Source organism: Pseudomonas psychrophila, from assembly GCF_001043005.1.
Taxonomy (GTDB): Bacteria; Pseudomonadota; Gammaproteobacteria; order Pseudomonadales; family Pseudomonadaceae; genus Aquipseudomonas; species Aquipseudomonas psychrophila.
This window is the reverse complement of record NZ_JYKZ01000005.1, coordinates 288,356-345,361: the sequence shown is the minus strand read 5'-3', so window position 1 is coordinate 345,361 and position 57,006 is coordinate 288,356. Positions and strand designations below refer to the sequence as shown.

The following is a 57,006-nucleotide window of genomic DNA, read 5'->3' as shown; positions in this document are numbered from 1 at the left end:
GCAATGGTCAGCTCTGCACCACGACGCAAACGTTCAACCAGATCAGGGTTGGAAATGAACAGACGACCAAACGCCACTGCATCGATCTTGCCTTGGGCGCGCCGCTCGATTGCCATTTCCAGGTCGTAGTTGTTGTTGCCGATAAAGAAGCCATTGAACTGTGCGCTCAGGGCGTCCATGTCCACGCCTTCTGGCACTTCACGGGAGGTTGCAGTAGCCCCTTCAACGAAATGCAGGTACGCGAGATTGAAGGCGTTCAACTGCTGGATCAGGTAACCATGCAGTGCCATAACATTGCTGTCTGGCGGTGTGTTGCCGGCGTCGGGTGTCACTGGCGACAAGCGGATACCGACGCGGTCATTGCCCCATATTTTGACGATGGCGTCTGTCACTTCCAGGGTCAAGCGCGCACGGTTCTCGATCGAGCCGCCGTAGTGGTCGGTACGGTGATTGGTCGAGTCACGCAGGAATTGATCCAGCAGGTAGCTATTGGCAGAGTGAACTTCCACACCATCAAAACCGGCGCGCTTGGCATTTTCAGCTGCACGCTTGTATTGCTCGATGATCCCCGGGATTTCAGCGGTTTCGAGTGCTCGGGGCATCGACACTGGAACAAAACCCTTCGCCGTATAGGTTTGACCTTCAGCCTGGATCGCAGAAGGCGCCACCGGCGCAACACCGCCTGGCTGCAACTCGACACTGGAGAAGCGACCCACATGCCAGAGCTGGCTGACGATTTTGCCGCCCGCAGCGTGCACGGCATCGGTCACTTTCTTCCAGCCTGCAACCTGCTCTTCGTTCCAGATCCCGGGTGTAGCGGCATAACCGCGGCCTTGAGGCGAGATATTGGTGGCCTCGGCAACGATCAAGCCGGCAGTGGCACGCTGTGCGTAATACTCGGCGTGCATTTCGTTAGGGATGCCGTCTTCGCCATAGCGACTGCGAGTCACAGGGGCCATCACGATGCGATTAGCCAGCTCAATGCCCCCCATGGTGACAGGGGTGAACAAGTCGGTGCGGTTACTGTTATCTGTCATGGTTAACCTATATTAATAGACCAGTCGTCTATAAAGCTGATAAAAAAATGACTACGACAAAAGTCGCTTTGCCATGGTCAGGGAATCTTCAAATGCCTGGCTGCGCTTGCTGATCTTCATCATCAATGAGGCGCCAAGCCAGAGCTGATAGAGCGATTGCGCGAGCGTCGCGTCGCAGAGGCTGCTGGTAATCGATCCATCAGCGCGCCCCTGCTCGATGCAGCTTTCAAGCAGGCCGATGACCGCTTGAGTGCCTGTATCAAGCACCCGGCGCATGCCCTCGGACAAGTCACACACCTCTGCCCCCAACTTAACGACCAGGCACTTGTCCGTTGCTGAATCGGAGCATTGGGTTTGCGCCCAATAGCGCAGATACACCATCAATCGTTCTGCCGCAGGCAAGGGGCCCTCCAACAAGGTGCCAACCACCTTCAAATAGTCCGAAAAATACTGGTCGAGCACTGCCTGACCAAATTCATCCTTGGATTTGAAGTAGTGATAGAACGAACCCTTGGGTACCTGCGCAGCAGCCACCACTTCAGCCAGCCCCACGCGGGTATAGCCTCTGTGAGTCATCAAGGTCCTGGCGACATCCAGGATGTGTTGGCGCGTGTCGCAATGACGTTTTTTCATAGTGTGGCTACACTAACCAAAACTAGACCGGTCGTCTAGTGATTACTTGAAAGATCATCCATACCACTGACAAGCGGTTTATCAGATGCCTGATGGTAATTTGAAGTGCTTGAAATTGAGCCAGTTTTGATCTTGTGGTCGCCTGGCGAGAGCGCCATCGGCCCCCAGGACTGGCGTCGAACAACGGGCGAGAGACATTTTGTGTATCATCTGGCCTTCAATATCTTCTCCAGACGCGACTGTCTGGCGACACGTCTTAAGGTAGTCAAGCTCCCCATGACCCACTCCGCCTCATCGCCTGCCCCCCGCAGTAAAGGGCGCCCTCGCACGTTCGACCGTGACCAGGCGCTGCTTCGGGCCCTGGCGGTGTTCTGGAAGCGTGGGTATGAGCCTGCTTCGGTGACAGAGTTGTGCTCAGCGATGGGTATCAATCCACCCAGCCTGTATGCGGCGTTTGGCAATAAAGCCACGTTGTTTCTCGAAGCCGTCGCCTACTACGAAGCGACCTTCTGGGATGCTACCTGGGAAAAAATGGGCAGTGAGCCGGACCTGGCTCGTGGTATCAGCGATTTTTTCCGGACATCCGCCGCCATCCTGACCGAACCCCAGGCGCCTTGTGGCTGCATGGTGGTGCTCGCGGCGGTCAACGTGTCAGAGGATGCCGCAGAGGTTTCGGCAGCACTCAAAGCGCTGCGCCAGGAAGGTCGGGACTACCTGCAGCAACGTCTGGATCGCGCGGTTGAGGACGGTCAGCTCAAACCGCAGACCAATACCCGCATACTCGCGTGTGCGTTGAATACGTTGCTCGAAGGCATGTCGTTGCAGGCCCATGATGCGGTCAGTCGCGAAGACCTGGAGGGCATCGGCGCAACCGCCGTGGCGATACTCGCCCCTTCCCTTGCCCAATCGTAAGCCTTAAGGCCGGGGTTTCTTGTCACTGACTGCTTAAGCCAGACATGTGCGGGCTCAGGCCAGCAACCGACGGCTCATCTCATACGCCACATCGAACGGTTCGTGGGTTCTGTTGACCTTGACCAGCAAAGAGGCGCCCAACCACATCTGGTAAAGCGCTTCTGCCAGAGTGGAGGCGTGAGTGGGCGCGGTGATGGAACCATCGGATTTGCCTTGTTCAACGCACCGGGTGATCCGCTCGATGATCAGCGCTGTCCCTTTTTCAAGAACGGCACGCATGTTCTCGGAGAGATCGCATACTTCTGCCCCCAGTTTGACCACCAGACACTTCTGATCAGTGTGATCAAACGCTTGTGTCTCGGCCCAATACCGCAAGTAACTCAGTAATCGCTCTGCCCCGCTTCCCTCTTTGGCCATCTGCACATCAACTCGCGAAAGGTACTCCTGAAAGTATTCTTCCAGCAGTGCCTGACCAAATTCATCCTTGGAGCGGAAGTAGTGATAAAACGAGCCTTTGGGCACGCCGGCGGCGCCAAGCAACTCGGTCAAGCCAACCGCCGTGTAACCCTTGTGGGTCATAAGGGATCGGGCGACATCGATGATGTGCTGGCGCATGTCTTGGACTGGTTTCTTCATAATGCGGCGCATGCTATCAAAAAAGCATTGCGGGTCGCATGCTTTTAAAACAGTGCAAAGACTCACCTCGAGCCTGCAACGGGCAACGTGCCCAGATTCAGCGTATCCGTCCTGAAACCAGTGATTTGGCCTCCGCGTCACCCGCGACAACTAACAACAAAAATGAATGTATTTAACCCGTAGACATAACTATTATTTGATCATGATTAAAGAATTGAAAACACTCATCGCCGTGGCGAGGGAAGGCACCTTTGCGGCTGCTGGCAGCAAGATAGGGCTCACACAGGCCGCTGTCAGTGCGCAAATGCAACGTCTTGAGGCCGAACTCGGTGTCGAGCTGTTTGACCGAAAAGGTCGCTCGGCCCAACTTAACCGCATGGGGCACCAGGTGCTGTTGCAAGGGCAGGAGCTGGTGCGCCAGTTCAAAAATCTTGGCACTACAACTGTGGGGCTGCCTGCAAGCATTCTGGTGACGATTGGAGCCATTGCCTCTGTGCAACGCTCGTTTTTACCCGAAGCGCTGGCTCAGTTTCACCAACAATTCCTGGAGTGCAGGACTCGAGTGATTCCGGGCCTTTCAATGGAGCTGGTCAATCAGGTGGATGCTGGCGAGATCGACATGGCCGCGATCATCCGCCCGCCTTTCTCACTTCAAAGTGACTTGCGATGGACAACCCTGGCCCGCGAACCCTATCGGCTCATCGTACCGGCTGACATGCCCGGAGATGACTGGTCTGAACTGGTCTCGACCCAGCCATTCATACGCTACGACCGATCGTCTTTTGGCGGTCGGCAGGTTGACCGGTTCTTGCGTCAAACCCATGTGTCTTTACGAGAAGTATGCGAACTCGATGAACTGGATGCGATCATCAAGCTGGTAGCCAATGGGGTGGGCGTAGCGCTGGTCCCAGAAACGGCAACCCATCAAGGATGGCCGGCAGAAGTTCGGGCCATAGACCTTAAGCAACGGACATTTCATCGTGATATCGGGCTCGTGCATCGCGCGCGCCGCAGCCTCACCGAGCCTGTAAAGTCACTTGTCCAGCTGATTACCGAGCAGGTCCTGAAAAAGACCTGATGCCTGCACGGTAATCAGTCGCTGAACATGATCACTCTATTTAATTACTCGTCTACGTTCATGAACTCTTTGGCCCACACCTGGTAACGCTCTGGTCGCGTGTAAGTGTGGGTCAACTCTGTAGCACTCAAGTCAGAGGTGCTGCAGGTGACATTGCGCTGCTCGCGCAAGCAGTCGTAAGTGGCCTTGATCGAGGCAAAATATGCCGCATGCCCGGCAACAACAATTCGCACGCCCAGCGAAGCCAAACGCTGGCTGTCGGACAACTCGGGGTTTCCGTAAGTCACCAGCATCAACGGAAGCTCCACGCCTTCAGCAATCTGCTCAAGGTGCGCAAAATCCTTTACGCCGACCAGGCAAATGCCATCTGCCCCGGCCTCGGTGTAAGCCTTGATACGGGTTCTCACATGCTCGACGGATAACGTCCCGGCATTGGTTCGGGCAATGATGACCAGTTCAGGGTCTACACGAGACTCAATGGCCGCCTTGATCTTGCCACTGCCCTCTTCAATTGAGATCAGGTCGGTCGATTTGCGGCCGAACTGCGCAGGCAAGAGCGTATCTTCGATGGTCAGTGCCGCCACGCCCGAACGCTCCAGCTCCGCTACAGTGCGCATCACATTCAGTGCGTTACCGTAGCCATGGTCGGCATCGGCAATGATCGGTAATTGAGCCACACGCCCGATCCGGGTCGCCTGCTCGGTAAACTCACTCAATGTGATCAGGGCAAAATCAGGTGCTGCCAATACTTGCAGCGAAGCCACCGAGCCGCCCAGGATACCGGCTTCAAAGCCCAGGTCTGCGGCAATTCTGGCAGACATGGGATCGAACACGGAGGCGGTGTGATAGCAGGATTCAGAAGCGAGTAACTTGCGAAATTCGACCCGCAGTTGCTGATGGGAAAGTCTGGACACGTTGGCACCTCGGACGAATGTTATCTACACGGGTAAGACTGGGTGGAAGTAATACACGCAATCGATTGCGGATTGAGCAGCTTGGCTCACCCGTACGGCCTGTCATCATGAGTTACCTGCAGGTATTCAGCAGACGCCCCGGGCGCCGATGCGTTCTCAGCAGGCAGGCTCCTGCCCTCGTACAGGGAACTGATTTTACGCGGTCGACCCATTATTTAAAGCTGATTATTTTTTGCCGGTTCACACCCCTTGTCCGTCAACTTTAAAAGTTCGAGTTTGCGTTCAAGCGGGTCAGGTCTCAGCCCTGCTCTCAAGCGACAGAAAAAGAGCCTTCGACGCACTCAACGTGGAAGGCTCTTTTACATCGCAGATTAAGCGCTTTGCCCAACCCTCACGCCAGCCTGGCGTTCGAGTGGAGCCCTCTCCCACTTGGCGATAACCAGGGGAGCAATGGCATTACCGAGCACGTTTAGCGTCGTTGTTCCGCTGTCGATAATCCTGAAAATGCCGGCGATCAATGCGACCCCTTCCAACGGTAGCCCGGCCGATGCCAAGGTGGCCGATAGAATAATGATCGCAAACCCAGGCACTCCAGCCGCACCCTTTGACGTCAACACCATCGTCACGACCAGCAGTATTTGCTGAGTCAGCGATAGATCAATGCCATAGAGCTGGGCGATAAAGATCGTCGCCACACCGAGAAAAATAGACGCTCCATCCAGGTTAAAGGCGTAACCCACCGGCACCACGAAACTGACTATGCGCCGTGGAACGCCATAGGCTTCCAGCTTGCTGATCAACTGTGGCATCACGGCAGCCGAGGCGGCACTGGAAAAAGCCAGGATCAGCTCATTCCTGAAGTACTTGATCAGCGTGAACACGTTTTCACCGATCAGATAACAAATGCCTCCCAGGAACACCAGGGCAAAGGTAATCAGTGCGAGGTACACCACCCCAATCAACTTGAGTAACGGCAACAAAGAGGCAAAGCCAAAGGTCGCGACCGTCGCCCCGATCATCCCGAACACGCCAATCGGCGCATACGCCATGACAAACGAAACGACCTTGAACATTGCGTCAGACAAACCCTGAATAACCGCAATGACCGGTGCACTCTTGGTTGTGGGTAAGGTGTTTAACGCCATCCCGAGCAACACGGCAAAAAACAGCACCGACAGCAACTTCGCTTCCGACATTGCAACGATAACGTTATCGGGCACGATGTTTTGCAGAATGATCAGCGCACCTTTTGAAGGCTCCATGGTGACCGTCGAAGTACCATTGTGCGCAATGCCTGCTATTTCAGTGCCTTTACCAGGCTCGAAAAGATTGGCAAAGATCAGACCCATGACAATGGCCAGGCTGGTGATCGCAAAAAAGTAAACCAGGGACTTAGCGCCCATACGGCCGAAGGATTTGTTATCACCGCCCCCGGCGATGCCAAGGATCATGCAGCAAAAAACAATGGGGACAACCACCATCTTCATCATCTTGATAAAGATGTCACCCAGGGGTTTAAGGACCTCGGTACTTACCCATACCTGATTCTGTGGATGGGTATTGAAGTACCAACCTACGAGCACGCCGAGCAACAGCCCGGCAATAATTTGCCAAACTAATGGGATACGTTTCATGTCTAGCCTTTTATTTGTAGGAAAGGACTGCAAAGGCAGTAGCTAGATTCATGAGCTTCCTGCTCACTTGAGATTTCCTGGCGCAACTGTGTTTGCGCCAGGTTTTTTATTATTTTGCGAAGAGCTGACTCATATCCTTGAACGCTTTGAACTCGAGTGCATTACCACACGGGTCAAACAGGAACATGGTGGCTTGCTCACCGACCTGCCCCTTGAACCGGATGTAGGGTTCAATCACAAACGCGGTCCCGAAAGATTTCAGTCGCTCGGCCAGGGCTTCCCACTGGGCCCACTCAAGAATGATGCCGAAGTGCGGCACCGGTACGTTGTGACCGTCCACCGGGTTGCTGTGGACGCTTTCTTGAGAGGCAGTCTTGGGATGTTCATGGATCACCAACTGGTGACCATAGAAGTCAAAGTCAACCCATTGGGTGCTGGACCGCCCCTCGGAAAGTCCGAACACTTCACCGTAAAAGGTACGTGTAGCGGCCAGGTCATAAACAGGGATTGCGAGGTGGAAAGGAGAAAGGCTCATCAAGACTCCGACTGCAGTTTTTATTGGTTTATGAAGTTGAACAGCACGTGAGCGGTTCAACGGCTTTTTCAAGGTGGATTTATGCTAAAGCCGCATCACCCTAAAAAAAATCAATATAAATTTTTCATAAACACAAATAATTTTGTTGCTTGAGGAGCCCTGAACGATCAATTCAGGTCGTTGTTCCAGGCGTCTGCTGCGCGCTTGCACGCGCGCACAAAGGCCGCCTGACAACAAGCGATGCCATTGCGGCGGGAGATCTTCACCCGATTTTTTTGGGGGGGGGAACAGGCAACAGTCCCTGGGGCCCGGAGGTGAATACCTCCAGGCGCAGGAACCTAAGAAGCAGACTCTTGTTGAGCCAGCGCCTGGGCTGCCGCTTGGGCGATGAGTTGCGCGACTTCTGTTGATCGGGAGGCCAGCGAGGCATGGCTCGCGTCCAGGGTGATGACGTGTCTGGCACCCAGCCTGGCCGCCATGCGTTCCTGATTTTGCGGGCTGATCATTCGGTCCTTGCTCGATATCTGGTACCAGGAGGGCTTATGTTTCCAGGCGGGCGTTGTCACGGTATCCCCAAAGGTGCTGGCAAGCGGTGCTTTCTGAATCACAGCCATCACCCGTGCATCATCCGCTGGCAGATCTTCACAAAAGCTCTCGTGATATTTATCAATTTTGATCCACAGGTATCCGTCGCTGTCTGGAACAAGATTGGCCACCGCTAAGGGCGGGTGTTCGTGGGTGATGCTGCCGGGGCTCTCGCCAACATCAGGGGCAAAGGCCGCGATAAATACGAGGCCAACCACATTGGGCTGGTTACCGGCTTCAGTGATCACCGCACCGCCATATGAATGCCCTACCAATAAAACCGGGCCATCCACCTGCGCGATCATCTTGCGGGTACGCTCGACATCATCGGCCAGCGATGTCAAAGGAAGCTCAACCGCCTTGAGATTGTCGAAGCCTTTGCGCGTCAGCTCAAGAATGACCTTGCTCCAGTGAGCGGCCCCGCCCCAAAAGCCATGTACCAGAACGATTGTGACCTGCTTGTTCATTGTTTTGCTCCTTAGGCAGGACGTCTGCCTTTAGTGGTGGATGTTTCACCCGCTCATTGGCCAAACCGATCAGTCAGACGACTGCACGCCAAGCTCCACGTAGCTCGACTCACCACCACCAGTCGCGCCCGACAGCCAGCCCCATACAAAATCCAGCGTAGTACGCCCTGCCGGATCTACACCTACCGTGCCGCGTGACCAACCAGAACGAAGCTCACCCTCGGTGGTCAGGCACTGGAAAAGAAGCTCAATGCTGTCAGGACCTGTCACACGCCCGACTTGATGGCCCGTACGGATCCGTCCGCCCTCATAAGTGCCCGAAATGGCACTTTCCTCAACCAGGTAATGAAATACCGTGCCTGCACCCGAAAGCCCGTGGGTATTACCCGCCACGGAAAATCGGCGATTGTGCAACCGCGCGCTAATTTGAGAAAAGGGAGTTTGCATAAGGGTCGCGTCCTGTCATCGAGGTGGTACACGGGTACTTTCGATGATCCTAACCCAGGGCCGCAATCAGGGCCTACCCTCCTCTATTTGCCCGTTCTCCCACTGCGCTGAACGCTGTCGAAAAACGATGAAATCAGCCGGCTGGCTCGACGTTCGGCCAGGCAATACAGGTAGGTTTCAGTAAAGAGCGGTTCCCCCTCGATACGAATCATGCGAATGCGCGGGTCGGGGATGAATTCGGCTTCAGAGACCACGCCAAGCCCAATGCCGCGCACCACGGCTTCGCGCAAGGCCTCCCGACTGCCTATTTCCATGGCGATGCGCGGCTCAACTCCGGCCTCGCTCAACGCCCGTTCCATGACCGAACGTGTGGTTGAACCGCGCTCACGCTGCAACATGGGCTGACCTTCAAGTGCCTGGAGTGGCACCGACACATGCTGTGCCAGCGGGTGTTTATGGTGAGCAAACAGCACGATCGCGTGTCGCGCGTAATGCACGGCACAAAGGGCCGGATCATTGTGCAGGCCCGCGAGCACGGCGATGTCAGTGGTGTAGTTTTCAAGGTCGGCCAGGACCTGGGCCGAGTTGCCCACGCGGATCGAAACGTCGATGCGCGGATAGAGTTGATGGTAGCTGTCCACCATCTCGATCACGTGAAATGGCCCTACCGCCCCCAGCTTCAACTGGCCGCTGTCGAGCCGTCCTGAATCGCGCAACAAGTTATGAGCTTCAAGGTCGAGTGCGGCCATGGCCTGGGCGATTGGCAGCAATTGACGCCCGACATCGGACAGTTCGATGCGCCGTCCACGGCGGTGAAAAAGCTCAACATTATTCTCGCGCTCAAGACCTTGTACCTGGGTCGTGAGCGTCGGCTGGCTAAGCCCCAACGCCCTGGCGCCAGCACTGAAGCTGGCATGGCGGGCTACTGCCAGAAAAGCACGCATCCTGGAGGTCGACATCCATAGGCTCCATCAATAGTTAACTGCTTAAACCCATATTGAATTGATCACATGACTGTCACGTGACACTCCTAGCCTGAGGCAACTCCATCCAACCTTTTGGAATGCCATGAAACCCCTCTCTCGATTTTTGCGTGTCGCCAGCCTTTCACTTATCGCTATCGGCGCAATAGGTCAGGCCTGCGCGAACGATAAATTGACCATCGGCCTTATTCCTTCCGAGGACTCACAGGCCATGATCGAAGCCAGCAAACAGGTATTGAACCGTCTTGAGAACACGCTGGGAATGCCAGTCGTGCCCTATGTCGCGACCGACTACAACGGCATCATCGAAGCGCTGCGCTCAGGCAAGCTCGATGTGGCCTACCTCGGGCCTTTTTCCTATGTGCTGGCGACATCCGTTGCCGATGTGGAGGCTTTCGCGGTCGCTGTCACCAAAAAGACCGGTCAAAGCGCCTACCGCAGCGTGATTGTGGCGCGAAAGGACAGCGGCATTCGCGATCTGGCAGACCTCAAGGGGCACACCTTTGCCTTTGTCGATCCAAGCTCGGCCTCGGGGCATCTGTTCCCCAAAGCTGGACTGGAACAGGCGGGCTTTGATCCCGATTCTTTATTCTCCCGGGTAATTTTCTCCGGGTCCCATGACGCCAGCCTCCTCGCGGTAGAAAACAACAAGGTTGACGCTGCGGCAGTGGCCGATCGTATTTTCAGCAGCGCCGTGTCCAAGCAATTGATTAAACAGGACGACTTCCAGGTGGTCTGGAGCTCGCGGCCGATTCCTGAATCGCCCATGGTCTGGCGCAAAAATCTGGACCCCGCACTCAAGCTCAAAGTGGCCGAGGCCCTGGCCTCGATCAAGGATGTTCCTTGGGGCGACCAGGGTGTGCTGGATGGCTTTCAACCCACCACGGATGCGGCATACGACGTGGTTCGCGACACGGCAAAGGTGCTCGATCTTGATTTGCGGAGCATGAAATGATCAGCATCCGTCAATTGACCAAGCAGTTCGGCGACAACCCGGTGCTACGGGGTATCGACCTGCAAGTGGGTGCCGGCGAATTCGTCGTGATACTGGGCCAGTCCGGCGCGGGCAAGTCCACTTTGCTGCGCTGCATTAATCGTCTGGCCCAGGCTGATTCCGGAGCCCTTAGCGTAGCGGGCATTGACGCACTGGGCTGTGCCGACCCGCGATTCCTGCGCCAGCAAGTGGCGATGATTTTTCAACACCATAATGTGGTGCCGCGCCTTAGCGTATTGAAAAACGTGCTGACGGGGTGCCTGGGCTCTGTCTCGACCCTTGCCTCGGTATTGCAACTGTTCCGCCGTGAAGATATCGAGCTGGCCATGCAGTGCCTGGCCCGGGTCGAACTGGACCACAAGGCTCATCAGCGAACGGATTCGCTGTCCGGCGGGCAGATGCAACGGGTAGGCATCGCCCGGGCATTGGCGCAACGACCCAAAGTGATCCTGGCCGACGAACCGGTGGCCAGCCTCGATCCCAAGACGGCACGGCTGGTGCTGCAATACCTGCGTGATGCCAGCCGCGAGCTGGGCATCACCGTGCTGTGTAACCTGCATCAGGTGGATTACGCCCGTGAGTTCGGCGATCGCATTGTCGGTCTGGCCCACGGCAGCCTGGTGTATGACGGCAGCGCCGAAGGCTTGTGCGAAGCCGACTTGCAACGCATCTACCCGGGTCAGGCCGCAACCTGCGCTGCACCCTCACCTGCCATGCGCTACTGCGCTGAACTGAGGGGTTGAACATGAAACCGCAGAACTACCACTGGACCGTGGACCTGCCCCGTGGCACACGCAGCTGGCTGAGCACCGGGGCAATTGCCCTGGCGGTGATCATGACCCTGCACTGGAGCGCTCAGGGGGCACAGCTCAGCATCAGTGAACTGGCCCAGGGACTGCCGCAAATCGGTGACTTTCTGGCCCGCACCGTGCCCCCTGACCTGACTATTCTGCCCCGCTTGCTCGCCCCTGCGGTTGAGACTCTGCAGATTGCGATCTGGGGCACGCTGCTCGGTGTATTCATGGCTGTCCCGCTGTCATTTCTGGCGGCCCGTAACCTGAGCCGAAACCGCTTTGTATTCCATGGAACACGCCAGTTCCTGAACATTACCCGCAGCATCAATGAGTTGATTCTGGCCCTGATATTCGTCTCGGCCGTCGGCCTTGGGCCTTTCCCCGGGGTGTTGGCTCTGGCGCTGCATGGCATGGGCATGCTCGGCAAGTTCTTTGCCGAAAGCATCGAGGAAATCGACCAGGGCCCTATCGAAGCACTGCAGGTTACCGGCGCCCGTCCGCTGCAAGTGATCGTGTTCGGGGTACTGCCTCAGGTCATCACGGCGTGGATCGCAGTGGTGCTCTACCGCTTCGAAGTCAACCTGCGCTCGGCCACTGTGCTTGGCATGGTTGGCGCCGGTGGGTTGGGGTTTGAGTTGGTAAGCAGCCTGAAACTCTTCAAATACCAGGAAACCGCCGCCTGCGTCATCGTCATTACCGTCATGGTGGTGCTCGCCGACACCGTATCGAGCCGACTGCGTAACGCCATCCAGAGCGGTTCAAGCCACTGAAGACTGGCCCGTATCGGCACAACCGATTCAAACCTGCGATTTATCGATTTGAGCTGTTGTCGCGTGCCCCCGAGTATGGGGCCACCTGCGACAACAACAAAAAGGACCGACCATGACATCCCGATTCTACAACCCGGTAGAGACACGCTTTGGCTGGGGCAGCCTGCTGGAACTGGCCGATATCACTGAACATCAGACCGTGGCCCTGGTGACGTTTCCCGAGGCGCGGGGGCTGGGCCTGGTGCAGCGCATTGAGGATCTGCTGGGCGATCGCCTGGTGTATGTGATCGAGGATGTACAACCCAATCCGGACGTGGCGCAACTGCGCGGCACATACGAACGGTTCTGGCGCGAAGCCGGTGACTGTCAGGTGGTGGTAGCCGTGGGTGGTGGCAGTGCGATCGACACGGCCAAGGCCTTGATCGTGGGCACCGAATCAGGGACGTTCGATGAGTTGCTGGCACTGCTGTCTACCGGCCAACCCTTTGCACCGGCCCGTAGCAAAATCCTGGTCGCAGCGCCTACCACCGCAGGCACCGGCAGTGAGGTGACGCCCTGGGCAACCATCTGGGATTCACTCAGCCAGAAAAAATATTCCCTGCACCTGGAATGCACCTGGCCCAAGGTTGCCATCGTCGACCCGCAACTCATGCTCACGGTCCCGGCATCGGTCACGGTGTCGACAGGGCTGGATGCGCTGTCCCATGCGCTGGAGTCGATCTGGAATATCAACGGCAACGCAGTTTCAGACACCTTTGCGGTCGCCGCCATTGAAGACATCCTCGAATGCCTGCCGCTATTGCGCAACGACCTGTCCAACCCGCAACTGCGTACGCGCATGGCCCTTGCGGCGCTCAAGGCAGGCCTTGCGTTTTCCAACACCAAGACCGCGTTGGCCCACTCCATTTCTTATGAAATGACCCTTCGCCACGGGTTGCCTCACGGCATTGCCTGCTCGTTCACCCTGCCACTGGTGTTGGGATTGGCGTGGGGGCACGACGAAGCACGGGACCGCACCCTGCAGCGGATTTTTGGTACTGACATGCAGCATGCCCAGCGCCAGCTACGTGAATTCCTGCACAACCTGGGCGTGAAAACCGAGTTCACCGATTACGGGGTGAACGCTGGCGAGGCGCAAGAAATGGTCAGGATCGCCATGCAAGGCGCACGGGGCAAAAACTTTATCGGCTCACGCGCAGCCTAGTTGCCCTTCGGTTATTTCCTGCTGCTCACCTACAGAGTGCCACCCTTGGACCTTGGCCCAAGGGGACGAACAATAATAAGGAAAAGATCATGAATCGTGCCCAAACCCTGTCTGATCTCGCCGTCCCCAGCCCATCGTTTCGCGTGGCCCAGTGGCGCATGCTGCTGGCCGCCATGTTCTGTTATCTGTTTTTCTACACTGGCCGACAGACCTTCGGCTTCGCCATTCCCGGCATCCAGGCGGAGTTCGGGTTGACCAAGGAGACCCTCGGCTGGATCTCGGCTGCCATGCTGTGGGCTTACGCAATTGGTCAGGCCATAAACGGCAACCTTGCGGATAAGTTCGGTGGCCGACGCATCATGACGCTGGGCGCCGTGTTGTCCTGCGCCGCCAATTGGGTCACCAGTTTCGCCAGTGGCTTTGCCAGCCTGATCTTGCCCTGGGGAATCAACGGTTACTTCCAGGCGCTGGGCTGGGCGCCGGGCAGCCGCCTTATCTCTAACTGGTGGAGCGCAGGCGAGCGCGGCAAGGTCTACGGTTTTTATGTGTTCGCTGCCGGTTGCGCGTCGGTGCTTTCGTATGTCACCTCAATCGTTGTGCTCGAAGTGCTGCAACTGGAATGGCGCTGGATCTTCCGCTTGCCCGTTTTACTGATGCTGGCAGGCGGCATCATCTTTTATCTGGTTGCCCGGGAGCGCCCGCAAGATCTGGGCTTTGAACCCCTGACTGACACTGGCGTAGCCAATGCCGATGATAAAAACCATGAAGTGGCTCAGGGTGAGGTCGAAACCTCGGTGCAACGCTACAAAGCGGTGCTCAAAAACTTGCGCCTGATCATTGCCGCCGTGTCCTTGGGTTTCCAGAACGCTGCTCGCTATGGCCTGATCGTTTGGGTACCCGTGCACTTCCTGGGCGCTGACTGGAAAAGCGGCGACAGCATGGTTGATCCAAAGTGGATTACCGTCGCCTTGCCCGTGGGCATGGCCATTGGAGCGCTGAGCAATGGTTGGGTCTCGGACAAGCTCTTTGGCTCCAAGCGCTACCTGGCGATCATGCTTTACATGGTATTGGGAGCGGCGACCAGCCTGTGGATGTGGGTCCTGCCGCCCCATAGCGCAATCGGCCTGGTGGCGTTGTTCCTCTGTGGTTTCTTCGTATATGGCCCGGCCTCGAGCTTTTGGGCCCTGTGCCCCGATCTGGTAGGTGCCAAACGTGCAGGTACAGCCACCGGCGTAATGAACTTTTCGTCCTATCTGTTTGCCGGTCTGGCAGAGCCCCTGATTGGCAGCATGCTCGACAGCACAGGCAATACTTCGCTGATCTTCGTCGTGGTGACCAGCGCCTGCCTGTGCAGTGCAGCCGTCGCATTGTTTATTAGACGGTGAGCAAGGCATTGCACTGCTTGAATTGAACAGACAGCCCGGCAACAGGAACCGTTTATGTACCAGTACCACAAGTGGTTGCGCTCCTTTCACGCGGTCGCCAAAACCGGCAGTTTCACCCTGGCGGCCCACTACCTGTGCGTTGGACAGCCTACAGTCAGCGAACAAGTCAGCGCCCTTGAAAAAAAGTTTTCCGTGGAGCTATTCCATCGTCGCGGGCGTTTTATCGAAATGAGTTCGGCAGGGCATCAGCTTTATGTCATCACTCAGGGCCTGTTCGGCCAGGAAGATGAAGCGGTGCAACTGTTGCAAAGCTTCAAGCAGCGAAAAACAGGGATGTTGCGTCTGGGAGCAGTCTCGCCGCCCATTGCAATGAACATGACGTATGCCTTGATGCAGCGCCATCCGGATATTGAGCTGGAAACCTCGTTCTCTACTGAGCGGGAAACCCTGGCGAGGCTGTTCAACTTCGACATCGATGTGGCGATCCTCGCGTTGTCCGAGTTCGATGAACGTTTTCATACACAGTTGTATCGGCGCTATCCAATTATTGCCGTGGTCCGGGATGACCATCCTTGGGCCCGCCAGAGCGAAGTTCACTTCAAGGAAATAAGCGCAGAACGCTGGGTTATGCGCGAACAGAGCTCACGTACCCGGCAACTGGTGGAAGAAAGCTGCAAGCGCCAGGGCGTGGCACTCAACTGCGTGATGCAACTCAATAGTCGAGAAGCCATTGTGCATGCCATCGCCCGGGGTATCGGCATCGGCTTTGTCTCGGCGGTCGAGTATGCAGAAACACCGGGGACAGTCCCCATCACCTTTGTGGATCACCCGCTGTATATCGACTACCACCTGTGCTGCCTGGGTATCCGTAGAAATCGCCCGATGATCGCCGAACTCTTCGACACCAGCGCCGTGCAATAACCCCTACACCCCCGAATACACATTCCCTGAACCCATCACACCCTGGAGACTCACCATGCATTATCAACAACCTGCCCGACTGCAAGCAGTGGTTCTGGACTGGGCTGGCACCGTGGTCGATTTCGGCTCTTTCGCCCCCACCCAGATTTTTGTAGAGGCCTTCGCCGAATTTGGCGTGGCGGTGAGCCTTGAAGAAGCCCGCGGGCCGATGGGCATGGGCAAATGGGATCACATTCGCACCCTGTGCAACCAACCCCAGATCGCCGAGCGCTATCGTGCAGTCTTTGACCGCCTACCCAGCGATGAAGACGTTACAGCCCTCTACGAACGCTTCATGCCCCTGCAGATCGAGAAAATCGCGCTGCATTCAGCGCTCATCCCCGGAGCCCTTGATGCCATCGCTGCACTGCGTGATCAGGGCCTGAAAATCGGCTCCTGCTCGGGCTATCCGGCAGTGGTCATGGCCAAGGTCGTGGAGCTGGCCAGGGCCAATGGCTACATCGCTGACCATGTGGTCGCTACCGACGAAGTCCCCAACGGTCGCCCGCACCCGGCCCAGGCCCTGGCCAACGTGATCGCCCTTGGGGTGAGCGACGTAGCCGCATGCGTCAAGGTCGACGACACCTGGCCCGGCATCCTTGAAGGCCGCAGCGCGGGAATGTGGACCGTCGCCCTCACCTGCTCCGGGAACGCCCTGGGCCTGACCTACGAACAGTTCAAGGCCCTGCCTGCCGAAAAACTGGCTGCAGAGCGGGCACGTATCAGCCGCATGTTCGAAGGTTCCCGCCCCCATTATCTGATCGATACGATTTGCGAGCTGCCGGGGGTGGTTGAAGCGATCAATGCACGCCTGGCACGGGGCGAGATGCCCCAAAGTTATTGATCCCCGTTGTCACTGGCCGCCTGCAAGGCGGCCTGCAGACAATTCAGACGGTCACGCCGACATCCTTTTCAGGCAAACGAACATCTCTTGCATAATCAACAAGAAAAGATTCCACACTTTACGTTAACGTAAAGGGCACAACAGTCAGGATGATCACGGCATGAGTCAGCTAACTCCCTCTTTGCAAGACACCGCCGCGCCCGATGGCGTTTGCTTCGGCTGCGGCGCCAGTAATGCACATGGCTTGCATATCAAGAGCTACTGGCATGAGGACGGTGTGCACGTCATCGCCGAACACTTGCCTGACCCCAAGTATTGCGGTTGGCCCGAGCTGGTATATGGCGGCATGATCGCAATGCTGGTTGATTGCCACTCCAACTGGACGGCCATGGCGTATCACTACCGTCAGGAAAACCGCGAAGTGGCCAGCCAGCCGCGTATCAATTGCGTGACGGGCAACCTGGGGATCAAGTTCATCAAACCCACCCCCATGGGCGTGCCACTGACCCTGCGGGCCAAGGTCGAAGGCGATGTAGGACGCAAGACGCGGATCATCTGTGAGGTTTATGCGGGGGATGTACTCACTGCAGTCGGCGACTCCATTTTTGTGCGCGTCGATACAGGGCAACTGGCTACTGCCGCCCACGGGCGAGAGGCGGGTTAAGGGCCGACTGCAGCCAGTGGCCACTGACGTATCTGTGAAGCTTTGCCCGGTAAAACGCAGTCATGCCATCTCGAGCAGCCCACAGCCTCTCCCGTAGACGTTTGTGAGAGGGTGTGGGCCGAGGGGGTTACTTGCCCTTAACTTTGGTGTTCTGGGTGCGGATCTCCTTGATCACCGCATTCACTCGATTGACCAGCACATAGTGCCCGCTTATTTGTACCCATTGCTCATGCTCATCAGGCTGTGGAAGCCCTTTGGCTTTCCAGTCCTTGATCGCGACCTCTTCCCGTGTGTATTGGTCCGGAGCCTTATCGCCGTTGCCATAGCAACTGCTCAGGTCCATGGACTCGGCCAGTATCTGTCCAGGCTTGCAGTCCCCGGGTTTGTCATCGTCAGCCTGCGCTGCGAAAGGTATGACACACAAAAAACCAGCCATTATTGATGCAGAAATCAAGCTGCGCATGTTCACCTCGTTGTGGTTACCAACCATCGGCCGGTATGGGAATACAGACTTCATGGACAAGCGGCGCAGTGATTACGTTCCGGCTCACTGATCGACGGCAGATCTGTTTGACGTCAATCGGTGGTTTGGGCAGCCATTATTTTGATCAAAATAATTGATCACGAGATCACCAATGACGATTGGACTCCCTTACTAGCCTGAGGTGAAGTAACCACAGGGCCGGTAACAACAATAAGCGGCCGTTTGTGGAGAACAGCATGTCATTCAATATCAGCAGCTTCCAGCTTGATGGTCGTCGTGCCTTGATCACTGGATCAGGCAAAGGAATCGGGCTTGAACTGGCACGTGGCCTTGGCGCTGCCGGCGCAACCGTGGTGATCAATGATCGCAATATCGAAAAAGCCCAAGCCATTGCCGGTCAATTGCGCGATGAGGGCCTCAAGGCAGAATACGCAGCGTTTGATGTCACCCAGCGCGAGCAACTGTTTGCAGCGATCAACGGGTTTGAGGCTGACACGGGCGCCATCGACATTCTCGTCAACAACGCGGGTGTTCAGCGCCGTGCCCCGCTGGAGGACTTTGCCGAAAGTGACTGGCATGACCTGATGCGGGTCAATCTGGATGGGGTGTTCCATGTGTCCCAGGCGGTTGCCCGGTACATGATTGCTCGAGGTCAGGGCAAGATCATCAATATCTGCTCGGTGCAAAGCGAACTCGCACGCCCGACCATCGCGCCTTACGCGGCCTCAAAAGGCGCAGTAAAGATGCTCACCAAAGGCATGTGTGCTGAATGGGCACGCCATGGCATTCAGGCCAATGGCCTGGCACCGGGTTACTTCGCCACCGAGATGAACCGCGCTCTGGTCGACAATCAGGAATTTTCCGAGTGGCTATGCAAGCGCACCCCGGCGGGTCGTTGGGGACGGGTTGAAGAACTGTGCGGCGCCGCCGTGTTTCTCGCCTCCAGTGCTTCGGACTTCATCAATGGTCAGACGCTGTTTGTGGACGGAGGTTTGACCAGCGTTGTTTGACCCGCACCCGCAAAAAACAATAACAAGGAACGCCCATGAGCACTCTTAAAGAGCCTGCACTGCCCCTGACCGATATCGGCAGTGCTCAGGTCACGATCAAAGGTTTTGCGTCCAAACGCTGGCTGTACTTGATCCCGCTGATTTTCATCACCTACAGTCTCGCGTATCTGGATCGGGCCAACTATGGCTTTGCCAGTGCGGCGGGGATCGAGCAAGACCTGGGTATTACCAAGGGCATGTCCTCCCTGATAGGTGCACTGTTTTTCCTGGGGTATTTTTTCTTCCAGGTGCCTGGCGCGATCTACGCGCAAAAATACAGTGTGCGCAAACTGGTGTTCTGGAGCCTGATTTTGTGGGGCTTTTGCGCCATGGCCACAGGGCTGGTGACCAACATCCCCATGCTGATGTTCATTCGCGTATCCCTGGGAATTGTTGAGGCAGCAGTGATGCCGGCGATGCTGATTTTCATCAGTAACTGGTTCACCCGAAAAGAACGATCACGGGCCAATACCTTTCTGGTACTGGGCAATCCAGTCACGGTGTTGTGGATGTCGGTGGTTTCCGGGTATTTGATTCAGGCCTGGGGCTGGCGCGAGATGTTCGTGATTGAAGGCGCGCCTGCGGTGTTGTGGGCGTTTGTCTGGTGGCGCATGGCAAGGGACAAGCCCGAACAGGTCGACTGGCTCACCGCTCAGGAAAAAGCACAGCTTGCCGCGACTCTCGCGGACGAACAAAAAGGCATGAAACAAGTCCGTAATTACCGTCAGGCGTTCACCAGTCCGGTGGTCATCCAGTTGTGCTGTGTTCACGCGCTATGGAGTATCGGCGTGTACGGTTTCATCATGTGGCTGCCGAGCATCATCAAACAGGCTGCGGCGGCGGACATCGTCACTGTCGGCTGGCTGAGTGCAGTGCCCTACGTTGCTGCCGTCGCCGCAATGCTGGCAGTGTCCTGGGCATCTGACAAAACCCAGCAACGCAAACACTTTGTCTGGCCACTGCTGGCACTGGGCGCCCTGGCCTTCTTCTGTTCGTACCTGATCGGCTCCACGCACTTTTGGGTGTCGTTTGCACTGCTGACGATTGCCGGTGCTGCGCTGTACGCCCCCTATGGGCCCTTTTTTGCACTGATCCCGGAGGTTATTCCGGCAAACGTATTTGGCGGCGCAATCGGCCTGATCAATGCGTGTGGCGCATTGGGTGCCTTTGTCGGCTCCTGGATCGTTGGCTACCTGATCGGTCTCACCGGAAATCCCGGGGCGGCCTATATCTTTATGACCGCAGGCGTTTTGTCCTCTGCGCTGCTGATGGCTTGGGTAAAAATTCGGCGCTGAAACACGCCCGATTCCTGCGAATCTTTCTCATAGGGATGACAGCGCAAACGGAAATGTTATAAGGTATCAATACCTTGTATGCATTCCTTGCCTGTGATCCCTCAATGACTACTGCAACCTTAGCTCCACCTCCCAACAAGCGCCTGCTGTCCATCGATGCCCTGCGCGGCCTGGTCATCCTTTTGATGCTGCTGGACCATGTTCGCGAGACGTTCTTTCTGCACCGCCAGGTGTCTGATCCCATGAACGTCGACATCACCGACCCTGCCCTGTTTTTTAGCCGGACCCTTGCCCATCTGTGTGCCCCGGTTTTCGTTTTGCTGACAGGCCTTTCGGCGTACTTGTACGGCGAAAAGTATCAGGGCAAGCGTGATGTATCGGCGTTTCTATTCAAACGCGGGCTGTTTCTGGTGGTGCTGGAGTTCACCCTGGTCAACTTCGCCTGGACCTTCCAGTTACCGCCCTCGGTGATTTACATGCAGGTGATCTGGGCCATTGGCGTGAGCATGATTGCCCTTGCGGCACTGGTCTGGTTGCCCCGTCCGATGCTGCTGGTACTGGGTCTGGTGATTATCGCCGGACATAATCTGCTCGATACCTTGCACTTCCCCGTGGATTCGATGATGCACGTGCCCTGGGCGATTTTGCATGACCGGGGCTGGATAGAGTTCTCGGACAGCTTGCGTCTGCGCACTTCTTACCCGGTGCTGCCATGGATCGGTGTTATTGCGCTGGGCTACTGCATGGGTCCCTGGTTTGCTCGCTCAGCCTCGGCTGCCGCACGCCAGCGTTATCTGTTGCTTGCAGGTACGGGGGCCCTGCTGGGCTTTGTGGTTCTGCGTTTTCTCAATGGTTATGGTGAAGCGCCTTGGGTGAGTCATGACCATGCTACACAGAGCCTGATGAGTTTTTTCAACATCACCAAATACCCGCCTTCGCTGCTGTTTCTGGCCTTGACCCTGGGAGTTGGCCTGTTACTGCTACTGGGCTTTGAGCGGGCCCGTCAACGCACGTGGATCACCACCCTGGCAGTGTTTGGCGCTGCACCGATGTTCTTTTATCTGCTGCACCTATACGTGCTCAAAGTGCTGTATGTAATGAGCGTGGCCCTGTTCGGCCAGAATCAGGGCAGCTACTTCGGTTTCGACAGTATCGCTGCGGTATGGCTGACGGCAGTACTGCTGGCCACATCGCTCTATTTGCCGGTGCGCTGGTTTGCTGCTTTGAAGGCGCGTCGCAGAGATATTGCCTGGCTCAAGTATTTCTGAATCTGACGCCAATTCCATCTGACAAACAAGATCGACTATCATCCCGCCGCCGGTCCCCCCTAACGGGGGGTTAAAAGGGAATCCGAAGTGCCTGTAGTGCACCAAACGGAACTGCCCCCGCAACTGTAGATGACGAGCCTGCTCCGTGTTTGCCACTGGGATAACCCCCCGGGAAGGCTGGAGCCAGGCGATGACCCATCAGTCAGGAGACCTGCCGGCAAAGTCCAAAAACTAACCGGCGGGGTGTCCGGGGAAGGCATCCTTGCTCTCGTGCTCTTGCGCCATCAGCGCTCGGTGATGTGTTCCCGGCTGTACACCTGCGTTTTGTGTACGATCAAATGGAGATTGCATCATGCTGTTGCACCGCGCTGTTACTCTTCTTGCCACCCTCGCCTTGCCTGCATTGGCCCTCGCAGCCCCTACCCAATACCCACTGACGATCGAAAACTGCGGCAGCCCGCTGACCTTTCAGCACGCGCCCATTCGCGCCGTAACCATCGGCCAGGCCGGCACCGAAATGTTCCATGCATTGGGCCTGGGCGACAAGCTGGCGGGCACATCGCTGTGGTTCAACGATGTACCCGCCCGGTACAAGGCACAGAACGACAAGGTCGAACGGCTTGCCGACAACGACCCCAGCTTTGAGTCGGTGATTGGCAAACGTCCCGAGCTGGTGGCCGTGCAACTGGAATGGATGGTTGGCCCGCAAGGCGTGGTGGGCACCCGCGAGCAGTTTCATGAACTGAAAATACCCACCTACCTGATGCCGTCCGACTGTGAGGGCAAGGACAACCTGGTAGGCGCAGACGGCACTCGCTTGCAGGCTTTCAGCATTGAAAGTGTCTACAGGAGCATCAGCCAGTTGGCTGAGGTCTTCGATGTGCAGCAACGTGGCGAAGCGCTTAATACCCAGCTCAAGGCCAGCCGGGAGGCATCCACCGATTCGCTCAAGGGCAAAGACCTGAGCCACACCAGCGCGCTGTTCTGGTTCTCCAGTGCCGACCTGGATATCGACCCGTATGTTGCGGGTCGCAAAGGTATCCCCGACTTCATGCTCAATACCCTGGGCATACGTAATGTGGTTGAGTCCGATGAAGAATGGCCAACCGTTGGTTGGGAAACCCTGGCCAAGGCCAACCCGACGTTCCTGATCATCGCACGCATGGATCGCCGTCGTTTCCCGGCCGATGACGTTGAGAAAAAACTCGAGTTCCTGCGCACCGATCCTGTGACACGCAACATGGATGCAGTCAAAAACAACCGCATCATCATGCTCGATGCCCATGCCATGCAGGCCAGCCTGCGCATGTTCGACGGGCTCGAAACACTCGCCACAGCCATCAATACCTACGACCTGCCCAAATGAGTGCAAGGCTGATGCTCACACTGCTGGCCTGTGTGGCGTTGCTGTTGGCAGTGCTTGCCGGAGTGGCCATCGGTGAGACCCCGATCGCGCCCGGCGTGGTGCTGCAGGTGCTGGCCAACAAGCTGTGGGCCGCCGGGTACGTGCTCGATCCGATCGACGAAGGCATTGTCTGGAACTATCGCCTGACCCGTGCGCTGGCGGCTGCGGCGTGCGGTGCGGGGCTGGCGACTTGCGGGGTGGTGTTGCAGTCGTTGCTGCGCAACCCACTGGCCGACCCCTACTTGCTGGGCATTTCTGCCGGAGCCTCGACCGGGGCCGTGCTGGTGGCGGTACTGGGCCTGGGTGCCGGAGCCGTTTCCTTGTCTGCCGGAGCCTTTGCCGGAGCCATTGCCGCCTTTGCACTGGTTATTCTGCTGGCCCGTATCAGCGGGCCAACCGGTGCCAGTGCCCAGATCATTCTGGCGGGGATAGCCGGTTCACAGCTGTTCAACGCCATTACCGCCTTTTTGATCACGAAATCTGCCAGCTCCGAACAGGCCCGAGGGATCATGTTCTGGCTGTTGGGCAACCTCAGTGGCGTGCGCTGGTCCTCGGTCGTGCTGGCGGTACCGGTGGCACTGCTCGGTCTGGTGGTGTGCATCTGGCACAGGCGTGCGCTGGATGCGTTCACCTTTGGTGCAGACTCTGCAGCGTCTCTGGGCATACCGGTGCGCCGGGTGCAATTGCTGCTCATCAGCTGTGCGGCCCTGGTGACGGCGGTGATGGTATCGATTGTCGGCTCCATCGGTTTTGTCGGGCTGGTCATCCCCCATGCCGTTCGCTTGCTGTGTGGCACCGGCCATGGGCGCCTGGTCCCCGTCAGCGCACTGGGTGGTGCATTGTTTCTGATCGCGGCCGATATTCTTTCCCGCACCCTGATCAAGGGCCAGGTGATCCCCGTAGGTGTGGTTACCGCGCTGATCGGGGCTCCGGTTTTTGCGCTGATTCTGATCAGCCGGAGAAATGCCCGATGAGTGATGCTCTCCCTGTATTGAGTTGCAGCAACCTGAGTTACTGCTTGGGTGATGCTCAACTGTTGCAAGGCATCGACCTGAGCGTGCAGCACGGCGAAACCCTGGGCATTGTCGGGCCCAACGGCTCGGGTAAATCCACGCTGCTCAAACTGCTGGCCAATGTGCGAGTCCCCAGCATGGGCGAAGCCTTTATCCACGGGCAATCACTCAGAAAAATGAACCAACGCACCATTGCGCAAAAACTGGCGGTGGTTGAACAGCATGCTGATACCCATGATGCCATTGGCGTATTCGATGCTGTGGCCCTGGGCCGTACCCCCTGGCTGTCAGCATTGAGCCCGTGGACTGCCCACGACACGACCATCGTCGAGCAGGCCTTGAGCGATGTGGATGCGGCACACCTGCGCAGTCGCACTTGGAGAAGCCTCTCGGGAGGTGAGCGCCAGCGTGTTCACATCGCACGAGCCCTGGCCCAGCGCCCGCAGATCCTGTTGCTGGACGAGCCCACCAATCACCTTGATATCCAGCACCAGCTGGCGATTCTAAAAATGGTCAGCGCACTGCCCGTGACGACCCTGATCGCGTTGCACGATCTCAACCAGGCCTTGAACTGTGATCGCCTGGCGATCCTTGAACGTGGCCGCTTGGTAGCCTTGGGCAGACCTTCGGAAGTCCTGACCCCGCAACGCCTTCACGCCACATTCGGCGTCCAGGCCCATTATTTGATCGACCCTTTTGACGGCGCGCAAATTCTACGAATGCGCCCCTTTTGAACCTTTTAATCGAGAGCCACCCATGCGTAACTCTTCCATTGCCCTGCTGCTGACTACTGCCCTGCTTTGCTCATCGGCATTGGCGCAGACCCACGAAGTAAAAATGCTCACCCGCAGCGCCACTGCCGGCATGGTCTATGAGCCGGATTACCTGCAGATTGCGCCCGGTGACACGGTCAAGTTCATCCCGACCCAAAGCGGTCACAACGCCGCCACCTTGCCCGAGCTGTTACCCGAAGGCGCGCAGCCTTTCAAGGGCAAAATAAACCAGGAAATCGAGCAAACATTCACCATTCCTGGGCTCTACGGCATCCAGTGCATTCCGCACCTGGCTATGGGCATGGTGATGTTGATTCAGGTCGGAGAGCCTTCGGATCAGCCACCCCAACTGCCCGCCACGCTGCCAAAGCGTGCACTTGACCGCTTGAACGCGTCTCTTCAACAACAGGTGACCCAATGAACCCCGTTCGATCGCGCTCCGCGATCCTGATCGCCCTCGCAAGTCCGATGGCTTTTGCCGAGTCGGCACAGGAACAAGCCAACGGCTTTATCGAAGACAGCACCTGGAGTGTGCTCAACCGTACGGTCTACGACAGCCGAGAATATCGCCACGGCGCCAGCAACAGCGGCGCCCGCAATGCCTATAAACCGCGCTCTGAACGCAATGGCTATGCCGAAGAGTGGGCTTACGGGTTGATGGGTACGCTGCAGTCGGGGTTCACCCAAGGGTTGATCGGCGTCGGGGTTGATGCCCATGCCTACATGGGGCTCAAGCTGGACAGCGGCGGCGGACGCGCAGGCAAGGCGCGGCTGCTCGGGCTGGATAACGACGGCTACCCCAAGGACAACTACGGCCGCGGCGGCGCGGCGGTAAAACTGCGCATGTCCAACACCGTGCTGTCCTATGGTGAACAGCGGGTCAAGACACCGGTTTTCAGCTCCTCCGACAGCCGCCTGCTACCCGAAACCGCTACTGGAGTGTTTCTGACCAGCAACGAAATCAATGACCTGAAAATGGTCGGCGGGCACTTCACCGAGAGCACTGACCGCAATGCCAGCAGCCACGATCAGGGCTTTGTGGTGAACTATTCGAACGGGCCCAAAGGCAATGCCTTCGACCTCGCAGGTGTTGTCTACACCCCAAGCAAGAACCTCAGCGCCAGTCTCTACAGCTCCCGCTATGAAGACACCTGGAACCAGCATTACCTGGGGGCCGTCTTCAGCCACGCCATTGATGAAAACCGTTCCCTGTCGCTGAACCTGAACCTGTACCGCACCACCGATGAAGGTAAGGCGCTATCAGGCAACATCGACAACACCACCTGGAGTTTGCTCAGCACCTATGCCCAAGGCCCCCACAGTTTCAGCCTGGGATATCAGATAGTGCATGGCGACACACCGTTCGATTATGTGACCCGGGGGGCAATATTCCTGACCAATGCTGTGCAATTGTCTGACTTCAACGCACCTAACGAGCAGTCGTGGCAAGCACGTTACGATCTGGCAATGACCCCCTGGGGTATGCCTGGGCTGGTATTCAGTGCCGCATACGTGCGTGGCAGCCAGATTGACGGCAGTCATGTCGACCCTCGGGGCGGCTATGCGTATTTGGGCTATGGCAAAGGCGGGAAACACTGGGAGCGGGATCTGGAAGCACGTTACGTCATCCAGAGCGGAGCGGCCAAAGGCACCATCATGTCATTGCGACACAATGTTCATCGCGGCAACAAGGCACAGGCAGAACTGGACACCGACCAGATACGTCTTGCGGTTGAGTACCCGCTGACGGGGCGTTTCTGATCGGTTTGACACACATTTAAAACCCATCCCCCTGTAGATACTCTGTTGTAGGTCAAGCCCTACTGTGGGAGCGAGCCTGCTCGCGAGCGACCTTCGCGAGCAGGCTCGCTCCCACAGTTGCCGTTGTCCTGTAGCCTCGTTCCTTCGGCAGCTGCTACACGAATGTTGCAACGTCTGGTTTAGTGCATCGCACCATGGTCGTGATGCATCGGCATGCTGTTCAATGCCCGAGCCTTGGCCTTGACCTCAATCGACTCTTTTACCCCTTTGCTGTCTTCGACAATCAGGGTCAACGGTACCTGGTCACCGACTTTGATCTGCCCGACCAGGTCAATCAGCATCACGTGATAGCCCTCAGGCACGATGGCAACGCTCTTGCCCGCCGGCAATGGCACCGATGCAACAGGCTGCATGCTCATCACGTCGTTTTCCATCTTCGATTCGTGAATTTGCACAGTCTTGGCAGCAGGAGACTGGACTTCAACCAGCTTGCTGTCGCTACTGGCCGTGATGTGCATGAAGGCGCCGGTCGAAGGCTGCCCGGCAACAGTTGCACGGACCCAGGCATCATCAACAACAGTTTGCGCTGAAACGTGCAGGCTCATGCCCAGCAGCGACAGCAACAGATAGTTCACAGGCTTCATAGGCTTGACTCTTTTAGAGGAGGAGTTGATTAACAGACGGACATGACTGTCAGCAAATCTTCAGTGCATTGCTTGGCCGACAGCGACGGCGACAAACCAAGGCGCAAAACACCGCGGGAATCGAAGACGAAACTGGTGGCTGTATGCGACATGGTGTACGAGTCACCCGTAGGGATTTTTTCGTAGAACACCTTGAATTCTTTAGCTGTGGCCGCCGTTTCTTCCAGGGTGCCAGATAACGCAATAAAGCTCGGGTCGAAGGCTTTTACGTAGGCATCGAGCATGGCTGGCTTGTCACGCTCAGGGTCAAGGGTAATAAAAACCACCTGCAACCGGTCACCGTCAGGCCCCATCATTTTCTTCGCCTGTGCGGCGCGAGCCAAGGCTGTCGGACATACCGCCGGACACTGGGTAAAACCGAAGAAAATCATCGGCATCATCCCCCGAAAGCTACCCAGCATCATCTCGGTACCCTCGGCATCCCTGAGCTTGAACTTGCGCCCCAGGATTTCATTGCTCAGGTCTTTTCCGTACTTGTATGACAAACCGCTGCCACTGTCGCAACCTGCGATCAAGCCCAGGCTGAGCAAGCCAAGACCGGTGACTACGCGGCGGCGAGTCAGTAATTCATTCATGTAAGGTTCCTTTAAGCGGCCTTTCAAACGATAAAGGCCTTTACCCTGCGCACTATGAGGCAGGTGTGTACGCTGCCCGATTCCTGGTCTGACCAGGCTCAGTGCGCACGATTGCTGTGGGATAGACGTGTTGCTTGGGCGCAGAATTTACCACTGTCCCTTGTACGTCGCACGGCGCAGGCGCCCCTGAATGGTGCGCATCGCCTCCTGAAGCCAGTAAAACCGGGCGATCCAGCAAGGCCTGCGACAAATCGACTCAGGACCGCTTTCGAAGCGTCGCACCGGCGCTCCTTAAAGAATCCGGTACAACAAGCGTTCGATCCGTACCCGGCTGACGCGACGCAAGAACTTGGCCACCGCGGGCGGGTAATCCGCCAGTGTTTCCAGGTTTTTAAAGTTATCGATGCGCTGGGTATGGGCAAAGATGGCGTCCAGTTCCTTGCGTCGCGGTTCCAGCAATTCACGACGTGGATCATCAATCAGCAAGCCGTTTTCCAGATCCAGGCGGAACGCCCGCGGATTGAGGTTATTGCCGGTCAGCAAGGTATAGCGGTCATCCACCCACATGCCTTTGAGGTGGTAAGTATTGTCGCCTTCGCGCCACAAATGCAGGTTCAACAGACCGTTATCGATCATGCGCTGATGACTCTTGGCGAACCGGCGCAGGCTCAACTCATACAGATACGGTAACGCCGCGATAACCCTGAAAGGCTCATTCGGCGGGATGTAGAAGTCGTTGGCTGTCTTGTCGCCCACCACGATATCAATCCGCACCCCTCGTTCCAGGGCCCGATTGATTTCCCGGGTCACGGGCAGTGGCAGGTTGAAATATGGCGTACAAATGGTCAGTTGCTGCTGACTGCAGGCAATCAGTTCACAAATCACCCGGCTCAGCGGGTTGTTCTTGCCCACGCCCAGTAACGGGCTGACCGACAGGCCAAAGTGGCCGACAGTGCCGGCGCTGGTGTCGTAGCTGGCTTTTTTCAGATGGCTGCGCAGATCACCAATGGCACTGCGCAAGCTGCGGGTTGTCGGCAGTGTTGGCAAGTCAAGGCGATGCACCGCCCTGGTCTCGATCAAGTCTTGCTGAACAAAGCGCTGCATGGTGTCGGCCAACGGCTTGTTATGCAGCACGTGGTAACGGTCAAAGCGGTACTTGTCGAGTTTGTGCAGGTACACGTTATTCAGGCTGGCGCCGCTGTAGATCACACAGTCGTCAACGATGAAGCCCTTGAGGTGCAGCACGCCGAACAGCTCGCGGGTCTGGACCGGCACACCATAAATCGGCACATGGGTGGCGTGAGATGCGGTTTGCGCCTGATACCAGGCCGCATTGCCGGGCTGCTTGCCTGCACCGATCAGCCCGCGCTGGGCACGCAGCCAGTCGACGACAACGGCGATTTCGAGTTCGGGACGCGCCGCTTTGGCGGCATGCAAGGCGTCCATGATTTCCTGCCCGGCCTCATCCTGTTGCAGGTACAAGGCCACCAGTGTGATGCGGTGGCGTGCGCCTGCAATCTGCTCCAACAGACAGCGACGAAAATCCGCTGCGCTCGGCAGGATACTGAAAGCATCGGCAGATAACGGAAAGCTGCGCAGTTTAGGCAGCAAAGAGCGTTTGAAGAGCGACGGCATAGGGCTCGCTAAGGGTCGAATGCGAAGAGCCGCAAAGCTTACACCAAAGTTTGCAATGAAACCTCAATGTGGGAGCGGGCTTGCTCGCGATGAGATCGCCCTGGTTTTACAGGCAGAGCGAGTTATCCGAATCGACGCACCGTCGCTCCATCACGCTTTATGTGTCATGAAAATTTGGCAAGGCTCAACAACCGCGCAATATCCCGCGCCCGGTCAGTGAGCAATGGCGCCGCCCGGGTGCAGGCGTCCTGCAGGGTCATCGGGCCGCTGACAATTGCAAATGCCGCGTTGATGCCGTGCTCGTACAGCGCCTGATACCCCTCGCCCAACGTGCCTGCCAATACCACTACCGGAACACCTTCAGCGCGGGCGATGCTCGCCACGCCAAAGGGGGTTTTGCCGCGCAGGGTCTGGGCATCGAAACGGCCTTCACCGGTAATCACCAGGTCTGCCCCCTTTACAGCCTCGGCCAGCCCCACCAGCTCGGCAACCACTTCAACGCCTGCACGAAACTGCGCGCCGAGGAACGCCTTGGCAGCAAACCCCAGGCCTCCGGCTGCACCCGAGCCTGGTTCCTGACGCACATCCTTGGGCAAAACCTTTGCACAGTGATCGGCAAAATGCCCCAGCGCCTGATCCAGCAACTGCACGTGTTCGGCAGATGCACCCTTTTGCGGGCCAAAGATTGCCGAAGCACCGTGCTCGCCACACAGCGGGTTGTTGACGTCAGCGGCAATTTCAAAGCGTACCTCGGCCAGACGCGGGTCCAGGCCTGCCAGCTCGATACGCGCCACATGGGCCAGCGCCAGGCCGCCGCGCGGCAGACTGTTGCCCTGAGCGTCGAACAAGCCCAGGCCCAGCGCCTGCAATGCACCGGCTCCGGCATCATTGGTAGCACTGCCGCCGATGGCCAGGATGATCCGCCGTGCGCCGGCATCCAGCGCGGCCTTGATCAGTTCGCCAGTGCCGAAGGTGCTGGTGATGCAGGCATTGCGCTGCTCCTGTTTCAGCAGTTGCAAACCGCTGGCTTCGGCCATCTCGATGATTGCCGTGTGGCTGTCAGGGAGCCAGCCCCAATGGGCCTCGACCGGTGCACCTAGCGGGCCTTGCACATGATTGCGGCGCAACTGGCCATTGCCTGCGGCGACAATCGCTTCGACTGTGCCTTCGCCGCCATCGGCCATCGGGCATTTGACCAGTTGTGCGTGAGGCAATGCGTCAGCCAAACCGGCGGCAATCGCATCAGCGACTTTTTCGGCACTCAGGCTGTCTTTGAACGAGTCGGGGGCAATCACGATTTTCATTGGGCGAATCTCCAGTTCTTATACCCTCCATGCTGCCAGCAACCGGTCAGAAACACGCCAGTCAGGCGCACAAGCATTCAAGGGCTTTGTTGTTCATTTGGACAAGTTGCCTTGTTGCAGGCGCTATGGTGGGAGCGGGTTTACTCGCGATGGCATCACCGCGGCGCGACCTAAACACCGCGTTGCCCGTATCGCGAGCAAGCCCGCTCCCACAATCACGTCTGTGCCAGCAACTGCACCCCCAGGTACAGGGCCAGCATGCCATTGAGACTCAGCGGATCCACGCCGCTCAGTTCAGCGATGCGCTCCATGCGATAACGCAGGCTATTGCGATGAATGCCCAAGGCGTCGGCGCATGCCTGACTCTGGCCGTCGTGATCACACCAACTGCGCAGCGTGGTAATCAGTTGGCCGTTGGCGTCCTTGGCCACCACTTTGTGCAACGGGCCAAGCAGCTCCTCCAGCGCATCGTCATTGCGATGACGCCACAGCATCACCGGCAAGCGGTATCGATTGAGCGTCAACAACCGGGTCTGGGGCAGCACATCGCGACCATAGGCCAACAGATCGCCCACCCGGCGATAACAGCGGCGCAACCCCTTGAGGGCATCGGCCTGCCCACCTGCGGCAATCCGTAAGACCTTCCAGCCCTGAGCGTCGAGTTTCTCGAGCAAGCGCACATCATCCAGCGCGGCTGTTGCCGGTCGACACCACAACAATGAACCCGTGGCGGGACTGACGCACCAGCTGTCCGGATAGCGTGAATGCAGCCATACACTCAACGCCTCGGCACTTTGCCCCTTGCCCAGCTCAAACAAATACGGAATCCGCGCAAGCTGCGGCTTGAGCCCCAGCTGCTGGGCCTCATCGATCAGCCGCGGCGAGTCTCCCCCTTCGCTGAGCAACAATGCCACCAAATCATCACAGCGCTGGCGCCGCCATTGTTGCTCCGCCTGCTGATAGCGCTGGCCCACGAGCATTTCAGCGGTCATGCGTACCAGTTCGGCGTAAGTACGCAGCAACTCGGGCTCACCCGTAAGGCCCAGCACACCGATCAGTCGCTGATCGAGCAACAACGGCAAGTTGATGCCCGGCTGCACGCCTTTAAGGCACTTGGCCGCCTGGGCATCGATTTCCACCACCCGTCCATTGGCCAGCACCAATTGCGCCCCTTCGTGCCGGGTATTGATACGCTCAGGCTCGCCGCTGCCCAGGATCAGGCCCTGGCTGTCCATCACGTTTACGTTGTACGGCAAGATGGCCATCGCGCGATCCACGATGTCCTGCGCCAAATCATGGTCCAGTTCAAACATAAGGTGACTATCCTTGGATACATTTGTTCACGGGCACAGGCGACTCGGCAAAATGCTGTGCGACAGCACAAAGACAGCGGCGTTGTGGTGACCGAGACTCAAGCTGCGGTCAACGTTACCCCTGGATCGTGAAAAAACATAATAAAGAGAGACATAAGATGTCACAGAGCGCCCCCGCATCGCCGATCAGCGATGACGACAAAAACGCCATCTACAAGCGCATCACCTTGCGCTTGATCCCCTTCATTTTCATCTGCTATCTGTTCAATTACCTGGACCGGGTAAACGTTGGCTTTGCCAAACTACAGATGCTCGACGCACTCAAATTCAGCGAAACCGTTTACGGCCTGGGCGCCGGGATTTTCTTCATCGGCTACGTGTTGTGCGGCGTACCCAGCAACCTGGCATTGACCAAATTCGGCCCCAGGCGCTGGATCGCCGTGATGATGATCAGCTGGGGTACCCTGTCGACCTGCCTGATGTTTGTCACCACCCCCACCGGGTTTTATACCCTGCGCCTGCTGACCGGTGCCGCTGAAGCGGGCTTCTTCCCAGGCGTGGTGCTGTACCTCTCGCAGTGGTTCCCAAGCTTTCGTCGTGGCCGGATCATGGCACTGTTCATGTGCGCCATCCCTGTATCGGGCCTGATTGGCGGGCCATTCTCGGGCTGGATTCTCAGCCACTTCGCTGCAGGCCAGGGCGGCCTCGCCGGCTGGCAGTGGATGTTCCTGCTGCAAGGCATCCCCACTGTAGTGTTGGGCGCCCTGGCGATCTTCTTGCTCAGCGACAGCTTTGCCAACGCCAAATGGCTGGGGGCGCATGAGCGCGCGGTACTGGAAGCGGACCATCGCCTTGATGCCGCCAGCAAACCCGCCTCATCGGCCACCGACTCACTCTCTGCCGTGTTCAAAAACCCGGCCATCTGGGCCTTCGGCCTGATTTACTTCTGCATCCAGAGTGGCGTGTACGCCATCAACTTCTGGTTGCCGTCGATCATCAAGAGCTTGGGCTTCAGCGATACGCTGGTGATCGGCTGGATCAGCGCGATTCCTTATCTGCTGGCGGCGGTGTTCATGCTGCTGGTAGGTCGTTCGGCAGACTTGCATAAGGAGCGCCGCTGGCATTTGGTAGTACCGATGCTGATGGGCGCCATTGGCCTGGTGATCGCGGTGAATTTCGCCGCGCACCCGGCCATTGCGATTCTGGGCCTGACTATCGCCACCATGGGCGCACTGACCGGCTTGCCGATGTTCTGGCCAGTCCCTACCGCAATGCTCAGCGCGGGCGCAGCCGCTGGCGGCCTGGCACTGATCAACTCAATGGGGCAAATGGCGGGCTTCCTTAGCCCGTATCTGGTGGGTTTTGTCAAAGACGCCACCGGCTCCACTGACGCGGCCCTGTACTTTCTGGCCGCGGTAATCGTGGGCGGGAGCCTGCTGGCACTGCGCATGACCCGGGGCATTAAAACCCCATAATCAAGCACAGCCTGCAGGAGCATGGCTTGCCCGCGATGGTAGCGCTGCGGTTTGACTCTGAAACCGGGTTGCCTGACAGACCCCAGTGCCTGCATCGCGAGCAAGCCCGCTCCCACAGACATTCCTAATCAAGGATTTGCCCTACAGCTCGCAGGGCCTCAAGCTACGCACTTCTAATAATCAAAATGCGTGTTTCAACGAGGCTGTTGTGTCCAAAGGTATTGTTCTGTCTGTTCTGGCATCGAGCCTGTTCGGTGTCATGTATTACTTCACATCCCTGCTCTGGCCCTTGAGCGGAGCCGAAATTTTCGGCTGGCGGATGCTTCTTACCCTGCCCTGCATGACGCTGTTCATGTGCTCCTCCGGTGATTGGCGGCTGGTTCCGGCGATCTTCGCGCGACTACGCCAACAACCCAAATTCTGCGGCGTACTGGTCGTATCCAGCGCACTGGTCGGCGTTCAACTCTGGCTGTTCTTGTGGGCGCCGCTCAACGGCCACAGCCTTGATGTATCGCTGGGCTACTTTCTGTTGCCACTGACCATGCTGCTCACCGGGCGCTTGGTGTATGGCGAGCAGCTGTCCCATCTGCAGAAAATCGCCGCCGCACTGGCAACCCTCGGGGTCGCCAACGAGGTGTACCGGGTGGGCGGGTTCTCCTGGACCACACTGGTAGTGGCCATTGGTTACCCCTTGTACTTCGTGTTGCGCAAGCGCGCAGGCACCGACAACCTCGGCGGCCTGTGGGTCGACATGCTGCTGCTGATGCCCGTGGCGTGGTGGTTTGTACAAAGCGGTGAGCAAGGGTTTGATGTCGCGAGCCATCGCCCGGCGCTATACGCGCTGATCCCGGTACTGGGCGGCATCAGTGCTCTGGCGCTGATCAGCTACATCCTGGCCAGCCGGATGCTGGCTTTCAGCCTCTTCGGTTTGCTCAGCTATGTGGAGCCCGTATTGCTGGTGCTGGTTGCATTGCTGCTGGGCGAAAGCATCACAGCGGGACAATGGATGACTTACCTGCCGATCTGGCTGGCAGTGGTGGTGTTGATCTTCGAAGGGTTCAAGCACTTGGTGCGTCAGCGCCGATCGATGTAAATGCGTTGAATGCGAGGGGGTGGGCTGGCTCTCTGCTCAGGCGACTCGGCCTGCCAAAACCACCGGTGCGATGCTTTCGCGAGCAAGCCCGCTCCCACAGGACTTGATAGCAAGCTACCGTTAATCAGTTTTTTTAACAGCACGAACGCTCGTTTTAAACGACTTTGGCCCAGTATTTGCTTGGGCTTTTTCAAGTTGAACCTTCTCAACAAGAATCACTCCCAAGTAGTTGGTTTAAATGACATTTGCCACCGACCCCCAACAGCCTCAAGCTATGTGCCCACTCAAACGAGTAACGTTGTAGATCCATTGAGGTTGTTGTGTCTAAAGGTATTGTTCTATCGATTTTGGCTTCCTGCTTGTTCGGCGTTTTGTACTACTTCACTTCCGTTCTTTGGCCCCTTGATGGTCAGGAAATCTTCGGCTGGCGAATACTGATCTCGCTCCCCTTCATGACCCTGTTTATCTGCCTCTCCGGCGATTGGAAATGGGTTCCTATAATTTTCAATCGTTTACGCGACAAACCTCTACTGATTCCTTGCGTACTGCTGACCAGCTTCCTGGTTGGCCTGCAGCTGTGGATGTTCATGTGGGGGCCGCTCAACGGGCATGGTCTGGATGTGTCACTGGGTTACTTCCTGCTGCCACTCACGATGATCCTTACCGGACGCATCGTTTACGGCGAACATTTGTCTCACCTACAGAAAATAGCCACGGCCCTGGCCGTGATCGGCGTGGCCAATGAGTTGTATCGCACGGGCGGGTTTTCCTGGACGACACTGGTCGTGGCCATCGGTTACCCGATGTACTTCGTACTGCGCAAAAAGATCGGCATCGACAATCTGGGTGGCCTGTGGCTGGACATGCTGTTGATGGTCCCGGCAGCCCTCTGGTTTGTGCTGGCCGGTCCCCATGTCGACCTTGGCGAACAGCGCCAGGCGCTTTATCTGCTGGTACCGCTCATGGGCATCATCAGTGCGGCCGCAGGGTTCGCGTATATCCTGGCCAGCCGCCTGCTGCCATTCAGCCTGTTTGGACTGCTTAGCTACGTCGAGCCTGTACTGCTGGTCGCCGTCGCCCTGTTGCTGGGCGACAGCCTGGAGGACGGTCAATGGATGACCTATGGCCCGATCTGGCTCGCGGTAGTCGTGTTGATTATTGAAGGCTTGAAGCATGTGAGCCGCCAACGCCGCTCCATCTAAGCCGTAATACCTCGCTTCAAGCCGGCAACCAGAGCTTGAAGCGAGCGCCGCCCATAGGCGATTGCTCTACGCTCAGCGTTCCGCCCTGAGCTTGCAGCGCACGCCGACTGATCGCCAGCCCCAGGCCAAAGCCACCGGTTGCCCGATCCCGGCTGCGATCAAGACGATAGAACGGTTCAAAAATCCTTTCCCGTTCTTGCTCGGGAATCCCGATGCCATCGTCATCCACCCACAGCTCACAGCCTTGGGGTGTGACATTGACCCCTACTTGAATTCGCCTGTCGCAGTAACGCATGGCATTGCGCAACAGGTTTTGCAGGGCCCGCGCAGTCAGGCGAGGATCCAGGGCGAAACGGTCCTGGGCCCCATGCAGTAGCACATCCAGCACGATATCGGGGGTTTCCAGCGCTTCATCGAAACTGCCAAGAATGCTGTCGATAAACTCATCAAGCGACACCTCCACCCTCTCTGGAACCAATGCCGGGTTTTGCAGGCGGCTAAAAGACAGCAGTTCCAGTACCAGCTCATCCAGTTCGCGAATATGCCCCACCAACACTTGCAAGCGCTCGCGACTGCCATCCGGCAAGTCGTCACACAGCACCAGCGCCAGGCCAAAGTCCAGGCGCGTCAACGGTGTGCGCAGTTCATGAGACACCGCGTTCAACAAGTCGCGCTGCTGATTGAGCAGGTGCTCCACATCCTGGGCCATTGCATCGAATACCGTGGCCAGGCCATGAATGTTCGAGCGTTGGGAGATCTGCGTACGCTCGCTCAGTTGCCCCTGACCGATGCGCTCCGCAGTGAGTTTCAGGCGTTCAAGGCCCCGCCAGTGCGGACGCAGCCACAACAGCAAGCCGCCCAGCAAGGCAGCGCCAATCAGGACGTTGATACTCCAATACAATACACTCATGTCGAAGGGGTCCGGAGGCATCACCCATTCAATCGCCAGTTGTTCGTCCAGCGGAGAAACAACCAGCGTGCGCCAGCCCCAATCGCCAATGCGCAATACGCCCTTGCCTTGCTGCAATTGGCGTTGTTCCTGCGCGCTGAACTTGGAGTCAGTAATGGGCAGCAGATTGACCTTCATCGGTTCAAACTGAGCGTCGAGTTCGCGGGCCAGGGCCGGCCATTGCTCAGGAGGCAGATGATGGAACTGCTTGACCAGCAGGGTCTGCATGCCCCGAGACATATCGACGTTGTAGTTCATGAAACGATCATGGAACAGCGACACGATTACCCCGGGCACCAGATAACTGGCCAGGGCGAAGGTCACGATGGTCACCAGGTACAGGCGGATCAGAATCTTTAACATGGATTCAGCATTCCCATTCCGAGCGGCTGAACAGGTAACCCTTGCCCCACACGGTCTTAATCTTGCGCGCTTCACCGGCGCAGTCATCGAACTTGCGCCGCAATTTGGAGATTGCAACATCCACCGAACGGTCGGTGCCGTTGAACTCGATACCCCGCAAACGCTGCAGGATCTGGTCGCGGCTAAGTACTTCACCGGCATGCCGTGCAAGTACCACCAGCAGGTTGTACTCGCCGCTGGACAGTTCGATGATCTGCCCGCGCCAATGCACGGTGCGCTCAGACAGGTCGATGCACAAATTGCCAATGATGATCCGGTCACTGGCCACTTGAGGCTCGATCAGACTGCTGCGACGCAAAAGCGTGCGCACACGCGCCAGCAACACACGGGGCTCGCAAGGTTTTGTCACATAATCGTCGGCACCCATCTCTAGCCCCAGCACCTGATCATGACTATCGTCGCGGGCTGTCAACATCAGGATCGGTAGACTGGCAGACTCGGTTCGCAGCAAGCGACAAACTTGCAGGCCATCGAGCCCGGGCAACATCAGGTCAAGAATCACCAGATCCGGGGGGTTGCTTCTTGCTCTGTCACACACTTGATCGCCGCGGGCAATCACGCTGACCTGATAGCCATTGCGCTCCAGATAGCTGGCAATCAGCTCCGATAGCGCGGCGTCGTCTTCGACCAGCAAAATAGTGGGCATAATCAATGCTTACAACCGGGGAAAACCCGAAGGATATACAACCTCACAAGGATACGAGCATAACCTTCACACTTTTTCACATACCCCCTACATAGCTTCACAACGCCCCTTGCGTGCTGCGCTTAGCATGCCTACAGAAACATCCCGCTTATTTAAGAAGGCACGATCGTTGAAAAAGCTCTTCGCCCCGCTATTCCTTACGGCGCTGGCCCTGGCCCTCAGCGCCTGTGATAAAAGCCCGGTCGCTGAAACCCAACCGCCTCTGACAAAAGTTCGCACCGAAGTCATCGCCACCGCGCCCCTGTCCGTCAGCAACGAGCTGAGCGGCCGGGTGGTTGCCCCCCGCGTGGCGCAAGTCAGCGCCCGGGTTGCCGGTGTCGTGCTCAAGCGCGTATTCACTGAAGGCTCTGAGGTCAAGCAGGGCGATGTCCTGTTCTTGATTGACCCGGCACCCTTCAAGGCCGATCTGGACAGCGCACTGGCAGCCTTGCGCAAATCCGAAGCCGTTGCATTGCAGGCAAAACTGCAAGACCAGCGCTACCGCGAACTGATCGAAATCAACGCGATCAGCCGTCAGGACCATGACAACGCACGCGCGGCGGCACAGCAGGCCAATGCCGACGTTGCTGCCAACCAGGCGGCTGTTCAGCGCGCCAGGCTGAACCTGGGTTACGCCACCGTCACAGCGCCCATCTCGGGTCGCATTGGCCGCGCACTGGTCACTGAAGGTGCTCTGGTCGGTCAGGGTGAAGTCACCCCGCTGGCCCGTATCCAGCAACTCAACCCCATCCATGTCGATCTGACCCAATCCACCCGCGACCTGGATAACCTGCGCGAAGCATTCCGAGCCGGGGAGTTGCAGCAAGTCGGCAAGCAACAAGCCAAAGCCACATTGATTCGAGACAACGGCAGCCTTTATCCGCTACCGGGCAAACTGCTGTTTACCGATGTAGCGGTTGACCCGAGTACCGGGCAAATCATTCTGCGCAGCGAATTCCCGAACCCCGACTATGATTTGTTGCCCGGCAGCTTTGTGCGGGTGCGCCTGGAGCAGGCGTTCAAAAAGGAAGGCATCAGCGTTCCGCAGCGCGCAATCATGCGTGACAGCGCGGGGATCGCCCAGGTGCTGTTGATCGATGCCGACAACCGTGTGCACTTGCAGGCGGTTCAGCTAGGCAGCGCTCAGAATGATCGCTGGGCCGTCACCTCAGGCCTCAAGGCCGGTGATCGCATCGTCACCGAAGGCCTGCAGCACGCCCGCCCGGGCGAGCGCGTACAAATCGATGACCCGACACTCCCTCTCGCACACTCCACGGATCGGTGAGCATGCCGCAGTTTTTTATCGACCGCCCGGTCTTCGCCTGGGTCGTTGCGTTGTTCATTCTGCTGGCGGGGGCTTTGGCCATCCCGCAGTTGCCAGTAGCCAAATATCCCGACGTGGCACCGCCACAGGTTGAGGTTTACGCCATCTACCCCGGCGCTTCGGCCCAAACCCTGGATGAAAGCGTCGTCAGCCTGATCGAGCAAGAGCTCAACGGTACCGATGGCTTGCTGTATTTCGAATCCCAGAGCAGCCTGGGCAGTGCCAGCATTACCGCGACCTTCAAACCCGGTACCGATCCGGAGATGGCGCAGGTCGATGTACAGAACCGTCTCAAAGCGGTGGAGTCACGCCTGCCCCAGGCGGTCATTCAACAAGGCCTGCAGGTCGAGAAAATTTCCTCGGGCTTTCTGATGCTGGTGACCTTGACTGCCGACAGCACCAGCGCGCTGGATGAGGTCGCCCTCAGCGATTACCTTGCGCGCAACGTGATGAACGAAATCAAGCGCATCGACGGGGTCGGCAAGGCCCAGTTGTATGGCGCCGAGCGTGCCATGCGCATCTGGATCGACCCGCAGAAGCTGATCGGTTTCAACCTCACCCCGGCCGACGTCAATCAGGCGATCGCCAATCAAAACGCACAGGTTTCCGCGGGCAGCATCGGCGATTTACCGGGGCGTTCCACCCAGGAAATTACCGCCACGGTACTGGTCAAAGGCCAGCTGTCGACCCCGCAAGAGTTTGGCGACATTGTGCTGCGCGCCAACCCGGACGGTTCGACGGTACGCATCAGTGATGTGGCCCGGGTCGAAATCGGTAGCCAGGAATACCAATACGGCACCCGTCTGAACGGCAAGTCGGCCAGCGCGTTCAGCGTGAAACTGGCCCCGGAGGCGAACGCCCTGAATACGGGCAACTTGATCCGCGCCAAGATGGACGAACTCAGCCGCTATTTCCCGGCCGGTGTTGAATACACCATTCCGTATGACACCACGCCGTTTGTGAAAGTCTCGATCACCAAGGTTATCTACACCCTGGTCGAGGCCATGGTGCTGGTGTTTGCGGTGATGTACCTGTTCTTGCAGAACATTCGCTACACACTGATCCCGACCCTGGTGGTACCGGTGGCGCTGATGGGAACGTTCGCCACGATGCTGGTGCTGGGTTTCTCGATCAACGTACTGACCATGTTCGGTATGGTGCTGGCCATCGGGATTCTGGTGGACGATGCGATTGTTGTGGTTGAAAACGTCGAGCGGATCATGGTCAGCGAAGGGCTTTCGCCACGGAAGGCAACTCGCAAGGCGATGACCCAGATCAGTGGCGCGATTGTGGGCATCACCCTGGTGCTGGTGGCCGTGTTTATTCCAATGGCGTTCATGCCGGGCTCCGTCGGGGTGATTTACCAGCAGTTCTCACTGTCGATGGCGACTTCGATTCTGTTCTCGGCATTTTTGGCGCTGTCTCTGACCCCGGCCCTCTGTGCAACCTTGCTCAAGCCCATCGCCAAGGGTGAGCATCATGCCAAGGGCGGTTTCTTCGGCTGGTTCAACAAGAAGTTCGAGCGCCTGTCAGAAGGTTACGAACATTGGGTGGTGCACCTGATCAAACGCAGTGGACGCTACCTGCTGGTATACGGTGCCCTGCTGGTGATTCTGGTGGTGTGCTTTGCACGCCTGCCCTCCTCCTTTTTGCCAGTGGAGGACCAGGGTTACACCATCACCGACATCCAGCTGCCGCCGGGCGCCAGCCAGAACCGCACGATCAAGGTGGTCGAGCAGATTGAGGCACACAACGCCAGCGAGCCGGGCGTGGGTAATACCACAATGATCCTGGGCTTCAGCTTTTCGGGTAGCGGACAAAACGCAGCGCTGGCCTTTACCACCCTCAAAGATTGGTCCGAGCGTGGGGCCCAGGACTCGGCATCCGCTATCGCTGATCGCGCCAATGGTGCTTTCAGCGAGCTCAAGGACGCCGTTGCCTTTGCCATCCTTCCACCTCCGGTCAGTGGCCTGGGGACGTCCAGCGGTTTTGAATTTCGTCTGCAAGACCGTGGCGGTGTCGGCTATGACAGGCTGATGCAAGCCCGTAGCGAGTTGCTTGAGCTGGCGGCTAAAAGCCCCGTGCTGGCCAATGTGCGCGAAGAAGCGCTGGCAGAAAGCCCGCAAGTGCAACTTGAGGTCGATCGCAAACGTGCCAATGCGCTGGGTATTTCCTTCGCTGACATCGGTGCCGTGCTGTCAACGGCCGTGGGCTCGGCCTATGTCAACGACTTCCCGAATCAGGGCCGCATGCAACGGGTAGTGGTTCAGGCTGAAGGCGACCAACGGAGCCAGGTCGAGGACCTGCTCAAAATGAATGTGCGCAACGATCTGGGCAAGATGGTCCCGCTCTCGGCCTTTGTCGAAGCCCGCTGGATCCAGGGCCCGTCCCAGCTGACGCGTTACAACGGTTACCCTGCGATCAGCATTTCCGGCGAATCGGCTGCGGGGCACAGTACCGGCGAGGCGATGGCTGAAATGGAGCGCCTGGTCAGCCAGCTGCCGACAGGCCTTGGGCTTGAATGGACAGGTCTGTCGCTGCAGGAACGGGTGTCCGGAGCGCAGGCACCGATCCTGCTGGCATTGTCACTGCTGATCGTGTTCCTGTGCCTGGCGGCACTGTACGAAAGCTGGTCAATCCCGACTGCCGTACTGCTGGTCGTGCCGCTCGGGGTGCTGGGTGCGGTGCTGGCAGTCACGTTGCGCGGCATGCCCAACGATGTGTTCTTCAAAGTGGGCCTGATCACCATAATTGGCCTGTCGGCAAAGAACGCCATTTTGATCATCGAGTTTGCCAAGACCCTCTACGACGAAGGTCATGATCTGGTGGACGCTACCGTGCAAGCTGCCCGCCTGCGACTGCGCCCGATTGTGATGACGTCACTGGCGTTTATCCTGGGCGTGGTGCCACTGGCACTTGCAACCGGCGCCAGTTCCGCCAGTCAGCAAGCCATCGGCACAGGGGTTATCGGCGGCATGATCGTCGCAACCTTGGCCGTGGTGTTCGTGCCGGTATTCTTCGTGGTGGTAATGAAGCTGGTAAGAAGCAAACCGCGTCAGGGCTAACCCCCGGCAGTGCGTGCTAAGGTGCTTGTAAACTCAGTAACAGGGAATGTTTATGTCGCACCTTGCACGCACCCACCCCCGCTTGACCTTCGCCACTCTGGTCGGGCTGGCAGTTGGCGTTTTCGCTCCGGCCGCCACAGTGACCACCAAATTTCTGTTGGGCTGGAACATCGCTGTATGGCTGTATCTGGCGTTGACGATTTGGCTGGTGATCCGCTCCAAGGCCTGTGACGTGAAAAGCACGGCTGAAGTAGAAGATGAAAATGCCAGCATGGTGTTGATTACCGTATGCATAGCCGCAATTGCCAGCCTGGCGGCCGTCACCCTTGAGTTGTCGGGCAGCATTGTCACTGATACCGATCGCCTGATTCATTACGGCTTTACCGGGCTGACGGTGGTGGGTTCGTGGTTGATGATCGGAGTCATTTTCAGCCTGCATTACGCTCGACTGTTTTATAACAATGACGGGCCGGAGCCGGCGCTGCGCTTCCCGGAGGGATTGCTGGACCCGGACTACTGGGACTTTCTGTACTTCTCGTTCACCCTCAATGTTGCGGTGCAGACAGCCGACGTGAGCATCGCCACCCGCGAAATGCGCAAAGCAGTGCTGGGCCACTCATTACTCGGCTTTTTATTCAACACGGCAGTACTGGGGTTTACGATCAATATTGCGGCGGGATTGTTTTAGAAGTCGGGTAGCCGCCGGACAGGGTCCGGCGGCCCTTCCTTTAGTCGGTGCTCAGCACGCCACGACGCACCTGGTCACGCTCGATGGACTCAAACAGCGCCTTGAAGTTGCCTTCGCCAAAGCCATCATCGCCCTTGCGCTGGATAAACTCGAAGAACACCGGGCCCATCAGGGTTTCCGAGAAGATCTGCAGCAGCAGGCGCTTGTCACCCGATTCTGAAGAACCGTCCAGCAAGATGCCACGCGACTGAAGCTCTTCAACCGGTTCACCGTGGTTCGGCAGGCGGCCTTCAAGCATTTCGTAGTAGGTTTCTGGCGGTGCAGTCATGAAGCGCATGCCGATTTTCTTCAGGGCGTCCCAAGTCTTGATCAGGTCATCACTGAGGAAGGCAACGTGCTGGATGCCTTCGCCGTTGAATTGCATCAAAAATTCTTCGATCTGGCCCGCGCCCTTGGACGACTCTTCGTTCAACGGAATACGGATCATGCCATCCGGTGCGGTCATGGCCTTGGAGGTCAGGCCGGTGTATTCGCCCTTGATGTCGAAATAACGAATTTCGCGGAAGTTGAACAACTTCTCGTAGAAGTTAGCCCAATACGCCATGCGGCCGCGATACACGTTGTGAGTCAGGTGATCGATGATCTTCAGGCCCGCGCCTACCGGATGACGGTCTACGCCTTCGATGAATACAAAATCGATGTCGTATATCGAGTTGCCTTCGCCGTAACGATCTATCAGGTACAAGGGCGCGCCACCGATACCTTTGATTGCAGGCAGGTTCAGCTCCATCGGGCCTGTAGGGATATGGACTGGCTGGGCACCCAACTCAAGCGCACGGGTATAGGCTTGCTGAGCATTGCGCACACGAAAGGCCATCCCGCATACCGAAGGGCCGTGCTCGGCCGCGAAATAGGACGCGACGCTGTTGGGTTCGTTGTTGAGGATCAGGTTGATATCGCCCTGGCGATACAAGTGCACGTCCTTGGAGCGGTGGGTTGCCACCTTGGTGAAACCCATGATTTCAAAGACAGGTTCAAGCGTGTTGGGTACAGGGGATGCGAATTCGATGAATTCAAAGCCCATCAGGCCCATTGGGTTTTCGTATAGATCAGCCATTTTAGGCGCCTCATCATGGTCATTTTTAGAATTAACAGGGGTTATATGCTAAGAATGCTGAGGCTGGCAGGTGGCGCGCAGGAGATCCCGCGCACACTGCGCGCAAGGAAGTCACCGTAGATCAATTGGAACCCGAATCGCTTCATTTCGATCCATCTCTTACGCGGTAGGGCTTCTGCTTTCAGAAGTCGTTATTCTTGTATGCGTAAGCCGATTCTACATGGCGTAATCTTGTTTGTCTTACCCATTGTAAAATAGCCCGCCCGTACTGCTACCCTTTTCCTACTGTTCTCTAGCGTGCACCCAAGCCCCACCTCTGTGTTAGCAGGATTTTGAATGCCACTCACTTTAAAGATGAGCCGTAAATGGACCGACCGCTATGCGCTGATTGTGCTAAGTGGGCTGTTGCCAGTCGTGCTGGGGGTCTTGATTATTGTCTGGCAGGCCAACCGCTCCTTGAAACTTGAGGCTACTCAAACGGCCCAGGAAGCAGTCCGTCAATTTGACTTGATGCTGGACAATGCAGCCCTTGCCGCCGATGTCGTCTTGCCGCTGGCGGGTCAGGATTGCGCCCAGGTTGAGCTCGCCCTACGAGAACAGGTCACGCGTCGCCCCTTTGTTCGCTCCGTTAATCTGGTGTGGGACAACCAAATTTACTGCACGTCTTTATTTGGCAATTACAAAGAAGCGGTCAACCCTGCCAATTATGCTGGGGGCGTACTGTGGCTGATGCCGGGCACCATTGTTACGCCCAATGACCCTGTACTGGTTTACCGTCAGGCCAGGGACAAGCGCGGGGCGTTGATCAGCCTGTATGGCTTTCATCTGGTCAACGTACTGGGCTTGATCAATCACAAAACCCAATTATTAATCTCCGTGGGGGATGCCTGGATCGATCGTTATGGCCAGGTACGCACGACGCAGCTTCCACATTTACCGGTGGCACAAACTGCAGTGGCTTCACTCGAGTTCCCCTACCGAGTTATCGCAGGCTTTAACCAGGGCGCAGTCTGGCGACATGTCACTGTGGAATACCCCGGCTTTCTGGGTTTATTGATCTTCCTGGGGGCTGTTTCTGCAGCAACCGTTCACAGGCTTCAACAACGCTCCTCCTCACCTTCGAGTGAAATGCAGCGCGGTCTGGAGGCGGGCGAGTTCATTCCTTACTTTCAACCCGTTGTGCGGGGTGATACCAAGCAGTGGGCCGGCGCCGAAGTATTGATGCGCTGGCAACACCCCACAGAGGGGTTGGTTCGCCCCGACCTGTTTATCCCTTTTGCAGAACACTCGGGGTTGATTGTGCCCATGACGCGCTCGCTCATGGAGCAAACATCACGACTGCTTGCACCCCACTCCAGCAACATGGGGCCTGGCTTCCATATAGCCTTCAACATAGCCGCCCACCATTGTCATAACCTGGAACTGGTTGAAGACTGCCGTCGTTTTCTGGAAGCTTTTGCGCCAGGGCATATCAATCTTGTTCTGGAACTCACCGAACGCGAGTTAATCGTACCGACTGCAACCACCCATGAATTGTTCAGTCAATTGCACACACTGGGGGTCATGATTGCCATTGATGACTTTGGTACGGGTCATTCGAGCTTGAGTTACTTGCGTGAGTTCAACGTCGACTATTTGAAAATCGACCAGAGTTTCGTCGCCCTGATTGGTGTCGATGCCCTGTCCAGGCATATTCTGGACAGCATCATCGAGTTGAGTGCCAAGCTTGACCTGGGGATTGTTGCCGAAGGTGTTGAAACACAAGAGCAAAGCGAATACCTGGCCGCTCAAGGGGTAGATTTTTTACAAGGCTACCTGTTTGCGCGACCCATGCCCCCTGGCGAGTTCATCGAGGCGTTACGGGCACGGTTAACCTCCACTTAATAATTAAGCGTGCTGTTTGAAACTTTTTCAAACAGCACGCTTATAGCACTTGGCAGCGTAGGAATTAACAACTACAATTTTTTTGTCCGAATACGAACTTTTAATTGTTTGCATCACTGGATGCGCTCCCAAGGGTCAAACTCCTGGGGGGCTCGTTCTGCAAATCTTGTGCATTCCAAACATCATTAATTCGCTTCGGTTTCATCGCACCGAACCTACGAATGGAGTAATGACTTTGTCTAGACTTGCTGAGTTTCGCGCTGCTGAAAAAGCGCTACAAGAACAGCTGGCCCAATTGGAAGCCTTGAAAAATGATGCCGGACTGAAAAAAGAAATCGAGTTCGAAGAGAAGCTTCAAGGCCTGATGAAAACCTACGGCAAAAACCTTCGGGACATCGTTGCCATTCTTGACCCGAACCCTTCTGCGTCAAAGGGTTCATCGGCCCCTAAACAGCGTAAGGCGCGAGTACTCAAGGTTTACCAAAACCCCCATACCGGCGAGCTGATCGAAACCAAAGGTGGCAACCATCGTGGCTTGAAAGCCTGGAAGGAAGAGTACGGCGCAGCCACGGTAGATACCTGGCTTCGTGCATGAAGTCCATCAGTGACAACAGCCCTGCCCTTGCAGGGCTTTTTTTGTACCGCTGTTAGTCGCTCTCAAAATGCTCAACTATAAAGACTTAACTTTATACAGAACTGTTCAACTGATCGTGACATGAAGAGTTCCGTTATTTTTGGTCTGTCATTAAAACATCGACCTTGCGCCCTTGCGGAATCACTCCAGACATCACGCCCATTACGCGCACTTGTTTTGCTGCATAACCCGGCTCACATATTGATCAGCACTCAATGCCGCGTAGGAAAAGTCGTATTCTGCAACCCGCGCGGCCGAAAGGGACGGATGGAGCAAGATGCTTCACAATTTTTTCACATGGTTGGTCACAGGATAGAGGCTGCTAAAGGACTAGCGCCCCATGCCCGCTTCGGCGGGCTTCTTTTTGCCCGAAATTTGTCCACCCCCCACGAAAGTGTCCGGCCAGGGCACCCAGACGCCCCAGCTACAGGCACAATGATGGGCATCTGCTGGCAGCGGCTCAGCTCAGCACACTCGGCCTACTGCCACAAAAAGGAAATGAGATTGCATGAAGGATCAATCTGGCTCTATCCCCCTTGTTATCCTTGATGTTCAAGATGCCATTGATCGCCCGAACTGGGATGGCAAAAATAATCCGGAGTATTTGACGGTAATTCAACGCCTGCTTAATCACTGGCGCTCAAACGGTTGGCCGGTTCTTCACGTGAAGCACGATGAGCAGACGCCTGCATCTAGCTATTACGTTCATGGCCCCTGGAATGAAATAAAGAAAGACGTTGCCCCGATACAGGGAGAAACCGTCATCACCAAACAGGAGAACTGCGCCTTCATTGGCACAGAATTAGACGCCACTCTTAAAAGGATGCAAGTAAAGCGTCTGGTGCTGACGGGTGTTGTGATTCACAACAGCATGGATGCCACAGTCCGTGCGGGAAAAGCGCTCGGTTACAGCATCATCCTTCCGTCCGACGCGACGACAGCCGTACCCGTCATCGGGGCGCATGGAAAGTCGTGGGACGCCACAACCGTTCATGAATTAACCCTGGCAATACTCGGTGATGAATATGCCGATGTCATGTCATCGCACGAAGTGATCGCAAAGTTCACTCTATGAAGTTATGCAGTACCCACTGTTGCGATAGCCATTGAGCTATGTCACTCGCCCGCTGAACAGATCGCAAGCACTCGCTCATATATTGATGCATCCCGAGTTATCAATAGCAGGCCTGGACAGGCACCCAGCAGAGCATGCACTGGCTGCATATCTTCAATTTGTGACCAGAACCCGTTGACCTTGTCGCACTCTGTGAAAGGTTGAAATGCGATAGCGCTGCTAAATCTGGAGAGCCTGGCCCGATCTGGTAAACACTCAAAAACATACCATTCATCAAAGCCTGGTGTAGGCAACTGTGCGATATCCGTAATCATAGGACTAATCGCCAAGTCACCTAATCGCTGCCAACCGCGAGCGATCTCGGCAGCACTGATGTTATAGGGCCCGCTATCCGACCAAGCGATGGCCACATAACGGCCCAGCACGAGCTCAGGAACCTGGCGAATGACGTCGCCCAGATTTACGTCGCGTCCATTGTTCCAGGCGAGAGTGCTGTAACCCGCGTGCGTCCCGGCATGTAGTTCAGTTGCCATATAAAATCCTTTGAAGATCAGCTGTGGAGCAGGTGCGGCGACCTGCCGTTTGGCATCATGTAGAGTCTTTAGCGATACCCGCACCGCAAGCTTACGGGCAAGAGGTCTTGCTCAGATCAGCCGGCATCCATCCATAGCGGGGGCAATAGATGATTGATCTCACAGGCCTTCTGCGTCATCTGCTCTGCGACCGCCACCTCGTACCAATAGCCCTTTGCCCATGAAAACAGGTTTGGCGCACGACTTCACATTCCGTATCATTCTCCCATCACGCTCATCGTAGCGACCGATCACCCAGCATCATTTTCGGAGGGTTCATGAGCCTGCAAGACCTGAACAACATCCCTGGCGTTACCGCCACCCCTGATAGCGCTACCCAAAACTTCGTGTTCAACCACACCATGTTGCGCGTCAAAAACATCGAGAAGTCCCTCGATTTTTATACCCGCGTACTGGGCTTTTCACTGGTTGAAAAGCGTGACTTCCCTGAAGCCGAATTCAGTCTGTATTTTCTGGCGCTGGTCGACAAGGCCCAGATCCCGGCAGACGACGCAGCACGCACGCTGTGGATGAAGTCCATCCCCGGCATTCTGGAACTGACCCACAATCACGGCTCGGAAACCGATGACAGCGTCGTCTACCACAATGGCAATACCGATCCCCGTGGTTTTGGCCATATCTGCATTTCGGTGCCGGATATCCGTGCCGCATGCGAGCGCTTTGAAACCTTGGGCGTGGACTTCCAGAAGCGCTTGAACGACGGCCGCATGAAGTCCCTGGCATTCGTTAAAGATCCGGACGGTTACTGGGTAGAAATCATCCAGCCGCAACCGATGTAAATACCGGACGCAAAAAAAACCCATGATCGCTCATGGGTTTTTTTATTTGGCTCGCTTATTCAGGCGCAGAAGAGCGGATCAAGTGATCGAACGCACTCAGCGAAGCCTTGGCGCCCTCACCTACCGCGATCACAATCTGCTTGTACGGTACGGTGGTCACGTCACCGGCAGCGAAAATACCGGGGATGGACGTTTCACCGCGAGCATCGACTATGATCTCACCGCGAGGCGAAAGCTCGACCGTACCCTTAAGCCAATCGGTGTTGGGCAACAAACCGATTTGCACAAAGATGCCCTCAAGCTCCACGGTATGCACCTCACCCGACTGCCGATCCTTGTAACGCAGGCCGTTCACTTTCTGCCCGTCGCCAGTCACCTCGGTGGTTTGCGCATGGGTGATGACCTTCACGTTAGGCAGGCTGTGCAACTTGCGCTGCAATACGGCATCGGCGCGCAACTGGGTATCGAACTCAAGCAGGGTTACGTGGGCAACAATACCTGCCAGGTCAATGGCCGCTTCAACACCTGAGTTACCACCGCCGATCACTGCAACACGCTTGCCTTTGAACAACGGACCATCGCAGTGTGGGCAGTAAGCAACACCACGGCTACGGTATTCCTGCTCGCCCGGCACGTTCATTTCACGCCAGCGGGCACCGGTGGCCAAAATCACGGTCTTGGCCTTGAGCGAAGCGCCGCTGGCGAATTTAACTTCGTGCAACTCGCCCGCCTTGCCGGCAATCAGTTTGTCCGCGCGCTGCAAGTTCATGATGTCGACGTCGTATTGTTTGACGTGTTCTTCAAGTGCACTGGCAAGCTTTGGACCTTCAGTTTCCTGAACCGAGATAAAGTTCTCGATGGCCATGGTATCCAGCACCTGACCACCAAAACGCTCAGCGGCAACGCCGGTACGAATGCCTTTACGTGCTGCATAAATCGCCGCCGCAGCACCCGCCGGGCCGCCACCGACCACCAGCACATCAAAGGCTTCCTTGGCGCTGATTTTTTCGGCCTGACGCTCCACGGCGCTGGTGTCCAGCTTGCCGAGAATCTCTTCCAGCCCCATGCGGCCCTGGCCGAAGTTAACCCCGTTGAGGTAAACACTTGGCACCGCCATCACCTGACGTTCGGTGACTTCGTCCTGGAACAACGCGCCGTCAATCGCTACGTGGCGAATGTTCGGGTTTAGCACTGCCATCAAGTTCAGCGCCTGAACAACATCAGGACAGTTCTGGCAAGACAGCGAGAAATAGGTTTCGAAGTTGAACTCCCCTTTAAGGGCGCGAATCTGTTCAATCACTTCGGTACTGGCTTTCGATGGGTGGCCGCCCACTTGCAGCAAGGCCAGCACCAGCGAAGTAAATTCGTGGCCCATCGGAATACCTGCAAAACGCAGGCTGATATCGCCGCCCGGGCGGTTCAGCGAGAACGACGGCTTGCGCGCATCGTTACCGTTGTCCAGCAGGGTGATCATGCTGGAAAGACTGGCGATTTCCTTTAGCAGGTCGTGCATTTCACGGGATTTCGCACCGTCGTCGAGCGAAGCAACGATCTCGATCGGCTGTGTGACCCGCTCCAGGTATGACTTCAACTGAGCTTTTAGATTGGCGTCCAACATACGGGCGATCTCCTTAATACTGAATTCTGTGTAAAAAAACGCCCGAGCGAATGTCGCCCGGGCGTTTTGAGGGCGATGCTGCTGACTACTTAGGTGCGGTTCACCGCCCTTGGATGCTTCACAGACTTAGATCTTGCCGACCAGGTCCAGCGATGGAGCCAAGGTGGATTCACCTTCTTTCCATTTAGCCGGGCAAACTTCGCCTGGGTGAGCCGCAACATATTGAGCAGCCTTGATTTTGCGCAGCAGCTCGGATGCGTCACGACCAACACCACCGTCGTTCAGCTCAACGATCTTGATCTGACCTTCCGGGTTGATCACGAACGTACCGCGGTCAGCCAGGCCAGCTTCTTCGATCAGTACGTCGAAGTTACGGGAGATGGTCAGCGTAGGGTCGCCGATCATGGTGTACTGGATCTTGCCGATGGCTGGCGAAGTGTTGTGCCAGGCAGCGTGGGCAAAGTGGGTGTCAGTCGACACGCTGTAGATTTCCACGCCGAGTTTTTTGAACTCTTCGTAGTTGTCAGCCAGGTCTTCCAGTTCGGTTGGGCAAACGAAGGTGAAGTCGGCTGGGTAGAAGAACACGACAGACCACTTGCCTTTCAGGTCAGCGTCCGAGACTTCCACGAAGCTGCCGTTTTTGTAGGCAGTTGCTTTGAACGGTTTTACTTGGCTGTTGATGATAGGCATCGTTGACTCTCCGTCAGGGTTGAAAAGTTGATGAGGTGAATCCTAACAACACATTCCGTATCTGGCTCATTGGCAAAGCTGATGCTGCCGATTGGTTTTAGCTATCAGGTGACGCTATAGATAGAAGAAAGCTAATGCTAAAACATGCCTTCTAACTATGGGCCACCGCTCAGGCTTTCAACTTGACACGGATCAGTTACCAATTTGTTTCTCGGCCATCATGCTCATCCCCGTAAACGGGGTCGCTTCAACATAGCGCATGGCTGACTTGACGTCCTTCCAGCCGACATAATTCATCAGCGACTTTAAATCCCAGCCACTTTGATGCGCCCATGTTGCAAAACCGCGACGCAGCGAGTGACTGGTGTATTGCTCGGCAGGGATGCCGGCGCGCTCCAGTGCCTGGCGCAGCAGTGGAATAACGCTGTTGGCGTGCAGCCCCTCCTCGCCCAGATTGCCCCAGCGATCAATCCCGCGAAACACCGCGCCACGCACCAGGGCTGCCGTATTGAGCCACTCGATATAGGCCCGCACCGGGCACAGACGCAAGAGCGCCGGAGTCTGAAAGGTCTTGCCCAGGTTGTCGCGGTCGCTCTTGCTGCGGGGCAGATACAGCGTAATGCCCGCACCCGGGACAGCCTGTACGTGCTCGACCTGCAAACGGCAAAGCTCATCGCTACGAAACCCGCGCCAGAACCCCAGCAAAATCAGGGCAGCGTCACGCCTGGCGCGCAACAGCCCTGGTTGATCCGCGCTGGCTTGCGCTGCCTGCGCTTCGCCTTCAAGCCAGTCGACCACCTGCTCCAGATGCTGCAACTGCAACGGTTCGGCCTGCTTTTCCTGAGCCGGATGCAATGCGCGGATGCCCTTGAACACCTTGCGCACTACCGGGGCCTTGGTGGGATCGGCAAATCCCTGACTGTTGTGCCATTGAGCGATCGCCGACAGGCGCAGCTTCAATGTGTTGATCGAGAGCTGTCCGGCGTGAGCCACCAGATAGCGCGCCACGCTGTCGCTGGTGGCCGGAAGGAATCCGCCCCAGGTGACTTCGAAATGCTCAATGGCCGCCCGATAGCTACGGCGGGTGTTGTCTCGGGTCGCGGCGTTTAAGTAGCGATCCAGCTCGCTCATGGGCAGTTCTCTTGATTGGCGTACTGAAAACGGGCCTTAAACACAGTTAAAAGGCTCTAACACGGGATAATACCAGTATATCCCGTGCCTTGAATTGCAAATAAAGACAAACCAAAATGACTCATATAGTATGTATATACATGATACATACCACAGTACAAAATCGTAGGAGAATGCCATGGCCCGTGGCGGCGTAAACAAAGCGGTAGTCCAAATTGCACGCACGGCGATCCTGGCCCGCGGTGAACACCCGAGCATTGATGCGGTACGTATCGAGATGGGAAATACCGGATCGAAAACCACGATCCATCGGTATTTAAAAGAGCTGGACGAGGTCGACTCGCGCCGCGGGGCGCCTCAGGAACAGATAGGCGATGAGCTGACCGAACTGGTCGCCCGCCTCGCTCAGCGCCTGCAGGATCAGGCGCAAGAGCCGATTGACCGCGCCCAGGCTCATTACGAGCAGCTGAAAATCGAGTTGCAGGGGCAGCTTGGCGAGGCGCAAAACGCCCAGGCGCTGCTTGAGCGACAGCTTGAGATACAAGGCACGGCACTTAACCAGGAAACCGTCAACCTTGAAGCCACCCGCTCCATGCTGCAAACCGAACAAACTCGCAACGCGGCTCTGAATCAGGCTTGCAGCGACTTTGAGCTACGCCTCAAGGACCGTGACGAGCAAATCCGCTCGCTGGAAGAAAAACATCTGCACGCCCGCGATGCCCTTGAACATTACCGCAGCGCCGTCAAGGAACAACGGGAGCAGGATCAGCGTCGCCATGAAGGTCAATTGCAGCAAGTGCAAATGGAACTGCGCCAGGCTCAGCAGAGCGCACTGGTACGCCAGGATGAAATCACCCAGTTGCATCGCGACAACGAACGCGTACTGAGCGAAAGCCGAGCCCTGAACAAAGAGCTGAACCAGGCCAACGACCAGCAACACAAGCTGAGCAACCTCAACGGACAGTTGACTGGGCAACTGAGCCAGCTGCAAAACGAATGCACCCTGCTCCAGGAACGCTTGCGGGTGGCTACCCAGGAAAGCGAAGGCTTGAAGCAAGCGCAGAGCCAGGCGCAAGAAACCACAGCCACTCTGACACTCAGAGCAATGACCGCCGAGACGGCACTTGAATCCATGAAAGCGCATAACGAGCAATCAGAACCAAAAGTCAACGAGGCGAAAAAGCCATGATGATGCTGATGAGCCGGCTCTGCTGAATCACCGCATCGATACCCTCGCGACCAAGCCCGCTCCCACAGCTTTGCGTTCCTAGTGGGAGCGGGCTTGCTCGCGATACAGGCGACCGGATTTGTCTGAAGCAATGCATTGAGTCCATTGACCTGGTGCAGCCTTTCGTTCAGCCAATGTTCAGCAAATGCAATCGATTCTTGTTTGGCAATACGTATCAATATGTTACAAGTTAGCCCCCTAACTAATTAGTGACACGGGCTTTCTCCATGCTGGTTCCATTTCTGATCATGCTGCGCGAAGGTATCGAGGCCGCACTTATCGTCGGCATCATTGCCAGTTACCTGAAGCAAACAGGCCGCGGTGAGTGGATGCCCGCCGTGTGGATCGGGGTCTTTCTGGCTGCCGCCCTGGCGCTGTTAGTGGGCGGTGGGCTTGAGCTGATGAGTGCCGAGTTCCCGCAAAAACAACAGGAGTTGTTCGAAGGCATCGTTGGCCTGATTGCCGTCGGCATTCTCAGTTCGATGGTGTTCTGGATGCGCAAGGTGGCGCGCTCAATCAAACACTCCCTGCACACGTCCTTAGACCAGGCACTGGCAGGCTCAAAGCATCAAGTCACTGCCCTGATCGCCATGGTGTTCTTTGCTGTCGCCCGCGAAGGGCTCGAAACCGTTTTTTTTCTGCTCGCCGTATTCCAGCAAAGCGAAGGCCCTGCTGCACCGCTGGGCGCCCTGCTCGGCCTGGCCCTGGCCATCTGCATTGGCTTTGCAATTTACAGCGGCAGCATGCGCCTGAACCTGGGTCTGTTCTTCCGCTGGACAGGGCTTTTTATTCTGGTGGTGGCCGCGGGCATCCTGGCCAACTCGGTGCAGGCCCTGCATGAAGCCGGTCTGTGGAATCACCTGCAAGACGTGGTGTTTGATATCAGCACTCAGTTGCCAATGGACGGCCCACTTGGCTCAGTGCTAGCGGGCATGTTTGGCTATCAGGAGGCCCCGACAGTGAGCGTCCTGGGGGCCTATGTGATTTACCTGGCAGTCACGCTGGGGATGTTCTTGCGCCCGCCAGCACCTGCAAAAACAGTCCATACCTCTTCTGTAACACACCCATAAGGTCAAGCATGCCTACCCCTGCAAGCGGTACACCCCCACGCGCGCTGCGCTGGGCGGTGGCCGGCTCGGTGATCGTGATGATCGCTGCCGGCGGGTTGTTCTACTACGCCTCGCAACTGGCTGCGGCCAAGCGTAAAACTCACAACGACCAAGTCACGGTCACCATTCACCCCCATAGCTGTGAACCCAATGCACTCACCGTACCGGCCGGGCTCAATAGTTTTCGCATCGTCAACGCGTCAGAACGGGCGGTCGAATGGGAGATCCTCGACGGTGTGCTGGTCGTTGAAGAGCGTGAAAATATTGCTCCGGGCCTGAGTCAGGTGATCAACGCAACATTGGCGCCAGGGGATTACGCCATCACCTGCGGCCTGCTCAGCAATCCCCGCGGCACGCTGCATGTGACACCCACCGCAGCGTCCGAGGCCAGCGCCAATGCGCGACCGTCAATGGTGGCGTTTATTGGCCCCCTGTCGGAGTTCCGGGTTTACGTGAGCCGCCAGAGCAGCGTGCTGATCAAGGCGGTCGATGCACTGTCCCAAGCCATTGGAGCCGGTGATCTTGAGCAGGCGCAAGCCTTGTACACACCTGCCCGCGTCGCCTACCAACGCCTGGCCCCGGCTGCGCAGCGGTTGGCCGAGCTGGACAACGCCATCAACGCCCGCGCCGACTATTTCGAAAAACGCGAGTCAGACCCTGGCTTCTCCGGATTCCATCGCCTGGAGTACGGCTTGTTTGATCAGCGCAGCACTGAAGGCCTGGCACCGATCGCCCAACGATTGCAAGCCGATACCGTGCAGCTCAAACAACAGTTATTGGCCCAGTCGCTGCCGCCGGAACAGTTGGTCAGCATTGTTGCCCGCACCCTCCACACTTTGGCTGACACCCGTGCCAACAGCGGCGAGGAAGAACGCTACAGCCATATCGACCTCAATGGTTTTGCCGCCAACCTTGAAGCTACGCGCAAGGTGGTTGACCTGCTGCGCCCATTGCTGACCAAAAAAAATCCCGACCTGCAACGCAACATAGACAGTGCCAGCGCCTCGCTTGAAGCCGAACTCAACGGCCTCAAAACATCGCAGGGTTACCGCACCTACGACAGGGTCAGTGCCGAACAACGCCAACACATCAGCAACAAGGCCAAGGTTCTGGCCGATGAACTCGATGGAATCGATCCCGCCCTCGGCCTAAGCGGCCTGTAATTGCAGACGAGACGCACATGAGTGATTCAGAACACACCCCTACCCCTTTCAACCTGCAACGCCGCCGTATCCTGATGGGCATGGGGGTCGCAGGCGCTGCATTGGCCGGTGGCGCCCTGAGCTGCCCGGCCATGGCTGCGGGCAGCCCGGCAGATGCCCAAGTCACGCAGGCACCGAGCAGCGACAAGACGCTGGACCATCACGACTTCCATGGTCAGCATCAAAACGGCATCGTCACTCCGCGCCCGGCCGCGGGCATGCTGGTCTCGTTCGATGTGCTCGCCACTGATCGACAAGATCTGGAGCGCCTGTTCCACACCTTGAACGAGCGCATTGCCTTCCTGATGAAGGGCGGGACCGTGCCCCTGGTTGACCCCAAGCTGCCACCTGTAGATTCCGGCATTCTTGGCCCCGTTGTAACCCCGGACAACTTGACCGTCACGGTGTCAGTCGGCGAGTCACTGTTCGATCAGCGATTCGGCCTGAGCCAGGTCAAACCCAAGCGTTTGAGCCGCATGCAAGGCTTTCCCAACGATGCATTGGAGCCCGCGCAGTGCCACGGCGACTTGAGCCTGCAGTTTTGCGCCAATACCGCCGATACCAATATTCACGCCCTGCGAGACATCGTGAAAAACCTGCCGGACCTGCTCCTGGTGCGCTGGAAACAGGAAGGCACTGTTCCGCCACAAGCTCCCGCCAAGCCCGGCGTACCCGCTCAAAGCGCCCGTAACTTTTTGGGCTTTCGCGATGGCTCCGCCAACCCCGACTCCAACAACAATACGGCCATGAACCAGATTGTCTGGGTCCTGCCCGGCAGCGACGAACCACAGTGGGCGGTCAATGGCAGCTATCAGGCGGTTCGTATCATCCGCAACTTCGTTGAGCGTTGGGATCGAACGCCGCTGCAAGAGCAAGAAAGCATCTTTGGTCGCAGCAAGGCCAGCGGTGCGCCCATGGACGGAATCCGGGAAAGCGATGTACCTGACTACAACAAGGATCCACACGGCAAAATCACCAAGATGGACG

At 57.1% G+C, this 57,006-nt stretch carries 54 protein-coding genes and 1 riboswitch (2 of these 55 only partly in view); of the genes, 32 read left to right on the top strand and 22 right to left on the bottom strand.

Translation table 11 applies throughout. From position 1 onward, the window contains the following. A protein-coding gene (locus tag TU76_RS14695; protein WP_019827092.1) for an alkene reductase crosses the window boundary here: on the bottom strand, positions 1-1,037 show its 5' portion. The gene continues 67 nt to the left of window position 1, outside the view; 1,037 of the gene's 1,104 nt are visible here — the first part of the coding sequence; it begins with the start codon at positions 1,035-1,037; its stop codon lies beyond the left edge, outside the window. Positions 1,038-1,088: 51 nt separating this feature from the next. Further along, on the bottom strand, positions 1,089-1,670 hold the full coding sequence (locus TU76_RS14690) for a TetR/AcrR family transcriptional regulator (protein WP_048351937.1): 582 nt from the start codon (positions 1,668-1,670) through the stop codon (positions 1,089-1,091). Between the two features lie 276 nt (positions 1,671-1,946). On the opposite strand from TU76_RS14690, the gene TU76_RS14685 reads away from it, so the two are divergent. Next, positions 1,947-2,582, top strand: coding sequence for a TetR/AcrR family transcriptional regulator (locus TU76_RS14685; RefSeq protein ID WP_048351936.1), 636 nt, complete (start codon positions 1,947-1,949; stop codon positions 2,580-2,582). A gap of 54 nt (positions 2,583-2,636) precedes the next feature. Here TU76_RS14685 and TU76_RS14680 read toward each other — a convergent pair whose 3' ends face one another. Next, a complete protein-coding gene (locus tag TU76_RS14680; RefSeq protein ID WP_037032558.1) occupies positions 2,637-3,218 on the bottom strand; it encodes a TetR/AcrR family transcriptional regulator in 582 nt (193 codons plus the stop codon). 202 nt (positions 3,219-3,420) lie between these two features. Between TU76_RS14680 and TU76_RS14675 the strand changes: the two genes are divergently transcribed. Then, positions 3,421-4,296 (top strand): LysR family transcriptional regulator, encoded by an 876-nt coding sequence (locus TU76_RS14675; protein ID WP_019827096.1) that lies wholly within the window; start codon positions 3,421-3,423, stop codon positions 4,294-4,296. 44 nt (positions 4,297-4,340) lie between these two features. On the opposite strand, the gene TU76_RS14670 is transcribed toward TU76_RS14675, so the two are convergent. The 6 genes from TU76_RS14670 to TU76_RS14645 form a co-directional block, all read right to left on the bottom strand. Continuing rightward, positions 4,341-5,210, bottom strand: a complete 870-nt coding sequence (locus TU76_RS14670) for an isocitrate lyase/PEP mutase family protein (protein WP_019827097.1) — start codon at positions 5,208-5,210, stop codon at positions 4,341-4,343. A gap of 371 nt (positions 5,211-5,581) precedes the next feature. Further along, complete coding sequence (locus TU76_RS14665) at positions 5,582-6,844, bottom strand: cation:dicarboxylate symporter family transporter (RefSeq protein WP_048351935.1); 1,263 nt, start codon at positions 6,842-6,844, stop codon at positions 5,582-5,584. A gap of 109 nt (positions 6,845-6,953) precedes the next feature. Next, positions 6,954-7,379 (bottom strand): VOC family protein, encoded by a 426-nt coding sequence (locus TU76_RS14660; protein ID WP_019827099.1) that lies wholly within the window; start codon positions 7,377-7,379, stop codon positions 6,954-6,956. Positions 7,380-7,717: 338 nt separating this feature from the next. Then, positions 7,718-8,431, bottom strand: coding sequence for an alpha/beta hydrolase (locus TU76_RS14655; RefSeq protein ID WP_046810755.1), 714 nt, complete (start codon positions 8,429-8,431; stop codon positions 7,718-7,720). 69 nt (positions 8,432-8,500) lie between these two features. Then, positions 8,501-8,878, bottom strand: coding sequence for an avidin-fold protein (locus TU76_RS14650; RefSeq protein ID WP_048351934.1), 378 nt, complete (start codon positions 8,876-8,878; stop codon positions 8,501-8,503). An 83-nt stretch (positions 8,879-8,961) separates the two neighbouring features. Further along, a complete protein-coding gene (locus TU76_RS14645) occupies positions 8,962-9,837 on the bottom strand; it encodes a LysR substrate-binding domain-containing protein (RefSeq protein ID WP_048351933.1) in 876 nt (291 codons plus the stop codon). A gap of 109 nt (positions 9,838-9,946) precedes the next feature. Here TU76_RS14645 and TU76_RS14640 point away from each other — a divergent pair, with 109 nt between their 5' ends. The 8 genes from TU76_RS14640 (at position 9,947) to TU76_RS14605 (ending at position 17,476) form a co-directional block, all read left to right on the top strand. After that, positions 9,947-10,816 carry a phosphate/phosphite/phosphonate ABC transporter substrate-binding protein gene (locus TU76_RS14640; protein ID WP_082136541.1) on the top strand — a complete coding sequence of 290 codons (870 nt, stop codon included), beginning with the start codon at positions 9,947-9,949 and terminating at the stop codon, positions 10,814-10,816. Then, a complete protein-coding gene (phnC, locus tag TU76_RS14635; RefSeq protein ID WP_019827104.1) occupies positions 10,813-11,598 on the top strand; it encodes a phosphonate ABC transporter ATP-binding protein in 786 nt (261 codons plus the stop codon). Before TU76_RS14640 ends, phnC begins: the two co-directional genes overlap by 4 nt. A gap of 2 nt (positions 11,599-11,600) precedes the next feature. Continuing rightward, a complete protein-coding gene (phnE, locus tag TU76_RS14630; RefSeq protein ID WP_048351932.1) occupies positions 11,601-12,419 on the top strand; it encodes a phosphonate ABC transporter, permease protein PhnE in 819 nt (272 codons plus the stop codon). Between the two features lie 112 nt (positions 12,420-12,531). Next, entirely contained in the window at positions 12,532-13,623 is a 1,092-nt protein-coding gene (gene psrA, locus TU76_RS14625; protein WP_019827106.1) for an iron-containing alcohol dehydrogenase PsrA, read from the top strand. An 89-nt stretch (positions 13,624-13,712) separates the two neighbouring features. Then, positions 13,713-15,008 carry an MFS transporter gene (locus TU76_RS14620; protein ID WP_019827107.1) on the top strand — a complete coding sequence of 432 codons (1,296 nt, stop codon included), beginning with the start codon at positions 13,713-13,715 and terminating at the stop codon, positions 15,006-15,008. A gap of 54 nt (positions 15,009-15,062) precedes the next feature. Next, positions 15,063-15,929 carry a LysR substrate-binding domain-containing protein gene (locus TU76_RS14615; protein WP_019827108.1) on the top strand — a complete coding sequence of 289 codons (867 nt, stop codon included), beginning with the start codon at positions 15,063-15,065 and terminating at the stop codon, positions 15,927-15,929. 55 nt (positions 15,930-15,984) lie between these two features. Beyond that, a complete protein-coding gene (phnX, locus tag TU76_RS14610; protein WP_019827109.1) occupies positions 15,985-16,812 on the top strand; it encodes a phosphonoacetaldehyde hydrolase in 828 nt (275 codons plus the stop codon). Positions 16,813-16,972: 160 nt separating this feature from the next. Continuing rightward, positions 16,973-17,476, top strand: coding sequence for a PaaI family thioesterase (locus TU76_RS14605; RefSeq protein ID WP_019827110.1), 504 nt, complete (start codon positions 16,973-16,975; stop codon positions 17,474-17,476). A 127-nt stretch (positions 17,477-17,603) separates the two neighbouring features. Here TU76_RS14605 and TU76_RS14600 read toward each other — a convergent pair whose 3' ends face one another. Next, positions 17,604-17,939: an RcnB family protein gene (locus TU76_RS14600; RefSeq protein WP_019827111.1), complete on the bottom strand. Its 336-nt coding sequence runs from the start codon at positions 17,937-17,939 to the stop codon at positions 17,604-17,606. Positions 17,940-18,196: 257 nt separating this feature from the next. On the opposite strand from TU76_RS14600, the gene TU76_RS14595 reads away from it, so the two are divergent. From TU76_RS14595 to TU76_RS14560, 8 genes are all read left to right on the top strand, one after another. Beyond that, positions 18,197-18,970: an SDR family NAD(P)-dependent oxidoreductase gene (locus TU76_RS14595; protein WP_048351931.1), complete on the top strand. Its 774-nt coding sequence runs from the start codon at positions 18,197-18,199 to the stop codon at positions 18,968-18,970. 35 nt (positions 18,971-19,005) lie between these two features. Beyond that, positions 19,006-20,304 carry an MFS transporter gene (locus TU76_RS14590; protein WP_048351930.1) on the top strand — a complete coding sequence of 433 codons (1,299 nt, stop codon included), beginning with the start codon at positions 19,006-19,008 and terminating at the stop codon, positions 20,302-20,304. Positions 20,305-20,408: 104 nt separating this feature from the next. Beyond that, positions 20,409-21,572, top strand: coding sequence for an acetyltransferase domain-containing protein (locus tag TU76_RS14585; protein WP_048351929.1), 1,164 nt, complete (start codon positions 20,409-20,411; stop codon positions 21,570-21,572). A gap of 33 nt (positions 21,573-21,605) precedes the next feature. Then, a riboswitch (cobalamin riboswitch) is annotated at positions 21,606-21,805 on the top strand. Positions 21,806-21,924: 119 nt separating this feature from the next. After that, entirely contained in the window at positions 21,925-22,938 is a 1,014-nt protein-coding gene (locus TU76_RS14580; protein WP_048351928.1) for an ABC transporter substrate-binding protein, read from the top strand. A gap of 8 nt (positions 22,939-22,946) precedes the next feature. Next, positions 22,947-23,951 carry a FecCD family ABC transporter permease gene (locus TU76_RS14575; protein WP_403212614.1) on the top strand — a complete coding sequence of 335 codons (1,005 nt, stop codon included), beginning with the start codon at positions 22,947-22,949 and terminating at the stop codon, positions 23,949-23,951. Continuing rightward, positions 23,948-24,724 (top strand): ABC transporter ATP-binding protein, encoded by a 777-nt coding sequence (locus TU76_RS14570; RefSeq protein WP_019827117.1) that lies wholly within the window; start codon positions 23,948-23,950, stop codon positions 24,722-24,724. The genes TU76_RS14575 and TU76_RS14570 overlap by 4 nt, the downstream gene beginning before the upstream one ends. Positions 24,725-24,746: 22 nt before the next feature. Next, a complete protein-coding gene (locus tag TU76_RS14565) occupies positions 24,747-25,184 on the top strand; it encodes a pseudoazurin (protein WP_019827118.1) in 438 nt (145 codons plus the stop codon). Next, positions 25,181-26,524 carry an OprD family porin gene (locus TU76_RS14560; protein WP_048351926.1) on the top strand — a complete coding sequence of 448 codons (1,344 nt, stop codon included), beginning with the start codon at positions 25,181-25,183 and terminating at the stop codon, positions 26,522-26,524. Before TU76_RS14565 ends, TU76_RS14560 begins: the two co-directional genes overlap by 4 nt. A 179-nt stretch (positions 26,525-26,703) precedes the next feature. On the opposite strand, the gene TU76_RS14555 is transcribed toward TU76_RS14560, so the two are convergent. The 5 genes from TU76_RS14555 to TU76_RS14535 form a co-directional block, all read right to left on the bottom strand. Further along, on the bottom strand, positions 26,704-27,168 hold the full coding sequence (locus TU76_RS14555; protein ID WP_019827120.1) for a copper chaperone PCu(A)C: 465 nt from the start codon (positions 27,166-27,168) through the stop codon (positions 26,704-26,706). A 29-nt stretch (positions 27,169-27,197) separates the two neighbouring features. Then, positions 27,198-27,803, bottom strand: coding sequence for an SCO family protein (locus tag TU76_RS14550; RefSeq protein ID WP_019827121.1), 606 nt, complete (start codon positions 27,801-27,803; stop codon positions 27,198-27,200). A gap of 291 nt (positions 27,804-28,094) precedes the next feature. Further along, positions 28,095-29,438, bottom strand: coding sequence for a CDP-diacylglycerol--serine O-phosphatidyltransferase (gene pssA, locus TU76_RS14545; protein ID WP_019827122.1), 1,344 nt, complete (start codon positions 29,436-29,438; stop codon positions 28,095-28,097). A gap of 164 nt (positions 29,439-29,602) precedes the next feature. Then, positions 29,603-30,742, bottom strand: a complete 1,140-nt coding sequence (locus TU76_RS14540; RefSeq protein WP_048351925.1) for a glycerate kinase — start codon at positions 30,740-30,742, stop codon at positions 29,603-29,605. Between the two features lie 215 nt (positions 30,743-30,957). Continuing rightward, on the bottom strand, positions 30,958-32,055 hold the full coding sequence (locus TU76_RS14535) for a sugar diacid recognition domain-containing protein (RefSeq protein ID WP_019827124.1): 1,098 nt from the start codon (positions 32,053-32,055) through the stop codon (positions 30,958-30,960). A 158-nt stretch (positions 32,056-32,213) separates the two neighbouring features. Between TU76_RS14535 and TU76_RS14530 the strand changes: the two genes are divergently transcribed. The 3 genes from TU76_RS14530 (at position 32,214) to rarD (TU76_RS14520) (ending at position 35,825) form a co-directional block, all read left to right on the top strand. Next, positions 32,214-33,530: an MFS transporter gene (locus TU76_RS14530; protein WP_019827125.1), complete on the top strand. Its 1,317-nt coding sequence runs from the start codon at positions 32,214-32,216 to the stop codon at positions 33,528-33,530. A gap of 208 nt (positions 33,531-33,738) precedes the next feature. After that, a complete protein-coding gene (gene rarD / locus TU76_RS14525; RefSeq protein WP_048351924.1) occupies positions 33,739-34,623 on the top strand; it encodes an EamA family transporter RarD in 885 nt (294 codons plus the stop codon). Between the two features lie 320 nt (positions 34,624-34,943). Then, positions 34,944-35,825 (top strand): EamA family transporter RarD, encoded by an 882-nt coding sequence (rarD, locus tag TU76_RS14520; protein WP_019827127.1) that lies wholly within the window; start codon positions 34,944-34,946, stop codon positions 35,823-35,825. 16 nt (positions 35,826-35,841) lie between these two features. Here rarD (TU76_RS14520) and TU76_RS14515 read toward each other — a convergent pair whose 3' ends face one another. Next, positions 35,842-37,137: an ATP-binding protein gene (locus TU76_RS14515; protein ID WP_048351923.1), complete on the bottom strand. Its 1,296-nt coding sequence runs from the start codon at positions 37,135-37,137 to the stop codon at positions 35,842-35,844. A gap of 4 nt (positions 37,138-37,141) precedes the next feature. Further along, positions 37,142-37,843, bottom strand: coding sequence for a response regulator (locus TU76_RS14510; protein WP_019827130.1), 702 nt, complete (start codon positions 37,841-37,843; stop codon positions 37,142-37,144). 169 nt (positions 37,844-38,012) lie between these two features. Here TU76_RS14510 and TU76_RS14505 point away from each other — a divergent pair, with 169 nt between their 5' ends. The 3 genes from TU76_RS14505 to TU76_RS14495 are packed head-to-tail and all read left to right on the top strand — an operon-like array spanning position 38,013 to position 42,959. Continuing rightward, the gene (locus tag TU76_RS14505; protein WP_019827131.1) at positions 38,013-39,167 is read left to right on the top strand and encodes an efflux RND transporter periplasmic adaptor subunit; all 1,155 of its coding nucleotides are present in this window, start codon (positions 38,013-38,015) and stop codon (positions 39,165-39,167) included. A 2-nt stretch (positions 39,168-39,169) separates the two neighbouring features. Then, complete coding sequence (locus tag TU76_RS14500; RefSeq protein ID WP_048351922.1) at positions 39,170-42,271, top strand: efflux RND transporter permease subunit; 3,102 nt, start codon at positions 39,170-39,172, stop codon at positions 42,269-42,271. A 52-nt stretch (positions 42,272-42,323) separates the two neighbouring features. Beyond that, positions 42,324-42,959, top strand: coding sequence for a DUF1345 domain-containing protein (locus TU76_RS14495; RefSeq protein ID WP_019827133.1), 636 nt, complete (start codon positions 42,324-42,326; stop codon positions 42,957-42,959). 40 nt (positions 42,960-42,999) lie between these two features. Here the strand turns inward: TU76_RS14495 and hppD are convergent, their stop codons facing one another. Continuing rightward, positions 43,000-44,076, bottom strand: a complete 1,077-nt coding sequence (gene hppD, locus TU76_RS14490) for a 4-hydroxyphenylpyruvate dioxygenase (protein ID WP_019827134.1) — start codon at positions 44,074-44,076, stop codon at positions 43,000-43,002. A gap of 336 nt (positions 44,077-44,412) precedes the next feature. On the opposite strand from hppD, the gene TU76_RS14485 reads away from it, so the two are divergent. The 3 genes from TU76_RS14485 (at position 44,413) to TU76_RS14475 (ending at position 47,669) form a co-directional block, all read left to right on the top strand. Beyond that, the gene (locus tag TU76_RS14485; protein WP_048351921.1) at positions 44,413-45,960 is read left to right on the top strand and encodes an EAL domain-containing protein; all 1,548 of its coding nucleotides are present in this window, start codon (positions 44,413-44,415) and stop codon (positions 45,958-45,960) included. A gap of 235 nt (positions 45,961-46,195) precedes the next feature. Beyond that, on the top strand, positions 46,196-46,555 hold the full coding sequence (locus TU76_RS14480) for a histone-like nucleoid-structuring protein, MvaT/MvaU family (RefSeq protein ID WP_019827136.1): 360 nt from the start codon (positions 46,196-46,198) through the stop codon (positions 46,553-46,555). A gap of 547 nt (positions 46,556-47,102) precedes the next feature. Then, a complete protein-coding gene (locus tag TU76_RS14475; protein ID WP_019827137.1) occupies positions 47,103-47,669 on the top strand; it encodes an isochorismatase family protein in 567 nt (188 codons plus the stop codon). A gap of 41 nt (positions 47,670-47,710) precedes the next feature. Here the strand turns inward: TU76_RS14475 and TU76_RS14470 are convergent, their stop codons facing one another. Next, positions 47,711-48,202, bottom strand: a complete 492-nt coding sequence (locus TU76_RS14470; RefSeq protein ID WP_046810772.1) for a hypothetical protein — start codon at positions 48,200-48,202, stop codon at positions 47,711-47,713. Between the two features lie 317 nt (positions 48,203-48,519). On the opposite strand from TU76_RS14470, the gene gloA reads away from it, so the two are divergent. Beyond that, complete coding sequence (gene gloA / locus TU76_RS14465) at positions 48,520-49,041, top strand: lactoylglutathione lyase (protein WP_019827139.1); 522 nt, start codon at positions 48,520-48,522, stop codon at positions 49,039-49,041. A gap of 55 nt (positions 49,042-49,096) precedes the next feature. On the opposite strand, the gene ahpF is transcribed toward gloA, so the two are convergent. The 3 genes from ahpF to TU76_RS14450 all read right to left on the bottom strand — a co-directional run bounded on the left by ahpF (position 49,097) and on the right by TU76_RS14450 (position 52,480). Next, entirely contained in the window at positions 49,097-50,659 is a 1,563-nt protein-coding gene (gene ahpF / locus TU76_RS14460; RefSeq protein ID WP_019827141.1) for an alkyl hydroperoxide reductase subunit F, read from the bottom strand. Positions 50,660-50,785: 126 nt separating this feature from the next. After that, positions 50,786-51,349, bottom strand: a complete 564-nt coding sequence (gene ahpC, locus TU76_RS14455) for an alkyl hydroperoxide reductase subunit C (RefSeq protein ID WP_016780891.1) — start codon at positions 51,347-51,349, stop codon at positions 50,786-50,788. Positions 51,350-51,541: 192 nt separating this feature from the next. After that, a complete protein-coding gene (locus TU76_RS14450) occupies positions 51,542-52,480 on the bottom strand; it encodes a site-specific integrase (RefSeq protein ID WP_019827144.1) in 939 nt (312 codons plus the stop codon). 178 nt (positions 52,481-52,658) lie between these two features. Here TU76_RS14450 and TU76_RS14445 point away from each other — a divergent pair, with 178 nt between their 5' ends. The 4 genes from TU76_RS14445 to efeB all read left to right on the top strand — a co-directional run. After that, a complete protein-coding gene (locus TU76_RS14445; protein ID WP_048351920.1) occupies positions 52,659-53,669 on the top strand; it encodes a DNA-binding protein in 1,011 nt (336 codons plus the stop codon). A 266-nt stretch (positions 53,670-53,935) separates the two neighbouring features. Then, positions 53,936-54,778, top strand: a complete 843-nt coding sequence (gene efeU / locus TU76_RS14440) for an iron uptake transporter permease EfeU (RefSeq protein ID WP_046810775.1) — start codon at positions 53,936-53,938, stop codon at positions 54,776-54,778. 8 nt (positions 54,779-54,786) lie between these two features. After that, the gene (gene efeO, locus TU76_RS14435) at positions 54,787-55,980 is read left to right on the top strand and encodes an iron uptake system protein EfeO (protein ID WP_048351919.1); all 1,194 of its coding nucleotides are present in this window, start codon (positions 54,787-54,789) and stop codon (positions 55,978-55,980) included. Between the two features lie 17 nt (positions 55,981-55,997). Further along, positions 55,998-57,006 carry the 5' portion of an iron uptake transporter deferrochelatase/peroxidase subunit gene (gene efeB / locus TU76_RS14430; RefSeq protein ID WP_048351918.1) on the top strand. Its footprint extends 311 nt past the window's final position, so the window shows 1,009 of its 1,320 coding nt (coding positions 1-1,009); its start codon is at positions 55,998-56,000; its stop codon lies off the right edge, out of view.

What these genes read in the sequence shown, in the direction of transcription:
- TU76_RS14620 (WP_019827107.1), top strand. Translation starts at nt 13,713, where the DNA reads ATGAATCGTGCCCAAACCCTGTCTGATCTCGCCGTCCCCAGCCCATCG.
- phnC (WP_019827104.1), top strand. Translation starts at nt 10,813, where the DNA reads ATGATCAGCATCCGTCAATTGACCAAGCAGTTCGGCGACAACCCGGTG.
- TU76_RS14530 (WP_019827125.1), top strand. Translation starts at nt 32,214, where the DNA reads ATGTCACAGAGCGCCCCCGCATCGCCGATCAGCGATGACGACAAAAAC.
- phnE (WP_048351932.1), top strand. Translation starts at nt 11,601, where the DNA reads ATGAAACCGCAGAACTACCACTGGACCGTGGACCTGCCCCGTGGCACA.
- TU76_RS14450 (WP_019827144.1), bottom strand. Translation starts at nt 52,480, where the DNA reads ATGAGCGAGCTGGATCGCTACTTAAACGCCGCGACCCGAGACAACACC.
- TU76_RS14560 (WP_048351926.1), top strand. Translation starts at nt 25,181, where the DNA reads ATGAACCCCGTTCGATCGCGCTCCGCGATCCTGATCGCCCTCGCAAGT.
- pssA (WP_019827122.1), bottom strand. Translation starts at nt 29,438, where the DNA reads ATGCCGTCGCTCTTCAAACGCTCTTTGCTGCCTAAACTGCGCAGCTTT.
- TU76_RS14470 (WP_046810772.1), bottom strand. Translation starts at nt 48,202, where the DNA reads ATGGCAACTGAACTACATGCCGGGACGCACGCGGGTTACAGCACTCTC.
- ahpF (WP_019827141.1), bottom strand. Translation starts at nt 50,659, where the DNA reads ATGTTGGACGCCAATCTAAAAGCTCAGTTGAAGTCATACCTGGAGCGG.
- TU76_RS14550 (WP_019827121.1), bottom strand. Translation starts at nt 27,803, where the DNA reads ATGAATGAATTACTGACTCGCCGCCGCGTAGTCACCGGTCTTGGCTTG.
- TU76_RS14515 (WP_048351923.1), bottom strand. Translation starts at nt 37,137, where the DNA reads ATGTTAAAGATTCTGATCCGCCTGTACCTGGTGACCATCGTGACCTTC.
- TU76_RS14680 (WP_037032558.1), bottom strand. Translation starts at nt 3,218, where the DNA reads ATGAAGAAACCAGTCCAAGACATGCGCCAGCACATCATCGATGTCGCC.
- TU76_RS14615 (WP_019827108.1), top strand. Translation starts at nt 15,063, where the DNA reads ATGTACCAGTACCACAAGTGGTTGCGCTCCTTTCACGCGGTCGCCAAA.
- TU76_RS14535 (WP_019827124.1), bottom strand. Translation starts at nt 32,055, where the DNA reads ATGTTTGAACTGGACCATGATTTGGCGCAGGACATCGTGGATCGCGCG.
- TU76_RS14500 (WP_048351922.1), top strand. Translation starts at nt 39,170, where the DNA reads ATGCCGCAGTTTTTTATCGACCGCCCGGTCTTCGCCTGGGTCGTTGCG.
- TU76_RS14660 (WP_019827099.1), bottom strand. Translation starts at nt 7,379, where the DNA reads ATGAGCCTTTCTCCTTTCCACCTCGCAATCCCTGTTTATGACCTGGCC.
- TU76_RS14650 (WP_048351934.1), bottom strand. Translation starts at nt 8,878, where the DNA reads ATGCAAACTCCCTTTTCTCAAATTAGCGCGCGGTTGCACAATCGCCGA.
- TU76_RS14690 (WP_048351937.1), bottom strand. Translation starts at nt 1,670, where the DNA reads ATGAAAAAACGTCATTGCGACACGCGCCAACACATCCTGGATGTCGCC.
- TU76_RS14445 (WP_048351920.1), top strand. Translation starts at nt 52,659, where the DNA reads ATGGCCCGTGGCGGCGTAAACAAAGCGGTAGTCCAAATTGCACGCACG.
- TU76_RS14595 (WP_048351931.1), top strand. Translation starts at nt 18,197, where the DNA reads ATGTCATTCAATATCAGCAGCTTCCAGCTTGATGGTCGTCGTGCCTTG.
- TU76_RS14685 (WP_048351936.1), top strand. Translation starts at nt 1,947, where the DNA reads ATGACCCACTCCGCCTCATCGCCTGCCCCCCGCAGTAAAGGGCGCCCT.
- TU76_RS14675 (WP_019827096.1), top strand. Translation starts at nt 3,421, where the DNA reads ATGATTAAAGAATTGAAAACACTCATCGCCGTGGCGAGGGAAGGCACC.
- TU76_RS14600 (WP_019827111.1), bottom strand. Translation starts at nt 17,939, where the DNA reads ATGCGCAGCTTGATTTCTGCATCAATAATGGCTGGTTTTTTGTGTGTC.
- TU76_RS14580 (WP_048351928.1), top strand. Translation starts at nt 21,925, where the DNA reads ATGCTGTTGCACCGCGCTGTTACTCTTCTTGCCACCCTCGCCTTGCCT.
- hppD (WP_019827134.1), bottom strand. Translation starts at nt 44,076, where the DNA reads ATGGCTGATCTATACGAAAACCCAATGGGCCTGATGGGCTTTGAATTC.
- TU76_RS14590 (WP_048351930.1), top strand. Translation starts at nt 19,006, where the DNA reads ATGAGCACTCTTAAAGAGCCTGCACTGCCCCTGACCGATATCGGCAGT.
- TU76_RS14510 (WP_019827130.1), bottom strand. Translation starts at nt 37,843, where the DNA reads ATGCCCACTATTTTGCTGGTCGAAGACGACGCCGCGCTATCGGAGCTG.
- TU76_RS14540 (WP_048351925.1), bottom strand. Translation starts at nt 30,742, where the DNA reads ATGAAAATCGTGATTGCCCCCGACTCGTTCAAAGACAGCCTGAGTGCC.
- TU76_RS14640 (WP_082136541.1), top strand. Translation starts at nt 9,947, where the DNA reads ATGAAACCCCTCTCTCGATTTTTGCGTGTCGCCAGCCTTTCACTTATC.
- TU76_RS14495 (WP_019827133.1), top strand. Translation starts at nt 42,324, where the DNA reads ATGTCGCACCTTGCACGCACCCACCCCCGCTTGACCTTCGCCACTCTG.
- psrA (WP_019827106.1), top strand. Translation starts at nt 12,532, where the DNA reads ATGACATCCCGATTCTACAACCCGGTAGAGACACGCTTTGGCTGGGGC.
- TU76_RS14665 (WP_048351935.1), bottom strand. Translation starts at nt 6,844, where the DNA reads ATGAAACGTATCCCATTAGTTTGGCAAATTATTGCCGGGCTGTTGCTC.
- TU76_RS14475 (WP_019827137.1), top strand. Translation starts at nt 47,103, where the DNA reads ATGAAGGATCAATCTGGCTCTATCCCCCTTGTTATCCTTGATGTTCAA.
- TU76_RS14645 (WP_048351933.1), bottom strand. Translation starts at nt 9,837, where the DNA reads ATGTCGACCTCCAGGATGCGTGCTTTTCTGGCAGTAGCCCGCCATGCC.
- gloA (WP_019827139.1), top strand. Translation starts at nt 48,520, where the DNA reads ATGAGCCTGCAAGACCTGAACAACATCCCTGGCGTTACCGCCACCCCT.
- TU76_RS14485 (WP_048351921.1), top strand. Translation starts at nt 44,413, where the DNA reads ATGCCACTCACTTTAAAGATGAGCCGTAAATGGACCGACCGCTATGCG.
- TU76_RS14655 (WP_046810755.1), bottom strand. Translation starts at nt 8,431, where the DNA reads ATGAACAAGCAGGTCACAATCGTTCTGGTACATGGCTTTTGGGGCGGG.
- TU76_RS14570 (WP_019827117.1), top strand. Translation starts at nt 23,948, where the DNA reads ATGAGTGATGCTCTCCCTGTATTGAGTTGCAGCAACCTGAGTTACTGC.
- TU76_RS14585 (WP_048351929.1), top strand. Translation starts at nt 20,409, where the DNA reads ATGACTACTGCAACCTTAGCTCCACCTCCCAACAAGCGCCTGCTGTCC.
- efeU (WP_046810775.1), top strand. Translation starts at nt 53,936, where the DNA reads ATGCTGGTTCCATTTCTGATCATGCTGCGCGAAGGTATCGAGGCCGCA.
- efeO (WP_048351919.1), top strand. Translation starts at nt 54,787, where the DNA reads ATGCCTACCCCTGCAAGCGGTACACCCCCACGCGCGCTGCGCTGGGCG.
- TU76_RS14565 (WP_019827118.1), top strand. Translation starts at nt 24,747, where the DNA reads ATGCGTAACTCTTCCATTGCCCTGCTGCTGACTACTGCCCTGCTTTGC.
- TU76_RS14555 (WP_019827120.1), bottom strand. Translation starts at nt 27,168, where the DNA reads ATGAAGCCTGTGAACTATCTGTTGCTGTCGCTGCTGGGCATGAGCCTG.
- ahpC (WP_016780891.1), bottom strand. Translation starts at nt 51,349, where the DNA reads ATGCCTATCATCAACAGCCAAGTAAAACCGTTCAAAGCAACTGCCTAC.
- phnX (WP_019827109.1), top strand. Translation starts at nt 15,985, where the DNA reads ATGCATTATCAACAACCTGCCCGACTGCAAGCAGTGGTTCTGGACTGG.
- TU76_RS14605 (WP_019827110.1), top strand. Translation starts at nt 16,973, where the DNA reads ATGAGTCAGCTAACTCCCTCTTTGCAAGACACCGCCGCGCCCGATGGC.